We start from the raw sequence: 57,671 nt of genomic DNA on the forward strand, positions 1-57,671 counted from the left end.
GTGGCTGATTTTGCAGCAGGACCAGCCGGAAGATTTTGTGATTGCTACAGGCGTAACCACCACCGTACGCGATTTCGTGAAGATGTCTTTTGCGGAAGTTGGAGTTGAGATTGAATTCAAAGGCGAAGGAGTCGATGAGAAAGGCTATATAGCAGCCTGTAATAATCCGGAGTACCAGCTGGAGATAGGCAAAGAAGTTGTTTGTGTAGATCCAAATTACTTCAGACCAACAGAAGTAGAACTGCTTATCGGCGACCCAACTAAATCAAATACTAAACTTGGGTGGATACCTAAGTATGATCTGGCAGCCCTCGTAAAAGATATGATGCAGTCTGACCTAGAGCTGTTCAAACGCGACACTTATTTGATGGAAGGCGGACACCGCATCCTGAATTATCATGAATAGGCTTTTATTCTAAAAATATAGCTGCACTTTTTTATATACCTCAAAAGGATTCATTATTTTTAAGAACCTTTTGAGGTGTATTTTTTCCAAAACTATGAATACCAACACCCTAATGAAAGAGAATGAAGAAGATTGGACGTTGGTCATCAAGCCTAGCTCTGGTCTTTTTGATTTGCAGCTAAAAGAGGTATGGCGTTACCGTGATCTGCTGCAAATGTTTGTACGCCGCGATTTTGTTGCTGTATACAAGCAAACTATACTTGGCCCAATTTGGTTTTTCCTCCAACCTTTATTTACGACCATTACGTTTACCATTGTATTTGGTAAGATTGCTGGCATTTCCACTGATGGTATCCCTCCCTTATTGTTTTATATGGCTGGTATCGTAGGTTGGAACTACTTTTCTGAATGCCTCACTGCAACCTCTAATACCTTTACCTTAAATGCAAATATTTTCGGGAAAGTGTATTTCCCAAGGTTGATCATGCCTCTTTCCATTGTTGTCTCTAACCTGTTGAAGTTTGGAGTACAGTTCATGTTGTTCCTTCTCTTGTTGGCTTTCTTCATGTTTTCCGGTTCTAAAGTACAGCCAACATGGGCAATAGCATTAGTGCCATATCTGGTGCTCTTAATGGCGGCTCTTGGTTTAGGTTTTGGAATGCTTATATCAGCCATGACCACCAAATACCGTGACCTAAAGTTTCTGATAACATTTGGAGTACAGTTAGCAATGTATGCCTCTCCAGTTATTTATCCGTTATCTACTTTACCTGAAAAATATAAATTGCTTATTCTGGCTAATCCGATGTCTAGTATAATTGAATTGTTCCGATATGCATTTTTAGGAGAAGGAACGTTTAGCTGGCTCTACCTTGGCTATTCTACCTTTTTTGCATTAGCTATCCTGTCGCTGGGAATAATTACTTTTAATAAAGTTGAAAAGTCATTTATGGATACTGTTTAATGTTTTATGAGGATGGCAGTTATTAAAGTAGAAGACCTTTCAAAGCAGTACAGGTTAGGAGAGTTAGGTACAGGTACTCTGTCGCATGACATAAACCGCTGGTGGCACAAGATCAGAGGCAAGGAAGACCCTTATCTCAGAATCGGTGAAACAAATGATCGTAGCACTAAAGGCAACAGTGATTATGTGTGGGCATTGCGCGACATTAATTTTGAGGTAAAGCAAGGAGAAGTGCTAGGTATAATTGGGAAAAATGGTGCCGGAAAATCTACTTTACTAAAGCTGTTATCCAGGGTTACTGCCCCTACCACAGGAAGTATTAAAGCAAAAGGCAGGATTGCCTCACTTCTGGAAGTAGGTACAGGTTTTCATGAAGAACTCACGGGTAGGGAGAATATATTTCTGAATGGGGCCATACTCGGTATGACAAAGGCTGAGATCCGTTCTAAATTTGATGAAATTGTTGCTTTTTCAGGTACTGAGCGTTACATAGATACCCCTGTTAAACGTTATTCTTCTGGAATGCGTGTGAGATTAGCGTTTGCTGTAGCTGCTCATTTAGACCCTGAAATATTAATTGTGGATGAAGTTTTAGCAGTTGGTGACGCGGAGTTTCAGAAGAAGGCTATCGGTAAAATGCAGGATGTAAGCAGGGGAGGAGGTAAAACAGTTCTGTTTGTTAGCCATAATATGGAGGCCGTTCAAAATTTGTGTACAAAAGGAATAGTGTTGCAAAATGGCAGGTTAGTACAAAGTGGTACTGTGAGTGAGAGTGTACAATATTATTTGAGCAACTCCAGTAAGATGGTTTTATCAAAAACTTTTGATGCGGAAAGCGCTCCAGGCAATCATTATGCAAAGTTATTATCTGTAAAAGTTGTAAATGAAATAAATCCTTCTGGTCTCTTCACTACTAATACAGGTTTTTCTCTTAATTTTTCAATACTGAATTTAATTGATGAGAGACAGCAGTTAGATTTTACTTATCACTTATTTGATGAAAGAGGAATTCTAGTATATGTAGGTTCTACTGGTGCATCTCATGAGCCTAGATTTTACAAAAAGGGTACACTGAATATTAAGACGAGTTTTCCTCCAAATATTCTTAATGAGGGTGTTTATACAATTGGCCGATTATTATTTGTTCAGAATCGTGGCCATATATTAACTGAATGGAATGATACATTATCTTTTGAGGTGCTACCTGATTCAGGAGGATATTTAGGTTCGCAAGGGGGGAAAGAAGGAGTGTTGAAAATTTATAATTTACCGTGGGAGGTTACATACAATAATCAAAAGGTTTAGATACAGATAATGATCAATGTAACAAAGACTTTTCTGCCGCCTATTGAAGAGTATCAGGAATATGTATCGAGTATTTTCCAGAGAGCATGGCTCACAAATAATGGGCCTTTACTAAACGAACTTGAGCTAAAGCTGAAGGCATACTTAAACGTACCACATCTATTATTTTTAAGTAATGGTACTGTCGCAATACAAATTGCGATCAAAGCATTAGAATTGAAGGGTGAGATAATAACTACACCTTTTTCCTATGTTGCTACCACTTCATCAATTGTTTGGGAGCAATGTAAGCCAATATTTGTGGACATAGATCCCTTTACATTCAATATAGATCCTTACAAAATAGAAGCCGCTATTACTCCATCAACTACAGCAATTCTTGCAACTCACGTTTTTGGAAATCCATGTGCAATTGATGAGATACAGAATGTCGCAAATAAGAATGGCCTCAAAGTTATTTATGATGCAGCTCATTGCTTTGGTACTATTTATAAAGGAAAATCAATTTTCACCTATGGAGACATAAGTACAACCAGTTTTCATGCTACAAAATTATTTCATACAAGTGAGGGTGGTGCCGTCTTTACCATGCAACCAGCACTTTTAAAGAAAATGGCATTGCTACGTAACTTTGGACATATCACACCTACAAGTTTTGATGGCGTTGGAATAAATGCAAAGAATTCAGAGTTTCATGCTGCGATGGGCTTATGTGTGCTTAAATATGCAGACATCTTAAGATCAAGAAGAAAGGAGCAATGGAATAACTATTTAAATCTTTTATCAGGTTTGAAGGTCCAGTTTCTTACTATTACTAATGGAACTGAAGAATACAATGGATCTTATTTTCCTATTGTATTTGAAACAGAGGAACAGCTGTTAAAATCTGTAGAAGCCCTTAATTTACAGTATGTATATCCCAGAAGATATTTTTATCCTTCTCTAAATACGCTTAACTACGTAGCTTCAAATGAATGTCATGAATCAGAAAAAATAGCGAAAACAATTTTATGTTTGCCGTTATTTCATGATTTATCATATGTAGAACAGGAAATGATAGCAAGAATTTTATTAAGGGTTCAAAATAACTGATATGGCAAGTATTGGCATTATGCAGCCCTATTTTTTCCCATATGTAGGATATTATAGCTTGATTAAGCATACCGATGAGTGGATCATCTTTGATGTTGTTCAATTTATTAGACATGGTTGGATAGAGCGAAACAGAATCTTGAAACCAGGCGAGGGTTGGCAATACATTTCGGTACCACTACAAAAGCATTCCCGTGATACACCAATAAAAGATATTATTATAAAAAATGATGTTGATTGGCGAGATAAAATATTAAGACAGCTAGACCATTACAAAAAAAGGGCTCCCTATTTTAATCAAGTAACTGATTTAGTAAAGGCAGGTTTAAATATTAATACTGACAGTATAGTAAATCTAAACGCAAATATTTTAAAGGTCACCTGTAATTATTTGGAGATCCCTTTTGATTATAAAATATTTAGCCAGATGGAATTAGAGATAGAGCCTGTTAGCCATCCTGGTGAATGGGCTTTACATATAACTAAGGCTCTAAATTTTGATACATATATAAATCCACCAGGAGGTGTTAATATTTTTAGTGATCAACAATTTAAAGCTGCTAATATTAAATTATCATTCCTTAAGAATGCAGTAACTCCATATAATCAAAAAAGACCTTCATTTGAGGGTGGCTTGTCTATAATTGATGTATTAATGTTTAATGATATTAGTAGTGCCAATCAATTAATTGATGATATAAAGTTTATAGATCCTTATTCAAATAAGTCACACAATAACTGTTTATAGTACTTTATGATCACAAAATCACCAACGGATTGCAAAAGCTTATCACGAACCTTATTGTTTACTTCCTCTGCAAGAGTAGCTTGGGGACATTTATTGAAAGCAATAAATATTCAGCCGCCATACTGTGTATTGCTTCCTTCATATATCGGATTTACAGAGCGTGAGGGATCAGGGGTATTTGATCCTATATCAGAGACTAACACGCTCTTCAAATTTTATCCTCTAGATGAAAAGTTAGCTGTAGATTTCGATAAATTCGATGAAATGTTACAGAGTGAGTATGTTAAAGTTGCTCTTGTTATTCATTATTTCGGTATATGCCAGAATGATGTTATTAAAATATCCGAGCTGTGTAAAAAGAATGATGTATTACTTGTTGAGGACTGTGCTCATGCTTTTCAGCTAGGTCTTGCAAATCAAAAATTAGGTATAGTTGGAGATTTTAGCTTCTACTCTTTACATAAATATTTAGCTACGAATTCAGGTGGTATTTTACAAGTTAACAATCCTATATATCAATTAGCTGAAGTCTCAGAAGAGCAGCAGATAGATGAATCTGTGCTAAAACAATACATTATAACTGATATACAGGCTGTAGCTGATATAAGAAAAGTTAATTATTTAAAATACCAATCTATGCTTCAAAACATTCCTGGTATAGAAATTTTGTATACTCTCAAAGATGCAGAAGTACCTCATAATTTTCCAATTAAAGTAAAAAATGGGATGAGGGAAAAGCTTTACTTTTATTTGATGAATAAAGAGATTCCTACTATTGCTCTTTATTATCGTTTGATTAGTGAAATAAACGAAGAGGAATTTCCCCTATCATTTAAGATTTCTAATGAAATATTAAATCTACCAGTACATCAAGATACAACACTAGAAGATATAGAATGCATTTGCAGTGCAATAAGGCAGTTTTTTACATCCTAGATTAAGTATAATAAAAGTAATGAAACCAATAGGTGGATTTTTTGAATTAGAACTTCCAGGTTCCACAACAACATATCATCCTACCGCACTTGCATTGTCTACAGGCAGAGCTTGTTTGCGTCTCATGTTGAAGAACATTGATATATCTAAGTGTTATGTTCCTTTCTTTACTTGTAATGCTTTGTATGATCCTTTTCATCTTGAATCGGTTAGTTTGGAGTTCTATGGGTTAGATAAATCTCTTGATCCTAATGTCACCCCTTCTTTGAGGGCAGGTGAATATTTTCTTTACATCAACTATTTTGGAATAAAATCTAATACAGTAAATAAGTTATTGGAAATCTATGGAGATAAATTAATTGTAGATAATACTCATCTTTTTTTTCATAAGGGATATAAGCATAATTGGTCGTTTACCTCTGCAAGAAAATACTTTGGAGTTCCAGATGGTGCTTATTTATACAGTCCCAGCCCAATATATCCTAAATTAAATAGATTCAAAGATATTTCTTTAAACCATAATTTATTGAGACTATTAGGCAGTCAAGAGAAATCATATGAGGAATATGATAAATATGAAAAATCATTGAATTCAGAAGTTAATTCTATTTCTATAGTATCAGAAAGATTACTGTCACTTGTTAATTATGAACAAGTAAAATCAAGACGTTTAGATAACTTTAATTATATACAAAGTGAACTTGGGCATCTAAACGAGCTAAAGATTGATATCGATGCTGAAACTGTTCCATTTACTTATCCTTTTTTGCCAAATCGAATATTAGATAAAAATAAGCTTTATATCAATGGCTTATTTATTCCCTCATTGTGGAGTGATCCTTCTAATAGAGATTGTTCTGGTTATAGCTTTGACAAAGAACTAGGATTAAGGCTATTGCCTTTGCCTATAGATCATAGATATAATCTGAATGATATGAAGTTTTTAGTTAATAAAGTCAAAGAGTTACTGTAAGTATTATATATTTATCAGCATCAGATGCGTTAGTAACAAGTATTTTGAAATGTTCTTCGGATATCTGTAAACTTCTCGTTAATTGGCCAAATTTAATTTAAATAAAAGAGAATTAACTGGAATGAATAAATACTGTACTTAAACGAAAGAATCATATTCAATTTGCTCTTTATAATACAATCTATGTACTATATATATATGTAGGATTATTGGAAAATTTGAGGTATAGTGTATGCTTTTTTAAATGAAAAAATATAATGTATTAGTATTTCCATGTGGTGCAGAAAACGCACTTGAGATCTATGAGGCTCTGAAATCGAATGTTTTAATTGATGTTGCCGGAGCTTCAAGCATTGATGATCATGGAAAGTTTGCTTTTGAGAAGTATATTGGGGGACTTCCATACATATTTGATCCTAACTTTATTGAGCAGTTCAATAAGATTATTGCTGACAATGAAATTGATTTTATATTTCCAACACATGATACGGTTGCATTATTCTTTTCAGAGAATAGAGAGAGAATTAATGCGAAGATAATTTGTAGTGACTATGAAACAGCCCTAATCTGTAGAGAAAAAAGCAAAACTTTTGCTCTGTTTAAAGATGAATTTTTTATACCCCAATCTTTTGACTTGTCTAATCAAGATATAACCTATCCCGTTTTTGTAAAACCTAATATAGGGGAAGGGGCAAAAGGTACTGCTATCATCAATAGCTCTAGTGAATTAAATTTTTATTCAGAACATCAGGACGACTTTTTAATTCATGAGTATTTACCAGGGCTTGAATTGACAGTTGACTGCTTTACAGATAGGCATGGAAAATTAAGGTTTATAGGCCCTCGAACAAGAGAGCGTATCAAAATGGGTATTTCCTTCCATTCTGAAAGTTATCCATTGACTAGTGAAGTCAGTCATATTGCTACTTCTATTAATAATAAATTAAGTTTCAGGGGACTTTGGTTCTTTCAGTTAAAGCAGAACAGTAAGAAGCAATTCAAGCTTCTGGAAGTTTCTACAAGATGTGCTGGTACTATGTCCTTATATCGTCAACTCGGAGTTAATTTCCCATTGCTGAGTGTTTTCGATGCAGCAGATTTAGATGTAGAAATATTGTATAACGAAAATAAAATAGTGTTAGATCGCTGCTTATATACAAGATTTATACAACATTTATATTTTACTACAGTTTACATTGATTTTGATGATACAATTATTGTCAACTCTAAAGTCAATTTTCATGCTTTAAAATTCCTTTATCAATGTGTTGAACAAGGAATAAAGGTTGTTTTGATTACTAGACACGAAAAAGATTTGACAAAGACTTTGAGTGAGAAAAGAATTGCGTACAATTTATTTGATGAAATTATACATTTGAAGCAAAATGAATGTAAAGGAGATTGTATAGTTAAGGAGCGTGATGCAATTTTTATAGATAATGCGTTTAAAGAACGTAAGATCGTTAAATCGAAATGTAATATTCCAGTATTTGATGTAGATGCTATTCAGAGTTTAACTTTGTAAATCAGAATGTATGCTTATTGAGGATAAACGAGAAACAATTATAAAAAAGGGCTGTGATTTTTTAGAAATTGCTAAAAATGGTGTCTATATTCTTGGAACGAACAAGTACGGGAATTATACAAAGTCTTGGCTCCAGAAGAGGGGCATACCTGTAATAGGCTTTATTAACGACTACAGCCAGAGTAATTATGAAAACACAGAAGTGTTTTCATCATCTGAAGTTCCGTCAGGACAATGTTTAATTAACTGTGTAGTGGAAGGAAGAACGATAGATGCTTACAGCAGGCTTGTCTCTTTACACCCCAATAATATTGTTAATTACTTTGAGCTACAATTAGCATTTCCAGAAGAATTACAAGAGATTGATTTTTTAAATAATACAGATACGATAATTGGGAATAGCCAAGATTATCAGAGCTTATATGATAAGCTCTATGATGTGGAATCAAAAAGTACCTTGGCAAATATTATTGATTTCAGACTTAATAGAAATATTAAGAGCCTTGAAAGCTTCAGGTTTAGAATTAAAGAACAGTATTTTGAACCTTTCTATACCTTAGATGATGAGCCGGTTTTTGTTGATGGAGGAGGGTTTGATGGTGAAACATCACGTTTCTTTGCTAATCTATATCCAAATTATAAATCTATACACTTCTTTGAGCCAAATACAGAAATTATTCCTATTGCAAAAGCTAGCCTAGAGGGTTTACCTAACCTTCATTTTTATGAAAAAGGACTTTGGAGTACTACAAAAGCTTTTAAATTCGATAATACACTTAGTTCAGCAAGCAAGTTCTCTAATGAGGGAGCGATCATTATTTCTACAGTTTCTATAGATGAAGCTGTTTCAGAGAAAGTAAGTTTAATTAAGTTAGATATAGAAGGAGCAGAGTTCGAAGCTATTAAGGGTGCTAGAAATACTATTTCAAAATTTAAACCTGTACTTGCAATCTGTGTTTATCATAATCAAGATGACTTTATTAAAATACCTAAGCTAGTAAATGAAATCAGAAGTGATTATAAGATTTTCTTAAGACACTATACACAAGGGGTATTTGAAACTGTCATGTATTTTGTATAGTCTTTAGATATTTATTGATAGAGCCGTACATCAATGGTAGGAACAGGACAGGAAAAGTTGATATTTCATAAATTAGCAAGTGTGTTTATAAGAGCTATAAAGAAAATTTCACGTGTTTCTACTACAATGTATTTGTACCTGAAGTACAGGTTTTATCTATATGGTTTAGAAAGACAAAGTTTTAGCAATAAGAATGTGGTCCTTTTTTTTATGCATCCTGACGAGGACGTTAAAGCGGGGGGTATACTTTCTATTTATTTTATTATTGATAAATCTGAGAAGATCTTGGAAGATGCGGTTGTTCTTCCAGTTACGCTGTCAAAGTTACCTGGTTACACTAGGGTTGCCTGGTTTGAAAACAAGTGGTTTATCTATAACTTATATTATATAAACAAAAGTCTTCAAAAGGCGGATACTATTTTATTACATGTTCCTGAGGTATTTTTCAACCTATTTTGTGAATTGATAAAAGAGCATCAACTTTTTGAATTAGCAAAAAAGATTAGAGTAAATATACTTAATCAGAACGAGCAGCTTATACCTTCAAAGGCTTTAATTGAGGCGAATAAAAGGATGTTTTGTTCGCTAACAATGACTTTAGCATTTGAGGCAAATACAAAAAATATCTATGAGTATTTAGACAAGAAGCCATATTTTATAAGTGCCTGGTTTTACAGCTATACAGTAGAAAATAGTTGTTATGAAGAAAAAGAGAATATATGTATAATTTCTCCTGACCCGAATCCTTATAAAATGGAAATTGTAAAGATGTTGAATGATGAGCTTCGATTACAATGTATAGAAGTTACTAATATGGCGTTTAGTGACTTTCAATTACTTCAGAAAAGAGCTAAATGGAGCATTTCTTTTGGTGAAGGTTTTGATAATTATTTTGCCGGAGCATTTGTAAAATCTGGTGTTGGATTCAGTGTTTATAATTCTATATTCTTCCCCAAAAGTTTTGATAGTGGCTCTTTACCTGAAACCATTTTTGTAACCTATGAGGATATGAGAGAAAACATTGTGAAGGCTATTAAGAGTCTCGACAATAAAACCTCATATGAAAAGTATGTTACTCAAGTCAAGCCATTGATTCTGGAACACAGTTCACCTGAGAAGGTTGAAGAAGCTTTAAAACATTTTTATGCCAACGAAATAAGTTAATTTACTTTACTATTATCGGATTCAATCGTGGTTTCTATTATAGTACCTAATTACAATCATTCCTCATTTCTTGAGCAAAGCAACTCTAATGAGGATAATATAACAGAGTATAAAATTATGTCGGACCATAAAATCACAGTATGTATAGCAACTTGCAATGGAGAAGATTACATAGAGCAGCAAATAAACTCTGTAATTAATCAAACCTTTCCACCTTATGAGATAATTATTTCTGATGATAACTCAACAGATAATACCATAGCAATTATCAGGAGAATAAAAACCAATATACCGATAAAGATATACATCAATAAACAAAGACTTGGGTTCGTTTACAATTTTGAAAGAGCTATACAATCTGCTACTGGAGACTTTATAGCTCTTTCTGATCAAGATGATATATGGGCTAAAAATAAGCTTGAGGTGCTGGTTAAGCAAATAGGCTCACATGCTTTAGTTCATTCAGATGCTTTTTTAATTAACGAGGTTGGAGTTCTCACACACAAATCTTTTACAAAGTATTATAAAAAAGACTTATATCAACCTGTTCAAAAGTATTTTGAAGGTATAAATAATGTGACAGGATGTACTTGTTTATTTAGATCTTCTTTAAAAAGAAAAGCTTTGCCATTTCCTACTCATTTGCCTTACCATGACTGGTGGCTAGCATTAGTGGCATACAATAATGGGGGAATTAAATATGTTGAGGAACCCCTAGTAGGTTACAGGCAGCATTGTAATAATTTTGTAGGTGCTGACAATAAGGGTACTACAATTGCAGTTGAGGCTTTCTTAGATCAAAAGTTATTATATAAAAAAGGACTTATTCATAATCAAGATTGTTTAAATCTAAGTGCAGAACAGAGAGAAGCATTATATGATAGCTTTGTTGAAAGCTTACTTCAAAAATATAAACTACAAAAGTTTATGCGCTTTAAAAAATTAATAAGTTGGACTTATAGTAAATACACTTTGATTTTAAAGAAGCTGTAGCTACAAATACGGATTTCAGGTCATAGCTCCTGATTTTAAAGTTGTACCTTTAAGCTATCTAAATTTTAAGATCATATAACTATATGATTTATCACTAACACAACCAAAGCTCTATATATGTTACGGCCAATAGCATTTTACCTTCCCCAATTTCATCCAATACCTGAGAATGATATGTGGTGGGGTAAAGGCTTTACCGAATGGACTAATGTGTCAAAGGCTAAACCCTCTTTTACAGGGCACTATCAACCTCATTTACCTTCAGAGTTAGGATTTTATGATTTAAGGCTGCCAGAGGTACGTGAGCAGCAGGCCTTATTAGCAAAGGAGCACGGGATTTATGGTTTTTGCTATTATCATTACTGGTTTAATGGGAGAAGAATACTTGAGAGACCATTCCAAGAAATTCTTGAATCAGGTAAACCTGATTTTCCATTTATGCTCTGCTGGGCAAATGAAAACTGGACGAGAATATGGGATGGGAGTGATAACGAGGTTCTGTTGGAGCAGAAGTATTCTGCGCAGGATGATATTGCTCATATAAAGTCATTGCTTCCTACATTTAACGATCCGAGATATATAAAGGTAAATGGGAAACCTGTTTTTTCAGTTTACAGATCCAACAAGATTCCTGATGTAGCCGCCACAATTAAACGATGGCGAAATGAAGCAGTTAAAGCTGGATTAGAACTTTACCTTTGTCGTATAGAGAGTTTCGGAGAAAGTGGTAGTGATTATTTAAAAGATGGATTTGATGCGGCTATTCGGTTTGAACCCTTTAGCTCTAACTTAAAAGCTTATAAAGACCATTTAATTAGAAAGCATTATAATAACAAATTAAGTAGTTGGTTCATAAAATATGCTCTTTCTACGCGTGAAAGGAGAAACAAAAAGATCTCAGGTTTAACAAACCGGATAGATTATGAAGACTATGTTAATTTTACTAAAAAGCTAAAGTCAGCAGATTACAAAGTCTATCCAGGTATAACTCCTATGTGGGATAATACTGCACGTAAAAAGAGTAGTGCTTTTATGTTTATAAATTCTTCCCCAGAAATATATAAAGAATGGCTTAGTTTTGAAGTGGAAAGGTTTAAACCGTTTGGGCATGAAGAAAATTTCATATTCATTAATGCATGGAATGAATGGGCGGAAGGAAACCATCTGGAACCATGTCATAAGTGGGGACGAAAGTATTTAGAAGTAACAAGAGATGTTTTCCTTAAAAGTGACGGAACTGATAATTATAAATTACTAATGCCGAATGAAATCAAGTGATAAACCTCTTATTTCAGTTATTGTACCTGTTAAAAATGGAGATGCCTGGTTGGATAAGTTACTTCAATCAATACTTAATCAAACATTAGCTAATAGAACAGAGATTATCGTTATTGATTCTGGATCTACTGATGATACTTTATCAATCTTAGCTAATTATTCTGTAAGGTTAATATCTATTTCTCCTGAAAATTTTAATCATGGTACTACACGAAATATGGGTGTAGAATATGCAAAAGGAGAGTTTGTCGTCATGACAGTACAGGATGCTAAGCCAACTGATAATAAATGGTTGGAGCATTTGTTAAATGGTTTTGATGACACTTCGGTTGCAGGTGTCTGTGGACAACAGGTAGTACCGCATGATCTACGGACGAATCCTGTAGAATGGTTCCGACCGATTTCACCTCCCGGTAAGCGCAAAGTCTATTTTAAATCAGAGCAGGAATTCTTGTCTTTATCTCCAAATGAACGAAAATCCTTATGTGGGTGGGATAATGTGAATGCGATGTATAAAAAAGAAATTCTGTTAAAACACCCCTTCAGAGAGGTTAGTTTTGCTGAGGATGCACTATGGGCTCATGACATATTAAAGCTTGGGTATAGTATTGTGTATAATACAAATGCTAGGGTTTACCATTACCATTACGAGACTCCTGATTATACTTTTAGAAGAAGCTTTACTGAACTATATCACAGGTATAAAATATTTGGTACCAGACCGGAACTACCAAAAAATGGTTTATTAACTACTTTAAGGCATGTAAAGATTTTACTTAAAGAGCAAAACATTAGTTGGCTCGAAAAATATAATTGGTTAATATTTAATTATAACAATAGAAAAGCTTCAGAGGCTTCTGTTTTTATATTTAATCAAGCGCTATCAAGAGGTGATGAAGAGCTTGAGAAACAACATGATTTTTATTGTAAAAGTGTTCCACAGGCTAATAAACCTATAACTTTAATATGAAAGTTAAGCCTCTTATTAGTGTTTTAATGACGTCATATAATAGGGAAGAATATATTGGAGAAGCTATAGAAAGTGTGTTAGCTTCTACTTATGAAAACTTCGAATTAATAGTTGTTGACGATAAGTCGAATGACGGAACTGTACAAACTGCAAAAACCTATGCCGCAATTGATAATAGGGTAAAGGTGTTTGAAAATGAGGTAAACTTGGGTGACTATCCTAATAGAAATAAAGCGGCCACCTTCGCTACTGGAAAGTATATTAAATATCTTGATTCAGACGATATTATTTATCCTCATGGCTTGGAGGTAATGGTGTCATGTATGGAGCGATTCCCTAGTGCAGGTTTTGGCCTTTCTTCTAAAGGTGAAGTCAAAAAGCCTTACCCAGTACTTCTATCTTCAGCTGAAGCTTACCGCGAGCACTTTAGTGGCTTTGGACATTTTGATAGAGCTCCTGGTTCATCGATTATAAGGCTAGATGCCTTTAACTCCGTTGGAGGCTTTTCAGGAAAAAGAATGATAGGAGACAATGAGCTTTGGTTTATACTAGCCAGAAACTTTCCAATGGTTAAATTTACCAGAGATCTTGTATGGGACAGAGTACACTCTGGACAAGAATCGAAAACTGTCTACGCGAGAAAATATGACCAATTAAGACATGCAGTGATTTATGAGGCACTTACTCACAAAGCATGTCCACTTGATGAGAAACTCAGAAGTGATATACTCAGGAGACTGAGAACAGCTAAACTAAAAAGGCTCGTAAAAAGGATATTTAAATTATAATTAGTAGTGCAAAGAATAAAGTAATGGATACATGCATATCTTAATTGTTCCGTCTGAAGAGTTTTTACCCAAAGACAATCATTTATTAGGCATATTTCAACGAGACCAAGCTCAGGCTTTAGCTGATTATGGAGTGAAAGTTGGTGTAATAGGGGTATCCTTGAGGTATTCTATATTCATGATATGCAAAGCAATTGTTTATAAGGCTTTTTTATTGAAAGGCACAAATTCCCTCTATGTTTTACCATTGGCAAAGCTGTTTAAGCTCCTGTTTAAGGCCCTAGGCAGAAACATTTACTTCATTCATGAAAAGAGCGCTAAGTATAACGTTTTGCGTGCAACTGGATTTTATTGGCCTTACCCTAACAACGATTATACTTTATATTCATGGGGTCATACTTTTGATATGGCGATTAAAGAATACATTTCAGAATATGGCCGACCAGATATCATTCATGCTCATAATGCTCATTTTGCGGGAATTGCTGCTAACATGTTTCATAATAATTACAATATACCTTTTGTGATTACAGAGCACAGTAGTGAACATGCAAGAAATTTAATCCCCTCAGCTTACGTTGATAAGATAAAAAGTGCTTATAATAATAGCTCAAATGTTATTGCTGTTAGCATGCAGTTAGGTTTGCTTTTAGAAAGCCAATATGCGCTTGACAGGTCATGTGCTATTGTGCCAAATATAATAGATAAATTATTCGAAACACTCGATAACAACATTGGTTTCCGCCCAACAGAGACTTTTACTTTCTTGAATATAGCTTCACTTGATGAGAATAAGAACCATAAGCTCTTGATAAAAAGTTTTGCTAAATTTCATAGTAAATATACGGAATCCATACTTAAAATCATTGGTGACGGTCCACTTTATGAGGAACTGATATATTTAGCAAATGAGCTAAGCCTAACTTCTAACATTATTTTTTTAGGAAGATTATCACGAGAAGAAGTTCTCAATGAACTTTTAAGCTGTTCAACGTTTGTATTATCCAGTAATTATGAAACTTTTGGTGTAGTCTTAATTGAAGCACTAGCTTGTGGTAAACCAGTAATTGCAACAAAGTGTGGTGGTCCAGAATCAATAGTGAAGGAGTATAATGGTATGTTGATACCAACAGATTCAGAAGAAGAGCTCATATATGCCATGAAAAAAATGTATCATAGTATCTCAGAATATGATAGCCATGAGATTAGACGATGCTGCCTTGAAAAATATGGTAGCAATGCTGTTGTTGGCTCTTTGGTAGAACACTATAATGAGATATTAAATTAATGATTACCATCATTGACTACGGAATAGGAAACTTAGGCTCATTAAATAATATGCTTAAGAAAGCGAGTGTTGCATCTGTTATTACAAGTGAACCTGAAGTAATTGAAGGGGCTGAGAAACTTATTTTACCAGGTGTAGGCTCTTTTGATCATGGGATGCATCATCTGCTTAATTCAGGTCTGTTACCAATACTTGAAAAGAGAGTACTACAGGATAAGGTGCCTATATTAGGTGTTTGTCTTGGCGCACAATTGATGACAAGAGGTAGTGAGGAAGGCGAGTTGCCTGGATTAGGCTGGATAGAGGGTAATACTGTAAAGTTTGACAAAGCCAGGCTGCCCCAGAGTTTGAAAATTCCGCACATGGGCTGGGGTGACACTAAATTTTTGAAAGAGCATAAGTTGTTTGCAGATATTCCAGAACAGCCAAGATTCTATTATGTACACTCTTATCATTTTGCACTTGAAAGTGCGTCGGATAAACTGGCTGAGGCAAAGTATGGATATGATTTTCCGGTAGCTTTTGCGAGAGACAATATTGCAGGTGTTCAGTTTCATCCGGAGAAAAGCCATAAATTTGGTCTAAAATTGCTATATAACTTTGCAACATTGCTTTAGCTTTGACTATGAGGAGAATCAGGGTGATCCCGATACTGTTACTTCATAATGAAGGATTAGTTAAGTCGGTTAAGTTTAAGGATTATAAGTATATAGGAGACCCAATAAATGCGGTAAAAATCTTTAATGACAAAGAGGTAGATGAAATTGCCATTATTGATATAACTGCAACTGCGCAAAAGCGTAAACCTGATCTTGCAAGGATAAGGGCCTTGGCAAGTGAGTGCTTCATGCCAATGGCATATGGCGGAGGAATATCAGCTCTAGATGAAATTAAAAGTATATTTTACGCCGGGGTAGAGAAAATAATCTTAAATTATGCTGCGTATCAAAATATAGACCTAGTTTCAGAAGCAGCATCTATTTTTGGCAGCCAAAGTATAGTAGCGTCAGTTGATGTGAAGAAAAATTTTTTTGGCAAGTATAAGGTATACACCATGAATGGATCGGAGGCATTAACTTTAAGTCCTGAGCAGTATGCCAAACGTTTGGAAGATGCAGGAGCTGGAGAAATTTTACTAAATTCTATAGAAAATGACGGTAAGCAGAATGGGTATGATACAGAACTTATAAAGCGGGTTGCTGATGCCGTAAACATACCTATAGTTGCAGCAGGAGGGGCGGGCTCTGTACATGATTTCTATAATGCTGTGGAGGTAGGAGCCTCTGCCGTGGCAGCTGGTAGTATGTTTGTTTTCCATGGGAGTCACCGGGCTGTGTTAATCAATTACCCTGATCAAGCTGAGTTAGCATCTAAATTGTTTAATTTGCTCGATTAGTCTTATGCAAATATTGGTTTCTCTGATAAAAAATGTACTTAAACTACTTTTCCGTTATGTACAATGGAATTTTAATGGAGTCCAGACTCCAAATGGTGAAATCACTGTAGAGCGCTATTTATTGAAAAATGAGGCTAAAAAGGCAAAATTGTTATCTATTAGCGAAACCTCAATAGTTAAAGAGAGGCTACCTGTATCGGTAAATTCCAGTTTACCAAGTGTTTTCCATAGTCTTACCAGAAGAATAGTTCCAGCGAGCTTTATACTTTCTCTACCCAATGCCAGAGTTTGGGGGGCACACGGAGCAGTTGTAAGTTATTCTAATTATTTATTGAAAGATATAACTCAGAAATTCGGAGATAAAGATAAACCGCATCTGATTTTTAATAAAATCTTTTTAAAAAAACAGGAATTTAAAAAAGGAAAGATTGCAGTTTTAGCTACTTGCGGGAGTAATGTTTATTATCATTGGCTTTTTGATGTTCTTCCCAGACTGTTCCTTTTGCAAAGAAAGTTTTCATTAGATGAAGTTGATGGAATAATTCTGGATTTTACTGATCTACCTTTTCAAAGAGAGACTCTGGAATTATTAAATTTTGATTTTAATAAACTTATTAGGAGCAATAATAATTGGGATTTTCATATTGAAGCGGAAAATCTTTTGGTGCCATCGTTGCCTTCAACTCTTGGTACAATCAATAAGTGGCAATGCGAATTCCTGCGATCTAGCTTCTTACCAAGTACCAAAACGCAGAAATTTGGCAAATATGTTTATATTAGCAGAGGTATTGTAGGTAGAAGAACAATTGCAAATGAGGAGGAACTACTGCCATTATTGTCTAGATTAGACTTTCAGATTTTTAATTTAGAACAATTATCCTTTACAGATCAGGTTAATCTCTTCTCTAATGCAGATGTAGTTGTAGGGCCACATGGTAGCGGATTTAGTAATATTGTATTTTGCAAACCAGGAACAACAATAATTGATATCCAGCACCCTGATTATATTAATACCTGTTTTTGGATTTTAAGTAATCAGTTAAATTTATGTTATCATTTGTTTTTTGGAGAGTGTGGTAACAATAATAGTTCTTCAGACGACAATAAGAATAAAAACATCTTTTTAAACCTTGCGGATCTTGAGAAGATTCTTCAACCATTAATTTGCATTTAACATGACTTCAGGATTTTCTCAAATATGTAAAAGATGTGTTATGGACACATCAGATGGTAGTATTTTTTTTGATGAGAATGGCTTTTGTAATCATTGTAATGACTACATCGGTAAAGCTGAGAAAGCTCTTGAGTATTCTGATTTAGAGTTAACCATACAAGAAATTAAATCAAAGAAAAAGGGTAAATATGATTGTATAGTAGGGCTTAGTGGGGGAGTAGATAGCAGCTATGTAGCCTTGCAGGCGAAAAAGTTGGGTTTGAGTCCTTTGGTTGTGCATTTTGATAATGGTTGGAATTCTGAATTGGCAGTTAAAAACATTCAGAATATTGTAACAACATTAGATTTCGATCTTTATACCCTAGTAGTAGATTGGGAAGAGTTTAAGTCTCTACAACTAGCCTATTTGAGAGCCTCGGTTGTAGATATAGAGGTGCCTACTGATCATGCCATTACAGGTACAATATATAGGCTAGCAAGTAAATATGGTATTAAATATATACTAAGTGGATCTAATATAGCCACTGAGTCTATAATGCCAGATAGCTGGATATATAGTAAAAATGATGCTATTAATTTAAAAGCAATAAATGATTCTTTTGGATCGATTAAATTAAGAACATATCCAGTTTTTAATTTTTTAGACTATACATTAGCTACTGGACTAAAAGGTATCAAATCAGTCAATATTCTAAATTATATTCCATATAATAAAGATGAAGCTAAAAAAATTCTTACTGATGAACTCGGTTGGAGAGACTATGGCGGGAAACATTATGAATCTATTTTTACTAAGTTTTATCAAGCTTACATTCTTCCAAGCAAATTTAATATAGATAAGCGAAGAGCGCATCTATCCTCTTTGATCTGTTCCGGCCAAATAACCAGGCAAGAAGCGCTAAAAGAGCTTGAACGTCCTTTGTATTCTGAACAGGAATTAGCAGCAGATAAGGAGTATGTGTTAAAGAAGCTTGGCTTAAGTGAAGAAGAATTCGAAAACATAATGAACCTGCCTGTACGAAGCCATAATGAGTTTGCCACTGATCGTAACCTGAAAGAGGGCTACATGGAACTGCTTAGAAAAACGAGCCGGTTCAGAAAGCTGCTTAAATTTTCCCGATAAAACCAACCTCTAAGATGAGTATCAGATTTGCAATTATCGGCTGCGGCCGCATTGCCAAACGCCATGCAGAGCACATTTCAAAAAATGGAGAGCTTGTTGCTGTTTGTGATATTGAACCTGCCAGAGCAGAAGAGTTAGCGACATCTTATGGAGCACAGGCGTATTCTTCAGCAGAGGCTATGCTTTCTGCTGAAAGAGAAAACATAGATGTTGTTGCAGTGTGCAGCCCTAATGGGTTACACGCTGACCATTCTATACAGGCGTTGCGTGCAGGGTGCCATGTACTCTGTGAAAAACCCATGGCCCTTAGTGTACATGACTGCGGTGAGATGATAAAGGAAGCTGAGAAAGCAAACCGTCGGCTTTTCATCGTGAAGCAGAACAGGTACAATCCACCGGTGGCAGCGGTAAAAGATCTGATAGATGAGGGCCGATTAGGTAAGATCTATAGCATTCAGTTAAGCTGCTTCTGGAACAGGAATCCGGAGTATTACTCAAATTCCTGGAAGGGAACCAAAGACCTGGACGGTGGCACACTTTATACACAGTTCAGCCATTTTATTGACTTGCTTTACTGGATGGTTGGCGATGTAAAAAGTGCACAGGCATTTACAGGTAACTTTGGGCACCAGGGCATCATCGAGTTTGACGACAATGGTGTGGTTGCTTTGCAATTCTACAACGGTGTAATTGGTACGATCAATTATAGCGTAAACAGTTTTGGCAAGAACATGGAAGGTTCTCTTACTATTTTTGGTGAAAAAGGTACTGTGAAAATTGGTGGTCAATACCTAAATGAACTGGAGTACCAGCACATTGACGGCTACGAAATAAAGGATCTTCCTGCCGGGAACCCGGCAAATAATTACGGGCAGTATTTTGGCTCCATGTCTAACCATGATAAAGTATATGCTAATGTGGTGGACGTGTTATCTAATGGGGGAATTATAGCCACGAATGGCTTCGAAGGCCTGAAAACAGTTGAAATCATTGATAAAATATATACCCAGGCCGTAAAGCTGTAATGAAATACATAAAAAAAGAGGCAGGCATTAAAAATGTTAACTTCGGAAAAGATGTAGTGGTAGTGGAGCCTGTGAATATGTATGGCTGTACCATCGGGGATAACTCTTTTATTGGACCTTTTGTAGAGATTCAGAAAGATGTTCGCATAGGCAATAATTGCCGCATTCAGTCTCATGCATTCATTTGTGAGCTTGTAAGCATCGGAGATGATTGCTTTGTTTCGCATGGCGCTATGTTTATTAATGATCTGTTCGCTACCGGTGGACCGGCACGCGGAGATAAAAGTTTATGGAGACAGACCACGATTGGAAACAATGTTTCTATTGGTACCAACGCCACTATTCTTCCTATAAGTATATGTGATAATGTTGTAATAGGAGCAGGAGCAGTTGTGACAAAAAATATTACAAAGCCAGGTATTTATGCAGGGAACCCTGCAAAACTTATAAAGACACTTTAAAATGCACATACCTTTTGTAGACCTGCATGCGCAGTATGAGAGCATAAAAGCTGAAATTGACACAGCTATAGAGAACGTAATCAGAGATACTGCATTTATCGGTGGGAAGTATGTCAGGTCTTTTGAAACGGCCTTTGCAAATGCTTATGGTGTAAAACATTGTGTAAGCGTGGCTAATGGCACAGACGCCATTTACATTACACTTAAAATGCTGGGAATTGGCGCCGGTGATGAGGTAATTACGGTGGCAAATAGTTGGATTTCTACCTCTGAAACTATTACACAGGCCGGTGCCAGACCTGTTTTTGCAGACATTGATCCAGTTTACTATACCATTGATCCAGAGCAGATTAAAGCAAAAATAACTTCTCGGACTAAAGCTATAATACCTGTACACCTGCATGGGCAAATGGCAGATATCAAAGCTATTCAGGCTATCTGTGAGAAGCACGACCTGTACCTGATTGAGGATTGCGCTCAGTCTCACTTTTCTTCCTTTAACGGGCAGTTTGCCGGTACATTTGGAATTGCCTCTACTTTTAGTTTTTATCCGGGAAAAAACCTGGGTGCCTATGGCGATGCGGGATGTATTTTGACCAACGACGATGCGTTGGCTGAAAAGTGCAGGATGTATGCAAACCATGGAGCATTAAAAAAACACCATCATCAGATGGAAGGCATCAACAGCCGTCTTGATGGACTACAGGCAGCTATACTTGAAGCTAAACTACAGCACATTCATGACTGGACTCAAAACAGAATTACTAATGCCAGTTACTATATGGCAAAGCTAAAAGGAGTAGATGGGATTATATTGCCAACAGTAAGACCGGATACAGTCCATACTTTCCATGTGTTTGCCATAAGAACAAAACAGCGTGACTCACTTCAGGCGTACCTGAAGGAGCAGGGCATTGAGACAGCTGTTCATTATCCTACAGCTTTACCTTTACTACCGGCTTACAATTACTTGGGTTATACAGCTGATACTATTCCGGTAGCAGCACAGTATCAAAATGAACTTTTGTCTTTACCGCTTTACCCTGAATTAACGCCTGAGCAGATGGATTATGTGACTGAGGCTGTGAAGGAGTTTTCGTTTGCTGATGTTACAGGATAAAACAATACTACTTATTTCACCTCAACCATGGGGTAAGCTATTCGTTTCCAAGCACCACTATGCAGTAGAATTGGTAAAGCGTGGCAACAAAGTTATTTTTTTATCTCCTCCTGATTATACCTTGGAAGAGCAGTTTCATACTCATCAAGTGCAAGAGGGTTTAATTGAACTAAAGTATAGGCCATTCTTTAATACTTCGCTACGCTTTAAGTTTAGGTGGATGTACGACACGCTAATGCAGGTACAGTTAAAGCAATTAATGAGTAAAATTGGTGAGAGGGTTGATATCGTCTGGTGTTTTGACCCCAATTTATACACTAATCTTAAATGGTTTGGGGCTTCTTATGCAATTTATCATCCGGTAGATCCTGTCGTTTACCGCTATCAGATTAAGCCAGCTGCTTCTGCAGATATAGTACTGAGTGTTTCACAGAAGATTTTATCTGCTTTTAATTCTGTAAACACACCTGCACATTTTATTAATCACGGTCTTAGTCAATCATTTGCACAACAGGCATCAGAAAAGCTCAAGAATCTAAATGAGTTTGTGACAACCACACAAAGCCAGCCTGTGAAAATTGGTTATGTTGGTAATTTATTACGACAAGAGATGGACAGAGAACTTCTGCTTCAGTTGATTAAAACTAATAATCTATTAGAGTTTCATTTTTGGGGGCCATATAGTCTGGAGGGGAGTAATCTGGCAGGTAGTAAAGATCAGGCTACAATCACTTTTGTTAAATTACTAGAAGAAATGCCTAATGTAAAGCTCTATGGAGCAGTACCTGCTAGCGAAATACCTACAATGATAGGTGATATTGATGTTTTTATTCTATTGTATGATCTCGCCCATGGTACTTCTGACCGTTCGAATTCACATAAGATACTGGAGTATCTGAGTACAGGTAAGGTTGTGATTTCTTATAGTATAGAAGCATACGCAGGTATAGGGGAGCTAATAGCGGTTCCACATTTGGATGATAGGGAGGAGTATGAAAAATTGTTTAATGAAGTAATTGATAACCTCTCGCATTGGAATAGTTTTAGCCTTCAGAAGGAACGTTTACTGCTGGCCCTTGAAAATACCTATCATACACAGGTTAACTTTATAGACAAGCTCATACATGTCAATACGTATGAAAGCTAAAACAGACGTTTGTATTGTCAGTCCATCCGGGAAGCTGTATGGAAGTGAACAAGTATTAAAAGACTTTCTAAAAAATTCTAATAAAGACTATTTAGTTTTTTGCCCTTCTAATAGTATATTGTTTGACGTGTTACGGCAGGAGACAAACAGGCATATACATATGGTTTTTTCAAATCATATTATGCTTTACTTTCAAATCTTCTTTCTTCTTTTATTAAAGAAAACCAGAACTGTATATGTTAATGAAGGGGGACATATAAGGTATGTGAAGTTACTGGCAACACTGTTTCCTAAAAACCTCTTCTATGTACATATTAGGATTGTGGAAGACACACTCAAAAGCAGACTGCAGAAACTTAAAAGTAATGTTAGACTTATTAGTATTTCTCATTTTATACAGGATAAGTTAAAACTTGAAGGTTATGACTCCGCTCTTATTTATGATCTTTATGATTCAAATAATGGAGACAGTGCTTCTTACCAATTTTTAAAACCTCATTTGCACCTGATCAATGTAGGTTTCATAGGGCGAATAACAAATACTAAGGGTTTACCTAAAATACAGTCGCTAATAGAGCATGTAGATAACTACTATCCTAATAAGTTCCATTTTCATTTTTTCGGTGAAATAGATTCTAATGAGCAATCAGTACTGGCCTGTTTAAATAATATTTCTACCCTTGAAAATGTAGAAGTTACTTTCCATGGCTTTGTTAAAGCTAAAGAGGAGATTTATTCAAAGATTAATGTAGCTGTCCATCTAAGTACAATAGAGGCTTTGGGAAGAATATTTTTTGAAGCTTTAGACTATAAAACTTATTTCATTGGCTTTAATAAAGGTGGTATCGGAGAGATTGCTAGCACATTAGGACTATCAAACTACATGATTAATGATAATTCAGCTTGGAAAGAGGAGATATGTAGTAAAATAATAAATTTGATTGATAAAGATGATCGGGCCGTAGAAATTTATGAAAATGCAGTAAGCGTTATGAAGAGTAAATTTAGCACCGAAAATTATGTTTCATCATTAGAGTGCCTTTTGATTGATAATGAAAGTTTTGTATGTAGGTCAGCTTGAACCGGGTAGTACTTCTTTGATGAGATTTAATATATTAAAATCTTTACTCAAAGATTCTGAAGCTGATTCTATTAATATTTCTATACCTATAATGTCTACACAGAAACTGTTTCGCTCAGTCGGATGGAGATATAATATAGGTCCATTGATTAAAAACATCAACCAATATATCAAGCATAATCTGCAGTCGAATGCTTATGACTTAGTATGGGTTGATAAGGCTAAGTTTGTAACTCCTGAAACGGCAAAGCTGTTAAGGAATGCAGCACGAATGCTTGTTCACTTTACACCTGACCCTGCTTTTGCTTACCATAGATCCACACTCTTTTATAAGCACATACATTTGTATGACCTCTGTGTTACAACAAAATCTTATGAGATAGCAAACTACTATGATGCCGGTGTAAAAGAATTGTTATTAACATCACAGGGCTATGATCCAAGCGTACATAAACCAATAACTGATACTGCGAAGTCAGGCGTTTGCTTCTTGGGCCACTTTGAAGAAGAAAGAGGGGAAATAATTCAGGAGTTATTAAACAACGAAATAACAGTTAAACTAGCTGGTATAAAATGGGGCAGTTTTGCCAGAAAAAACTGTGACAATAAATATTTAGTATATTATGGAGACGGTGTTTACGGAGATAAGTATGCTAAGCTGATTTCAGGTTCACTTATTGGTTTAGGACTACTATCAAAATGGGTGCCAGAATTACATACTACTAGGACATTTGAGATACCTGCATGTGGAACAGCGCTACTAACTGAAGTAAATAAAGAAACACGTCAGTTTTTTACTGAAGAAGAAGCCATCTTTTTCGATAATTCTAGTCAGATCCCTTCACTTATAAAATATTACCTTGAAAATAATGCTGAGTTGTCTGCTATAGCGCAGAGGGGCAGCAAGCGTGTCCTCTCCTCAGGATATGACTATAGATCTATAGTAGAGACTATACTAAGGAAGGTTTGTGTATATGAAGAGTAATTTAATAATATTACACTATTCTCCTGTTGAGTTTTATCCTCCAATATTAAACTTATTGGATGTACTTAATGAAGATGGAGGGTTCAGAGTTAGTGTAATTACAACTTATCATGGAGTTAAGCAACTAGACACAAAAGCTTCAACAAACAATATTAAAATATACAGATTACCTTACCCTAAGCATAATGAGATAAAGCTATCAAGGCTTTTAAAATATGCAATTTACTATTTAATTGCCTTAGGCTTAATTATCTGGGAAAGGCCTAGAACTATGTTGTACTATGAATCGATCTCTTCCTTACCAGCCCTACTCTATAAAAGATTCAGACATGGTGTTCGCGTTTTTGCTCATTATCATGAATACACTTCTCAGAAACAATATCAGGAGGAGATGAAACTGGTACAATTTGCACATAGAATTGAAAAACTTAATTATAATCTTCTTGAATGGATTTCTCATACAAATACTGTTAGATTAGACAAGTTTGCAGAGGAAAATAATATCTTTAATAAAGATGTGTTGCATGTGATGCCTAATTATCCACCTAAAAAGTGGCTGAGCAAAAGCCGAAGAACTGCTATTAATCCATTTAAATTAGTTTATGTAGGATCTTTAGACCTAGAGAACATGTATTTTGAACAGGTATGTGAATGGGTGGAAGAACAGGATGGTAATTTTACTCTTGATGTTTTTTCTTATAACTATAAAGACTCTGTTCAGACTTACTTAAATAAATTAAAGCCAAAATTTATAAGGCTTATGAAGGGAGTTGACTACTATAAAATACCTTCTATACTAGCAGGTTACAATGCAGGTTTAATTCTTTATAGAGGTCACTCTTTTAATTATATATATAATGCGCCAAACAAGCTCTTTGAATATTTGGCTTGTGGACTGGACGTTTGGTTTCCTGAAGAATTAAAAGGAAGCCATTCATACATTAAAGAAAACTCTGTACCTAAAGTTTTAAAGTTAAATTTCAAAGAACTTAAATTAGTAAATGCTGTAGATCTTGTAAGTAGAAATAATTTACCTTTTATAGAGACAAACTATAATGCAGAAGATGTTTACAAAGAGATAATTTCCTTTTTCAAACAATCTTCTATAACACCATTATGAGTAGTAAATATAATATACTAATCATATGTGGATTACTCCTCTCAGGTATCATGTCTGGATACCATGACCCGGTACTACTGTGTATCACTGTTACTGCATTTTCAGTTGTAAATTTCTTATTAGAAATTGGTAAAACTATCGGTATTAGGTCATTAACATTTATGATAGCAACAGTACAATGGGTCCTTGGGCCTTTCCTAAGTTATAGCCTTCTCGATCCTTTTGATTATTATTATATGCCTGTACCTCAGGATGTATATTTCGCATTAGCTATTCCGGGTGTCCTTTTATTTGCGTTAGGTTTATATAGTATTAATGATAAATATGTTAATGAAGCACAGCTTATAGCAAAATTGAAAACTTATTTAAATGAAAAACATTCGGTAGGATTATATTTAATATTTACCGGTTTTTTGTTTTCATATCTGGGGCCGCTTTTTCCTGGTAGCCTTGCATTCTTTTTTTACCTGTTAAGTAGTCTTAAATATGTAGGAGCATTTTATGTCCTATTGTCGAATAATAATGGCAAATACCTATATTTTGCTGGTGTTTTTTTCTTTTTGTTCTTAGATGCCTTTACATCAAGTATGTTCCACGAACTGCTGCTGTGGTTGGCATTTACTTTTCTACTTTTGGCATTGAACCTTAAGCTAAAATTGTTTACAAAGTTTAGCTTACTTTGTTTGGGATTTGTCTTCGTTTTTGCTGTACAGGCTATTAAAGGTGACTACAGAAGTGCTATCTGGGGAGGAGAAGTAACAGAGCAGGTCTCTAAGGTAGATTTGCTAGAGTCTTCTTTTGAAACCAGAATAGCATCAGAAGGGCTATTTAACGAAAGAAATATTCATAATTTTATTTATAGGATAAATCAGGGCTGGATAGTTGGGCACGTTATGGCTTATACACCAAAATACCAGGACCACGCCAGAGGTGAAACAATAATGGAAGGAGTAGTAGCTACATTATTGCCTAGATTTTTAGCACCTGATAAAGTTACTTCTGGTGGCGCCGAGTACTTTGAAAAATACTCTGGTTTAATACTTGTTGAAGGCACTAGTATGGATCTTAGTCCTATCGGTGAAGCCTATGCAAACTTTGCAACAATGGGTGGTGCTACATTTATGTTCTTTCTTGGTTTACTCTACGCTGCTGTACTTTCTTTAGTATCAAAACTTTCTTTTACTACCCCAACCTTAATTCTTTGGATTCCGCTGTTATTTCAACAAGCAATCAAAGCAGAAAGCGATATAACAACTGGAATTAATCATGTGACGAAAGCTGCAGTCGTTATCTATTTAGTATATTGGGTAGCCAAAAATATATTTAAGGTCAAGCTCTAATCTTGAAATTACTCTTTACATATCTAACTTCCTTCAAGGGGCATGGCGGAATAGAGAAATTCAATAAAGCTTTTATGAAAGCATTATTGAATTCTTCATCTGTGTCGAAGGTAAAGGTTAGTTCTGCTTATGATGCTTCAGGTGATTTAAAATACGTGAAAGCTTCACAATTTACAGGATATGCCGGCAAAAGAATACAATATTTGCTTGATACAATAAAGGCGGCTCTTTCAGCTGATATATTAATTACTGGACATATTAATCTCTCGTTAGTTGGGGTATTAGCTAAAGTGCTGCGTCCTAAGTTGACTCTCGTTTGTATTGCGCATGGTATAGATGTATGGTACGATCTGTCGAAACTGAAGAGACTAATGCTGATAAAGTCTGACCATATTCTTTCTGTAAGTAGCTTCACAAGACAAAAATTAATTGAAAGGCATAAACTATCTACAAGTAAGATTTCAGTCTTTCCTAATACACTTGATCCATATTTTAAACTTCCTTCCAGCTTTTTAAAACCTGAATATCTGCTCAGGCGATACAAAGTATCTGAAACATGGCCTGTTTTGCTATCTGTTTGTCGGCTATCCTCTCTGGAGGGGTATAAGGGATATGATACTGTTATATCAGCGTTACCAGCTATACTTAAAGTTTTTCCTGATGTTAAATATATTATTGTCGGGAAATACGATCAGGGAGAATATCGTCGTATAAATTCGCTTACAAAGGAGCTTGGTGTTGAAGATCATGTACTTTTAACAGGTTTTGTTCCTGAAGTAGAATTAACAGATCATTTTCTATTAGGTGACGTTTATACCATGCCAAGCCGTGAAGAAGGTTTTGGTATTGTGTATATAGAAGCAATGGCTTGTGGCTTACCAGTTATTGCCGGTAATGCAGATGGAAGTGTTGATGCACTGGATCATGGAAAGCTAGGCACTCTAATTGATCCTACAAACTCAGTTGAGTTAGCAGATGCAACTGTAGCCCTTTTAAGAGACCCAATGTCCTTAGATCAAAAGCGAGACCTGCAACGAAGGGTAATGGATAAATTTGGCTTTGAGAGGTTTTCTTCCAGGCTAAATCAATTTTTAGAAGAAATTAAGAAGTAGCATGTGCGGCATTAATGGCATAATTGGCTTAGAGGATACGCAAAAGGGTCATGATCTGGTAATGACTATGAACAGGGCCATTGCGCATCGTGGTCCCGATGACAGCGGTGTATTTGCTGAGCCAAATATTGCACTCGGGCAGAACCGCCTTTCTATTATTGACCTTTCCGCTGCCGGCCATCAGCCGATGCTTAGCTTTGATGGCAATGAAATGCTCATCTTTAATGGGGAGATCTATAATTACAGAGAGCTGAAGCAAGAGCTATCAGATTATCCCTATGCTACACATACAGATTCTGAAGTTATACTAGCTGCATATAAACGCTGGGGCACAGACTGTGTGCATCATTTTAACGGGATGTTTGCCTTTGCAATTTGGGATAAGGCCAAACAGGAGCTTTTTATTGCCCGGGATCGGTTAGGTATAAAACCCTTATACTACTACCAAAAAGACCAAATGCTGCTCTTCTCTTCGGAAATAAGAGCGTTATTGAAATCAGGCTATGTTCCCAGGAAAATAGATAAAGTCTCTTTAGGGGATTACCTGCAATATCAGACGGTACATGCTCCTCAAACCATGGTTGCTGATGTGTTTATGCTGCTACCCGGGCATATGATGCTGGTGAGGCATGGCAAAGCAAGTATAAAGCAATACTGGAGTCCAGAGAATAATTTCTCTGACAGAGCAGCCAGCCAGTCTTATAGCGAAGTTAAAAGGGAAGTAAACCACCTGCTTCTTAAAGCAGTCGAGCGTAGGCTTGTGGCAGACGTACCATTCGGTGCTTTTCTTTCAGGAGGAATTGACTCCAGTATAATTGTGGGTCTGATGAGCCAGGGTGCGGCGCACCAGGTGAAGACTTTCTCCGTTAGTTTTGAGGAGGAGGAGTTTAGTGAAGCAAAATATGCCGCTGCTATAGCACGTAAGTTTAAAACGCAGCATACGGAGATTAAACTTCGACCTGAAGATTTTTTAGAGCTCATACCGGCTGCTTTACAGGACATGGACCACCCGAGTGGGGATGGCCCGAATACGTTTGTTGTTTCGAAAGTTACAAAGGAAGCCGGTATCACGATGGCTCTGTCAGGATTAGGAGGAGATGAACTGTTTAGTGGATACGACGTGTTTCAGCGCCTGTTAGGCTTAAGGCGTTTTGCCTGGTTAGATGCTGTGCCGCTGTTCGTAAGACGTGCAGCCGGAGCCTCTCTCTCTAAATTCAGGCCTGGTGTGGCATCAAATAAGATAGAGCAGTTACTTCAGCTACCTGAGTGGAGCTTGGACCAAGTGTATAGTATAAGCCGGCAAATGCTGGACAAAGGTTATATAGCAGGCTTAACAGGTGGCAATATTCTGGCTGCTAACAAGGTACAGCAGATCGTAGCCGGAAGTTTGCTAAAGAATAGAGGGAATAGTGATGCTTTGCCTTTTTTAAGCCAGGTGTCTATTGCAGAGATGCATACGTACATGCAAAATGTCCTGCTCCGGGACACGGATCAGATGAGCATGGCACATGCATTGGAAGTTAGGGTACCATTTCTGGATTACGAGTTGGTAGAATATGTGCTGGGTGTGCCTGACAAATTCAAATACCCGCACACACCTAAGAAGCTCTTGGTAGACTCAATAGGAGAGCTGTTGCCACCAGAAATAGTAAACAGGCCAAAAATGGGTTTTACGCTGCCCTGGAAGGAATGGCTACGGAGTGAGCTTTATAGCTTTTGTGAGGCTAAACTAAACAACCTGGCAAAAAGAGACCTCCTAAATGCTGCAGCAGTATTTGGATTATGGCAATCTTTTATCAGTCAGGACCCAACTGTTACCTGGGCAAGAGTGTGGTACCTGGTAGTGTTGGAGAACTGGCTGGAAAAAAATGGCATTGAATAAAAAGAGACGTATTTTAATAACTATAGATTGGTTTGTGCCGGGATACAAAGCCGGTGGTCCTATTCAATCTTGTGCCAATTTGATAGCCCACCTCAAGGATTCTTTTGAGTTTTGGGTAATTACAAGGGATACTGACTATTGCTCCGACACTCCTTACCAAGGCATAACTTCTGATTGCTGGAATCAACTAGAGGAAAACGTGCATGTGTATTATTTCTCAAAGGCAAAACTATCACCGACAAGTCTGTATCGGGTAATAAAAGGAGTAGAGGCTGATGTTTTCTATATTAATGGTGTCTATTCGTTCTACTTTTCTATCCTCCCATTGATCTCTGCATATATACTGAGAGCTAAGCAGATCATGATAGCAGGCAGAGGGATGTTTGCTGCCGGCTCAGTTACTGTTAAGGGAGGCAAAAAAAAACTCTTTTTTTCTGTGGCAAAAGCTGTCGGGTTATATAAAGGTGTTGTTTTTCATGCAACCAACGAAGTTGAGCAGGAAGATATCAAGGCTATACTTGGAAGTCCGGTTCAGGTAAAAGTCGCACCTAATTTACCAAAGAAACTGACAGACCAGAGTCAGACGGTTAGCGCAAAGAACGCTGGAAGTCTACGTATGATCAGCGTTGCCAGGATATCACCTGAAAAGAACACCAGGTATGCGCTTGAGGTATTAAGCCGATACCAGGGAAGTGGCAAAATATCATTTGATATGTTCGGCCCTGTATACAGCGAACCTTATTGGCAGGAGTGCCTAGAAGTGATTAGTCAAATGCCCGCCAATGTGAAGGTTAAGTATCATGGCAGCATCGAAAATAACCTGGTATCCGAAAAGCTCAAAAATTACCACCTGCTATTTATGCCAACAAGAGGGGAAAACTTCGGCCATATCATACTTGAAAGTTTAGCAGCAGGTCGCCCGGTACTGATAAGCGATAAAACTCCCTGGAGAAACCTGCAGGGACTAGGAGTAGGGTATGATCTTCCCTTGACAGATGAGGATAGTTTTATTGATGCAATTGAAACCTTTGTGAAAATGGACGAGGAAGAATTTAATGTTTTCTCTTGTAAAGCCTTTTCTTACGCAAAGGACTTTATGGAAAGAAACGATTCTGTTGATGCTAACGTAGCTCTCTTTTCGACCTGAGGAATTTGTTTCTTTAATTTCAAAAGTCAGTATTATATGAATGGTCCATTCCTGCGTTGTTTATCAGCATAGTCTTTTCTGTCATCTCGACGATAGGAGAGATCTTTATAGAACTCCATCTGCATTGATTCCGGATAGATTTTTCCAGAAGTCGAAATGACAATAAAAATCTTAAGTTGTCAGTCTTAGAGGAGAAATCCAGTTCCGGAAAAATAGCTCACAATTGGAGATAACTAAATTTATACTTTAACAAGCTTATTAGCTTCAAATTGCTAATATTGTAGATTAGAATGCTCTTTAAAAATTATCATAGATTATAGCTTATCAGAATATGTATATACTTGGCTTAAATGCTTACCATGGCGATTCATCTGCCAGCATTATGAAAGATGGGGAGGTTATTGCAGCTTCGGAAGAAGAGCGTTTCAGGAGAATAAAGCATTGGGCAGGTTTCCCTAGTGAAGCAATAAAGTTTTGCCTGAAAGAGGCTGGCATCAGTATAAAAGATGTAGATTATGTTACCATCTCCCGGGATCCGTCTGCCAACATACATAAGAAACTGATACATGCAGCTAAAAACTTAGTAAGCGCTAAGACCCTAATAGACAGATTAGCTAATACGAAGAAAGTAGCAAATGTAAAGGAGGAACTTTCTACGGCGCTAGGGGTGCCTGTTTCAGAAATAAAAGCAGAAATAAAAAACATAGAGCATCATCGAAGCCATATGGCAAGTGCCTTTTTTGCTTCTCCTTTTGATGAGGCCGCTATATTGTCCATTGATGGTTTTGGTGATTTTACCTCTACTATGATTGGTGTGGGCCGTGGCAATAAACTGGAAGTATTAGATACGGTTATCTATCCTCATTCTGTAGGTGTATTTTATACTGCTTTTACACAATACTTGGGCTTTGATAAGTATGGCGATGAGTACAAAGTGATGGGCCTGGCTCCCTATGGTTCGCCGACAATGGTTAAGCAGCTTCGTGATGTTTTAATATTCAAAGACAATGGCCTGTTCGAGTTGAATACCAAATACTTCCGCCATGTAAAGGAAGGGGTGCAAATGAGTTGGGAAGGTGGCGAGCCACTTATTGGCTTTATTTTCTCTGACTATATGGTGCAGAAGTTTGGACCTGCAAGGGGGAAAGAGGATGAACTGACGCAATACCATAAAGATCTGGCTGCCTCGGTGCAGCGTATTACAGAAGAACTGATATTCCATATTCTGAATCATCTGCAGAAAAGAACCGGTCTGAAGAACATTTGTATTGCTGGTGGTGTAGCTCAGAACTCGGTAGCCAATGGCAAGGTGCTGCAGCAAACTACTTTTGAGAGCTTATATATTCCTTCTGCTGGTCATGATGCCGGTACTGCGCTAGGTTCTGCCCTATACTTGTACAACCATGTCTTAGAGCAGTCTCGCCTGCAGCCTATTTACCATGCCTCAACAGGGAGCCGTTTCTGTAACGATGAGATTGAAGCTTTCCTGAAGGAGCAGAATATTGCCTATACCCGTTACTCTGATGAAGAATTGTACGAGCGTGTTACCAGCCGCTTATTGGATGCTGGTGTCGTGGGTTGGTTCCAGGGAAGGGCAGAGTTTGGTCCACGCGCTTTAGGTCACCGTTCTATTATCGTAGACCCTAGAAGAACAGATGCGAAAGACCTGTTGAATGCTAAGATCAAGCGCCGGGAGAGCTTCAGACCTTTTGCACCGTCTATTTTAAAAGAACATGTTTCCGAATATTTTGAGATAACGGATAATGTGCCCTTTATGGAAAAGGTGTTCCCGATTCGTAAGGAGAAGCATGCTGAGATACCAGCTGTAACGCACGTAGATGGCACAGGCCGCCTACAGACAGTTGATGAAGAAAACAACCCGCGGTACTACAACCTGATAAAAGCGTTTAGTGTTAAGACAAATGTACCTATACTATTGAACACTTCTTTTAATGAGAATGAACCTATTGTAAATACCCCAAAAGAAGCATTAGACTGCTTCCTGCGTACTAAAATGGATATGCTGGTATTGGAAAATTTTGTGGTGGAGCGTTAGTATATATAATGATTATGACTAAAAAAGGAGTGATAAGTTTCCGTTGCTGCTTTCAATTTAATTTATGAAGGTTTCCATCATTACTATTGTCTTTAATAATGCAGAAACAATAGCCGATGCAATAGATTCTGTGCTTGGTCAGACGTATCCGGATATAGAGTATATAGTAGTAGACGGAGCTTCTACAGATGGAACGGTTGATGTCATCAAAAGCTATGGTGACCGTATTTCAAAGTTTGTCTCGGAGAAGGATAACGGGCTATATGATGCTATTAATAAAGGGATTGGTCTTGCTACTGGTGATGTGATAGGCTTACTGCATTCTGATGATCTTTTTTACTCTAAACAGACAGTTACACAAATTGTATATGCTTTTCTGAGCGCAAATACTGAGAGTGTTTATGGGGATTTGCTTTACGTTGATAAGCAAAACACAAGTAGGATTATCCGGAACTGGATATCTGGGAAGTATAAGAAAATTAGTTTTCGTTATGGCTGGATGCCTCCGCACCCAACCTTTTATGTAAAACGGACTATTTATGAAAAGCTTGGTTTATATAATACCTATTTACAAAGTGCTGCTGACTATGAACTGATGTTGCGATATCTGTACAAGAATGATGTTTCTACAACTTATATTCCAAGCAAATTAGTTAAGATGCGAGTGGGCGGGAAGAGCAATGGCACATTCAAGAACCGTTTATTAGCAAATCAGGAGGACTATAGGGCATGGCTAATCAATGGTCTTAAACCTCCTTTTTACACACGGTTTCTAAAGCCTCTTCGTAAACTACTACAGTTTACCTTTTTTAAATTTAAATGGTAATTATATCGCCTTAATCTCAGAATTTTAAAAGCTAACATGCCAATCCCAATTCCTGGTATCTTCGCTAATCTTTTTTATTGCTACACATCCGGAGTTTATTTGAAGACTCGAATCAGAAATTAAAATTTCGTCCTTAATCAACTTATCAGCAAGAGGCAAAAGTTTTAATAGGCCAGCTAGACTCCTCGCTTTTGAAGGTTTGTGATTTTTGGGATGTTGAGAGTATACTTTATAATTTGGGAACTGAGATATGTATCTTAGCACTTTTCTTATTCCAGGAAATGTTACATCGTCAAATACAATTACTCCATTTATTTCTAAAAGTTTATCTAAATAAAAGAAGTTTACAAGAATCCAATCAAACTGCTTTGTCGAATCTATATAGGCAAAGTCAAATCTTCTACCTTCAAACATCAATTTTGGTAAAGCTTCAAAACAAAACTGCTCAAAGAACTCTATTTTAGACTCGTATCCTGCAGCTTTAATTAAATTTAATCCATTACCTCCCCAGTCACTATGCTGAAATTTGTCAATTACCACATGCTTTCCTTTATTCTTTTCAATTTCCTCAACTATAGCAAGTGTAGAGGTACCAAAAGCAAAACCAATCTCAATTGATTTTGAAAATTTGTTTTGAGAAATTATTTGCTGCAGAAATTCACATTGGGATTTATTGGTCTCTGAATGTATTTTTATAACTTGACCTTCGAAGTTTACAAACTCTTTATTTTCAAATATTTCCTCAAGTATATTGTTCATAGATTAATATATTGGCTTGTGTGAAGTGAAAGATAACAGCTTATTTAATGATAACCAACATACAATGAAAAAGAGCCTGAAGAAATTAATCCTCAGGCTCTTTAAGAGCGGTCTGGACGGGACTCGAACCCGCGACCTCCGCCGTGACAGGGCGGCATTCTAACCAACTGAACTACCAGACCAATTCTGTGAAATGTGAAGAGCCTTTTGCTCTTTTTGTTTAACCGCAGGGGTTTAATCTGCGGTCTGGACGGGACTCGAACCCGCGACCTCCGCCGTGACAGGGCGGCATTCTAACCAACTGAACTACCAGACCTTTTGTCTTTTCTTTAACTTCGTGCGTTAAAGTGATACAAAAGTATAGCGTTAATTTTGATTGTGCAAGTGTTAAGCATCTTTTTAGCGCTATATTTTTGTGCATTTATTGTAAAAGCTTCATTTTCAATAAAATTATTTTTTAATCCCGGATAAATTTCAGCTTTCGCTACAACGATATAGGATAACTGTTAAATTTGTAGCTGTAAACAGCGAAAGAATATGCTTTTAGATTTCGAACAGCCAATTGCTGCCTTAGAGAATAAACTGCAGGAGATGAAAAAACTGGCCGATGAGAGCCAGGTTGATGTATCGGAAGCAGTAAAGGCACTTGAAGAGAAAATCAAGAACTTAAAAAAGGAGACATATGCTAATTTAACGCGTTGGCAGCGTGTTCAGCTTTCTCGCCACCCTGACAGGCCTTATACGCTGGACTATATTAACGGCATTTCCAGCAAGTTTGTAGAACTGCACGGCGACCGTACTGTAAGCGACGACAAAGCCATGGTAGGTGGTTTCGGTGAGATAGACGGCAGAAGTGTGATGTTTATCGGGCAGCAGAAGGGGAGAAACACAAAGCAGCGACAGATACGCAACTTTGGCATGGCAAACCCGGAAGGCTATCGCAAAGCCCTGCGCTTAATGAAGATGGCGGAGAAGTTCGGTAAACCGATCGTAACATTCATAGATACACCGGGAGCATTTCCTGGCTTGGAGGCTGAAGAGCGCGGACAGGGGGAGGCAATTGCCCGTAACCTGAAAGAGATGTTCATGCTGAAGGTGCCTGTTATCTGTATCATTATAGGTGAGGGAGCATCGGGTGGTGCGCTTGGCATTGCTATCGGCGACAGGGTAATGATGCTGGAAAACACTTGGTACTCGGTAATATCACCGGAGTCATGCTCGTCTATACTTTGGAGAAGCTGGAACTACAAAGAGCAGGCTGCCGAAGCACTAAAGCTAACTGCTACGGACATGTTGCAGAATAAGCTGATCGACGGTATTATTAAAGAGCCGCTTGGTGGAGCCCATACAGAGCCTGATAAGATGATGCGCGCGTTGAAGAAAGAGATCATCAAGTTACTGGATGAACTTGAAGGGATAGACTCTGAAGATCGCATTATGCAGCGTATCGAGAAGTTCGCTTCTATGGGTGTAGTACTAGAAGGTTAAGAATTCAACAAAACTATAAAATTAGAGAGGTAGTAAAGTATGTGTTGCTTTGCTACCTCTTTTGTTTTGTTACTTTAGCTAATAAGCAGAAGCTGTAGAAAGCTATTGATTTAACTTATTCTATGTCTTTTCAACCTACGGGAGAAAGAACAGATCGTATTTAATGCTTTTTCTAGTCAACAAAATTATATATAGCTAAAGTCGTTAAATCAAACACTAATCAGGTTCTAAGAATAACTTTAAGAGAAGCATCAAGTATAACTTTCAAACTTTATAACCCTTTTACTCTATGGAGCTACACGTAATAGACACAGGTTTTTTCAAACTAGATGGAGGTGCCATGTTTGGTGTGGTACCTAAAACTTTGTGGCAGCGCACAAATCCTGCTGATGAAAACAATCTTTGTACTTGGGCAATGCGTTGTATGCTTATCGAGGATGGGGACAGGCTCATACTTATTGATAACGGTATCGGAGATAAACAGGACGCTAAGTTCTTCAGCCATTATTATTTGCACGGAGATACCAATCTCACTTCGTCTCTGCACAAGGCTGGCTTTTCACACGAAGATATAACAGACGTTTTCCTGACGCACCTGCATTTCGACCATTGCGGAGGCGGCGTAAAGTATAAGAGAACTGACGGATCTTTAGAGCTTGCATTCCCTAACGCTACCTATTGGTCTAATGCGGACCACTGGGAGTGGGCTACAAAACCTAACGCCCGCGAAAAAGCATCCTTCTTAAAAGAGAACATACTTCCAATGCAGGAGAGCGGGCATCTTAAGTTCGTTGATCCATCTGCTGCCTCACCATTTTCGCATTTTGAAATCTTCTACGCTGACGGCCATACCGATATGATGATGATTCCAATCATCCCTTATAAAGGAAAAAAGGTGGCATTTATGGCTGACCTGCTACCGTCTGCGGGTCATATTCCTTTGCCATATGTCATGGGGTATGATACCAGACCATTGCTAACCTTAGAAGAAAAAGCAGCCTTCCTGAATATGGCTGCCGCAGAGGATCTTGTTTTATATTTTGAGCACGACCCGGTAAATGAATGCTGTACGGTACAGCAAACTGACAAAGGCGTACGCCTGAAGGATACATTCTCGCTTAAAGAACTATAGCATGCGTATCGGCTTGGCTCTTTCTGGTGGAGGAGCAAGAGGAATAGCACACCTTGGCGTGCTGAAGGCTTTTGATGAACTGGGCATTAAGATCAGTATGATCTCTGGTGTTAGCTCCGGTGCAATTGCTGGGGTACTTTATGCGGCAGGCTATACGCCCGATCAGATACTAAAGCTGATAAAGGAGCTGAGTGTATTCAAGATTGTAAGGCCAGCCTTTGGCAAAGCGGGTTTTTTGCACCTCGAGGAAGTGGAGAAACTTTACATCAACCATTTGGGTCCTCACATCCGCTTCGAAGACCTTAAGATTCCAGTCGTGGTCAGTGCCACAGAAATGAATGAGGGCGTTACAGCTTACTTTTCTTCAGGAGAGTTGATAAAACCTTTGTTAGCCTCGTCTGCTGTTCCGATTTTGTACCAACCTATACTTTATCAGGGAAAGGTGCTAAACGATGGTGGCCTGCTTAATAACATGCCTGTAGACCCATTACATAAGAACTGCGATATTAAGATCGGTGTCCATGTAAATCCAATCAACCACCAGGCCAAGATCACCAACATCAGGTCGATGATCGAACGGACGCTACTGCTTGCCATCAACAACAATGTAAAGCTTCGCATGCCGCTTTGCGATCTACTGATAGAGCCTCCTGAGCTAAAATATTACCGTCTGACAAACTTCAGAAAGGCAGATGAGATCTTCGATATTGGCTACAGGTATACGCTTAAACTAGAGAAAAATATCTGGCAATTGCTAAACAGGTAGCCTCCAAAATAAATTAATGTGAAAACATAAAAAATATTCAACTTTATACGGGTAAAGTTACGTACAATACGGGTAGTATTAAAACCCTTATATACTATGCGTAAAATATTACTCCTTCTCCTTTTTATCCCTTGTATAGCCTTTGCTCAAGAAAACGAGAGCTACTTAATTAAAGCCAAAGTTAAACAAGGTTCTATTATGCTTGGCGGTACACTACATGCTTCCGCTTACAAAACAACTGACGAACTTTCTTCTTCCCAGCAAACACTCGAGGGGAGTAAGATCAATGTGATGTTTAGAGCCAAGAACGGCTACTTTGTGTTACATGATCTGGTAGTTGGCCTGGATGTAACTATTGATTATCAAAGTACAAGAATCACGTCAGACGCTGAACAAAACAAGCCAGACAATCATACCTTCGGGTTGATGGGACCTTTCGTGCGTTACTATCTCGACAATGGTGTTTTCGGTGAACTAACCACTACAGTAGGCTTTGACAATTTCTCAGCAAACAACAAGTATAACCTGTTTGAAACTTCGGCAGGAGTAGGATATGCTTTCTTTTTTAACGAGAAATTTTCAATAGAGCCAACGCTCAGTGTTCGTTACTTTCAGCAGACACTAGGCGATAAAAAGTATACTTCTATAGGTCCTGTGTTGGGTGTGGGTATACAGGCTTACCTGTTGCGCAAAAAGGCACACGTTATTAAGCGGGCATTGTAAATAAGCTAAAAAGTATGTATTTATACTTTTATTAACGTAATGGCTTTACCTTTGCGTTAACAGATATACATACTTTACATGATAGGAAAATTACTCTCCAAGTTATTCTTTAAAATATCCGGCTGGAGGCTTAATGGTAACCTTGCACCTGAGCTGCGCCGTTGCGTAATGGTTGCAGCACCCCATACCAGCAACTGGGACTTTGTGTATGCACGCGCGGCCTTTTACCTCATGGATGCACCCATCAGGTATACCATCAAAAAAGAGTTTATGCGATTTCCGTTTGGTGGTCTGCTAAAAGCCATGGGCGCACTGCCTATTGATCGATCAAAGAACACAAAAATGGTGGATGCTATGATCAGACTCTTTAAAGAGAATCCTGGTGATATCTGTGTTATGGTAACCCCGGAGGGAACACGTAAGTACCAGCCACGCTGGCGCAGAGGCTTCTATCATGTGGCCGTGGGAGCGGGTGTTCCTATTATTCTCGGCTACCTCGACTATGCTAAAAAAGAAGCTGGCGTTGGCCCTGCTTTTTACCCAACAGGAGATATAGAGGCAGACATCGAAGCCATCATGGATTTTTACAGAACCAAAACTGCTAAATACCCGGAGCAGGGGGTGAGGTAGAATTATAAGTATGAATATTGAAGCGTTAAGAGAGCTGTGCCTGAGGCTCCCTGGTGTAACAGAGGATATAAAATGGGGTGCAGATCTTTGCTTTTTAATTGGAGGCAAAATGTTTTGCGTTACAAGTATAGATGCACCGCATACTGTTTCATTTAAGGTTGTGGATGAGCAGTTTGATGAAATGGTAGCTAAGCCCGGTATTATTCCGGCACCTTACATGGCACGTAATAAATGGGTTAATGTGCAGGAGTGGGGTGTGCTGACAAGTGCGGAGTGGTATACTTATGTTAAGCAGAGTTATACTTTAATTAAATCTAAGCTGCCAAAAAATGTACAAAAAGAGATAGACGCTTTAGTATAGCTTAACTGTATTGCTCAAAACAAAAAGGGCTCCTGATTTATACTTCAGGAGCCCTTTACTTTTAAACTTGAGTTTATACTTAAGCGATCTGACGTAAATCAACAGGGATTACTCTAGAGATGCCTGCTTCGATCATGGTAATACCGTACATTACGTCTGTAGAGGCCATTGTGCGCTTGTTGTGCGTAACCACAATAAACTGCGATTCGCCTGAGAACTTGCGGATAATATTATTGAACTTGTCGATGTTTGCATCATCAAGCGGAGCATCCACTTCATCAAAAATACAGAAAGGTGCCGGCTTCAGCAGGTAGATCGCAAACAGCAATGAGATTGCCGTAAGTGTTTTCTCACCGCCAGATAATTGGTTAATTGTTAACGGGCGTTTGCCTTTCGGTTGCGCCATAATTTCGATCTTAGATTCCAGCGGGTTCTTTGGATCAGAAACTACCAAATCGCAATTATCTTCCTCGGTGAATAGGCTGCGGAATACATTCTTGAAGTTATCCTTAATTTGCTCAAACGACTCCATGAACTTCTCCTTTGCCACCGTGTCAATCTCATTTATCGTGTCTATAAGGGTGTTTTTGGCGTTCAGAAGATCGTCGCGCTGCTCTGTTATAAACTTGTTGCGTTCTTCGATCTCTGCGTAAGCTTCTGCAGCCATGGCGTTAACCGGCCCCATTTTGTCCAGTGCCGATTTTACTGATGCGATATGACCATTTAGTTCGTCATCAGTTAATGGTAGCAGTTCTCCTGTTTGTGGTGGGGCAGCGGTAAACTCCTCTGTAGAAATATTGAACTCGGCAGCCAATCTTTCCTGAATAGACACCAGCTTTATTTTGGTGTCGTTCATGGTTTGCTGCATGCGCATCAACAATTCGTCGGAGTTCTGGCGTTTGCGTTGCAGCTCACGTATTGTCTTCTCCTTCTCGTCAAGTTCACCACGTAAACTAAAGTACTTCTTCTCAATTTCCTCTAATTGCTGGCCAAACTCGCGGCGTGCTTCGATCATGGTTTCTACTACAGCCTCGTTTTCTTCAATGAAGGCAGTAGACTCTAGCGTTTCTTCTTCAGACTTGGCGAGCTCACTTTTCAGATTATCAATGCGCTCTTGATTTGTCTCAACCGACTTTTGCTTATAGCTTATCTCTTGCTGTAAGCTGTTAAAGCGGTTCTTGAGCTGATGATACTGTATGTTCTCCTGGTTATAGCTGCCGGAAATCACAGCAACCTGTTCCTGCTGCTGTTCCAGTTGCACCGCAAAATCAGAGATCTCCTGCTCCAGGCGCTTAAGCTCCTGCATGTCAGCCTCCGCCTGCGGCGACACTTCCATACTTTGCTCACGCAGCTCTACTAGTCTTTCGTGCAGCTCGTCGCGCTTTTGGTCGAAGTTTTTCAGGTTTTGCTGGTACTGTTCATACTTGATGCGCACGGTAAGCAGATCCTGCTGCATTTTTGCCACATCTTTTTCCAGTTGCTTGATAGCCTCTTTCTTAGACTCGTTGCGGTGGTTCTGCAGGATCTGATGCTGCGTATTGATGCGGCTTTGCATCAGATCTACCTGCTCCTGTAATTCAGCAACCTCTGTAGCCAACTTCTCCAGGTTTTGCTTGCGGCCAAGGCGGTTACCATCAAATACTCCAACAGAGCCACCCGATAAACTGAGTGGCTTACGTATGGCGCTACCATCTTTTAGAATAATGGTTTTATACTCGCTGCCATATAGCTCTTCCTCATCATCATCGCTGATGAACACATTACGCAGCATATACTTCATCAGGCTGCTGTATTTCTTGTCTGCAGAAACTACCTCGTAGGCGGCTTTTAGTTTCCCTTCGGAAAAGGTCGCAGTTGGCTCCAGTTCCTCAATCTCAGAAAGTATAATAAAGTTGGCGCGGCCTTTGTTTTCGCTCTTCAGCAAGCTTACAGCATCAACGGCATCCTGCAGTTCATCCACCACAAAGTAGTTCATGTACTGCTCCAGATAACTCTCTATAAGTGGCTTATATTCAGGCTCGCAAACAAGTATGTCTGATAGGAGTGGGGCAGGCTTGGCCCAACTGTCTGACTTGCTCAGGAATTTGATTGCCTCTGGGAAACCCTCCATGTTCTCTACCAGAGATTTTGTTAGGTTATACTGATTTTGCCTGGAGTCAAGGGTACGGTTAAGTTCTACCAGCTGATTTTTAAGCTCCTCAATTCCAGCTTCGGTAGTTTCTATCTGCTGTGCCAGCGTTTCCTCATGTGCCTGAAGCCTTACCAGCTCGGAGGTATTCTCTTCCAGCACCTGCTGTGCTTCCTGTAGTTGCTCCTGAAGCATACGGCCGTCTTCATCGGCATTCAGTTGCTGTTGCTGTAACCGCTCCAGCTCCTGATTGATATTTTGTATTTGTACCTGGCCGATCTCAAGGGATTTGCTCAGCTGGTATACTTCGTTCTGCTTGTTCTTGTGCTGCTGTACAATGGCCTGGTGCGCCTCCTGCAGGTCTGCCTTTTGCTCGTTGGCCTCCTGCAGTTGCTCCTTTACGGCTGCCATCTGCTCTTCTGACTCTGCAAACTTATCCTGCACCTCCAACAGTTCATCTCTCAGTTCAAGTATACTTTGCTGCGTGTGCTCCAGGTTCGCTGTGTCCTGGCCAATCTGCTGGCGTAGCTGCTGCATGCGCTCCTTTAAGAAGTTGCTGCGCTCAGCCTTCAGTTTAATGTCATTTTCGAGCTGGCGAAGCTTGGCCGTTTGCACCTGCATGGTTTTCTGGCTTTCGGCCAGCTCCTGCTGCGTACGGTTCAGTTCCTCTTTCTGGTCTGCGATGGCATCTTCTGCTTCTGTTACAGCCAGTACATAGCCTTCTTTCAGCTCGGTTTCGTGCTGCACATCCTGCTGCAGTCGTTCTAAAGTATGCTGAAACTGGGAAATGTTTCGACGTGCATACTCTAGGCTATGTTTCTTGTAGTCTTCCTTTAACTGGAAATACTTAATAGCTTGTTTTGCTTGTCTTTCCAGCGTTTTCATATTCTTCCCGATTTCGAAAAGAACGTCTTCTACGCGCTCCAGGTCGGCATCTGTTTCTTCCAGCTTTTTGAGGGTTTGCTTTTTGCGCACCCTGAACTTGGAAATACCGGCTGCCTCCTCAAAAAGTAAACGGCGCGAGTTTTCCTTGTCATTCAGGATCTCGTCCACCATTTTCAGTTCGATGATAGCATAGCTGTCGGAGCCGATACCCGTATCCAGGAAAAGCTCATTTATATCCTTCAGGCGGCAGGTAACCCCATTCAGCATGTACTCGCTGTCACCATTCCGGAAATACTTTCTGGTTACAGTAACCTGAGAGTACTCTGTTGGCAGAACGCCTCGGTTATTGTCGAAGGTGATGGATACCTCTGCCATTTGCGTGGGCTTACGGGTTTTGGAGCCGTTAAAGATCACGTTCTCCATTTTGTCGGATCGCAGGTTACGGGTTTTCTGCTCACCAAGCACCCAACGAATAGCATCCACAATGTTGGACTTGCCACAGCCATTCGGCCCGACAATACCTGTAATGCCATTGTCGAAGTTTATCACGACACGGTCGCCAAAACTCTTGAATCCCTTAATTTCTAATCTTGATACTTGCATTCGCGTTCGCGGAATCTCTTCTGTTCTAACTTCAAAAGTAAGGTAAATTTCTCAATTAGCCGTTTTGTTTCATCAACTTCATGAACAAAATACAGTGCTTTTTAAATGTTGGTACTTTCAGTAACTAACCTTGTGGCTCGGTTTTTTATTCCATCGTAAAACTCTATATTTGGTAAAGCTAGCAACCCAGCGCTATGGATGATTTTAAGATTATACTTTATATACTTGCCGCTGTGGCATATTTTCTATTTATGCAGTGGCGGAAGGCGTTTAACACTCCTGGAGATGAGCAGGATGAGGTAGAACCAAGGCCTCAGCAGCAAAGGCGAGTGCAACCGCAGCAACCACAAAGGCCTGTTACCTCTTTTGAGGATATCCTGCGCGAGTTACAGCCAAAAGCAGAGAAGGGCAGGGCTGAGTTAGAGACTGTTAAAGAAAAAGCTAAAGAAGTTATGGCCCCTGTAGTGAGGGATGAAGATGTTGTTCCCAAGTATAAAAGCTATGAGCAACCCGCGCCTAAAGTATTATCCTGGGAAAAAGCAGCTGAGGCCCTGGAAGCAAAGAAAAGGTCTAAGCAAAGAAGACAGCCTCTTTTTGAAGCCTATGCGCAGGATAAAGAAGTAACTAAGAGCCGCTACGCTGCCATGCTGCAGAACCCGGCCACTGTACGCGATGCTGTTATCTTAAGTGAGATATTTAACCGGAAGTATAGCTAGTCTCTTCTAGAAGCTGCTTTTTCTTATTTACTGTTAAAATATCTACCAGCATATCTGTTGACTGCTGCCATGAGAAGTTTTCTTCAATATAGTACTTGCCTCTATAGGCCATTTCAATGCGTTTCTTTTCATTTTCAATTAGCTCGGAAATAGCTTCAACTATCTCGTCCACACTTTTGGGCTGAATCATCAATGCTGTTTCTCCGTGCCTAGCAAATTCACGGTGGCCGCCAATATCGGTGCATACCAAGCTGCAACTACACAACATGGCTTCGTTACAGGTAAGGCCCCATCCTTCGTTCAGACTAGGAGATAAGAATATACTGTTCCTGTTATAGATATCGCGCAGATTTTTGGGGTTACGGTTGTAAACTACCCATTCCGGAAAGTTTTTTGGTTTTTTTGGAACACTTATCAGGTCTACAGTCAGTTCAGGGTATAATTCTTTGAGCTTGGTTAAAGCCGCTATACCGTAAACAGATCCTTTCAGTTCCTGCTCAGAATACATCATGCACACACTTGCCGGCTTCCGTTGCTCGGGCAAAGTGGTGGTGTAGAAATTACTACGATCTACAGCATTTGGAATAACAGTAGGCAATACACCAGAGATGTCGCCAACCAGTTTCTGAAGATATTCGGAAATGGTAATATGCTGCATCGGTAGTTTATATGATGCATGAACCAAGTCTTCATGGCCATCCCATACTTCATAACCCTGAATCAAGTTTACTTTTCTGCCTTTTGATATGCTTAATTCGTTAACATCATAAGCTGTAGACCACCAGGTGGAGATGGTAAAATCAGCATTGGGAATGTACTTATCCTTTATTTCAGGAACAATTCTGCTCTTAACGTTTTTGTTAAACTTAAACCACTTTGGATATGCTGCACCTTTTAATGCAAACTGCAGCTTCTTATACCACAGTGGGCTTTTCATGTGCTTATGCCGCTGCTTTATACCATGGATAATAGTGACCTCGTGCCCTCTGGATGCCAATTGGTTAGCGTACTCGTACATTACTTTTGTGCCACCACTGGGTTTAGTTGCCGGCGAAGGGAGGATAAAGTTAAATTTCATACTACAGAAAGTAGGCAGCTATCCTTTTCTCAGTTTCTCTAAGAAAGGGGATATAAATGTTAGACTAAATAAAGGTTTTGCAGTTTGTTCTGTAGCTTGATTTCGGGTAGAGGCAGTTTGTCACGAAAGCTGAAAGATACAGCTAAAATAACTTATCAGTTAGTTATCAAGGCCAACATTATTAAAGGTGTAATAGTTTACTGCAGTCCATCGCCATGTGTGAGGGCATAGGTGATAATATTGGCACCCATTCGTAATGCCTGCTGGCGCACATGCTCCGGGTCATTGTGTACTTCCCGGTCTTCCCAGCCATTGCCAAGATCAGTTTCATAAGTATAAAAGCAAACCAATCTTCCTTTGTGTATGATTCCGAAGCCCTGTGGAGGCTTATTGTCGTGTTCGTGAATCTTTGGCAAGCCGCCGGTAAAATTGAACTTTTGGCTATAGATGGGATGATCGAAAGGCAATTCTACAAATTCATACTCCGGAAATACTTTTTTCATCTCATTGCGGATATACTTGTCCAGACCATAGTTATCATCGATGTGCAGGAAGCCGCCGCTTAAGAGATAGTTGCGCAGGTTCAGAGCCTCTGCATCGGAAAACACTACATTACCATGGCCAGTCATGTGCACAAAAGGATAGCTCAAGATTTCAGGACTGCCTACTTCCACCACAGCCTCATCGGGGGCTATGTTCATGTTCAGGTTCTGATTACAGAAGCGGATCAGATTAGGCAGGGAAGTTTTGTTAGCATACCAGTCACCTCCGCCATTATACTTCAGTTTAGCTATTCTGAAGCTATAGCTCTGTGCCATACTTGCAGTACAGACTATAAAAATAAGTATGAAAGCAAGAGTGTAATTTTTGAGCATTTGGCGGCTGATTCTCATGTTGTATATTAGTTATAACGGAGCATAAATGTCGTGTAGTACATTTAACGTATGGCAGGCCACCAAGGCTGCCGTTTCTGTGCGAAGCCTGCTTTTACCTAAGGTAATCGGTCGAATACCAGCAGCGTATGCTGCGGCTATTTCCTGGGCAGAGAAATCACCCTCCGGGCCAATCAGTACACAATGCTGCTCTCCGAACTTGTAATGATCTTTTATACTTTTGGTGGCATCATCTTCTAAGTGTGCAATAAACGTAGCCTCCGGCCTTGATTTCTGTATGAACTTATTAAAAGGCACAAGATCATTTAGCAGGGGCAGGTATCCTTTCTGAGACTGTTTCATGGCGCTTACGGCAATCTTCTCAAGCCTATCCAGGCGCAGCTGCCGCCGTTCTGAGTGTTCGCACAGTAGAAAAGTTATCTCGCTTACTCCAATTTCAACAGCTTTCTCTACAAACCATTCCATCCGGTCCATGTTTTTGGTAGGAGCTACTGCAATGTGCGTAAAGTAGGGGAGCTTGCCATACTCTATTTGCTTGTCGATAATCTGAAGTTTACACTTCTTATTGTTCGCATCCTGAATAATAGCAGTATAGAGTCCGCCTACGCCATCAACAAGGTAAACAGTGTCGCCATGGTGCAGGCGCAGCACACGGGTGCAATGTTTCGATTCCTCTTCAGGAAGCGTGTAAAAATCAGCTGTTATATCTGGTGTGTAAAATAGATGCACTTCAATTAATTGTTGCTTGGTTGAATGCTAAAGAGTTGTGCTGCATATAAGTATAAATCCTGTATCATAGCGTAATGTTTACAACACAGCCAGCTTTTTAAATATACGAAAGTATAGTGGCACTTGGTAATTGTTAAAGAAAAAGCCTCTCTGCACCAGGCAAAGAGGCTTTTTCTTTTATTAGTATTTCAGCTTATGCTGTTACTTCTACATTTGGAGCTCCGGCAAGGATTTCGTCGTTTGCGTAGTCGGCATACTTCTGGAAGTTCTTCACAAATTTAGAAGCCAGGTCAGTTGCTTTCGCGTCGTACTCCTCTTTGTTAGCCCATGTGTTGCGTGGGTTAAGAATCTCATCCGGTACGTTAGGGCAAGAGTTTGGCATCTCTACACCAAATATTGGATGCTTGGTAAATTTAACGTCGTTCAGTTCACCATTAAGAGCTGCAGTGATCATGGCACGGGTATATGGCAACTTCATACGAGAGCCAACTCCGTAAGGACCACCTGTCCAGCCTGTGTTTACCAACCACACGTTCACATTGTTCTCTTCCATCTTTTTGCCAAGCATTTCGGCATACTTTGTAGGGTGCAATGGTAAGAAAGCAGCGCCAAAGCAAGCTGAAAATGTAGTTTGAGGTTCTGTTACACCTACTTCAGTACCGGCAACTTTGGCAGTATAACCAGAAATGAAGTGGTACATAGCCTGGCTCGAATTCAGCTTTGAGATTGGAGGCAATACACCAAATGCATCAGCAGTCAGGAAGAAGATGTTCTTTGGAACGTCTGCTCTTGAAGGCTCAACAGCATTGTCGATGTGGTAAATAGGATAGGCTGTACGCGTATTTTCAGTAACTGAGTTATTTGTATAATCTACAGTGCGGGTGCCATCAATAAAGCGTGTATTCTCTACAATAGAACCAAACTTAATTGCATCCCAGATCTGTGGCTCTTTTTCGTGTGTCAGGTCAATTACTTTTGCGTAGCAACCGCCTTCAAAGTTGAATATGCTGTCTTCAGTCCAGCCGTGCTCATCATCACCGATTAGGCCGCGGTTAGGGTCTGCAGAAAGAGTGGTTTTACCTGTGCCTGACAGGCCAAAGAAAATAGCTGTATCGCTATCTTTTCCTACGTTGGCAGAGCAGTGCATAGATAAAGTGTTGCGCTCTTGTGGTAGGATGTAATTAAGTACACCAAAGATGCCTTTTTTCATCTCACCGGCATAGCCCGTGCCACCGATCAGGATCATGTTCTTAGTGAAATTGATGATCGCAAAGTTAGACTGGCGAGTTCCGTCTACCTCTGGATCTGCCTCAAACTCAGGTGCACAGATAATAGTGAATTCTGGTTTGTGGTTGTCTATCTCTTCGTGAGAAAGGCGCAGGAACATGTTGTTGCAGAATAGGTTCTGCCATGCCTGTGTATTTACAATACGAAGGTTAAGGCGGTAGTCAGGGTGTGCTCCAGCATATGCATCGCGTACGTACAGCTTACGGTCTTTCAGGAACTCAACCATTTTAGCCTGTAACTGATCGAATTTCTCAGGGTCGAAAGCGATGTTGATGTCGCCCCACCACACTGTGTCTTCTGTTTTAGCATCCTTAACCACAAAGCGGTCTTTAGGAGAACGGCCGGTAAATTTACCTGTGTCGCACATTAAAGCACCGTTATCAGTAAGCACGCCTTCGCCGTTCTTGATAGCTTCTTCCACTAACTCGGCAGGAGTAAGGTTCCAAAGCACCTCTTTTGCCTCCTTAATCCCTAGATTTTCAAGACCAGCCTTAGACTTATATCCAGTTTCTTTCATTTGATTATTTGGGGTTTTGATTTTAAACGGTTTTGTTCACAACTACAGTACAAAAGTATAAAAAAATGTTTATCAAAATATTGTGTTATGCAAATATTGCGCAACCTTGCACTTAGTGTTATGGCAAACACAAATTATTTGCCGATATGCATTTAAACTAATATATTTACCTTCAGTGTTTGCTTATTTATTCATTTTCTAACCTAAAAAGAAACATTCAACTAATTAACTTTCTATGTCTGTTAACCAACAACACGCTGCAAGTGCTGCGGTGAAAGAAGAAAATCTAAAGCATCCGAAAGGGCTGTACCTGTTATTCTTTACAGAGTTATGGGAACGTTTCAGCTATTACGGTATGCGCGGCCTCTTAATGCTTTACCTCACAAAAACTGCTCTTGAAGGCGGTTTGGGTTATAGTGTTGCCGATGCAGCCTTAATATATGGATACTTTACCGGCTTCGTTTATTTTACGCCTATTATAGGTGGTTGGTTGGCCGATAAATACCTTGGGCACCGCCGTGCAATATTAATAGGTGGTGTGCTGATGGCGCTTGGCCAGTTCAGCTTATTCTCTACACCGTATATGGGTGTTGAAATGACCTATCTCGGACTGTTACTGTTAATCATCGGTAATGGTTTCTTCAAACCGAATATTTCTTCAATAGTTGGTAACCTTTACGCGCAAGGTGATCCGCGTCGCGACTCTGCTTTCACAATTTTCTATATGGGTATCAACATCGGTGCTTTCCTGGCGCCACTTGTTTGCGGTTACCTTGCAGAAGATTACTTTGCGACTAAAGCAGTTGTTGATGGCGTAGAGCGTGTAACGAACTATGGTTTCCAGTATGGTTTCTTAGCGGCAGGTATAGGTATGGTTATTGGACAGATTGTGTTTAACACACTTGGGCCACGCTTATTGGGTGATATTGGTTTAAGACCTGTTAAGGAGGAAACTGACGCTGAGACTGGTGAACCAGTTAAAAAAGCAAAACTTACTAAGGAAGAGATTGATCGCGTATCGGTAATCTTTATCATTTCTGTATTTGTAATCTTCTTCTGGGCTGGTTTCGAGCAGGCAGGTAGCTCCCTTACAGTTTATACTGACAGGTACATCGACCGTGAGGTATTCGGCTTCCTTATCCCTACTTCATGGTTCCAGTCAGTTAACCCACTATTTATTGTAATGTTTGCGCCGCTTACTGCGCAGCTTTGGTTATACCTTGCCAAGCGTGGTAAGGACCTTAGCATCCCAACTAAAATGGGTCTGGGTATGATCTTGCTAGGTGTTGGTTTCTTCTTCATGGTAGGTGCCGTAATGGAACGTGGCGGTGTTGAAGATGATACTATCAAAGCTAGCCTTGCCTGGTTAATTGCCACATATTTCTTCCACACGATCGGTGAGCTTTGCTTATCTCCAATCGGCCTTTCAATGGTAACACGCCTTGCGCCGGTAACTTTGGTATCGATGTTGATGGGTGTTTGGTTCCTGGCGCCGTTCGTGGCCCAGATCGCAGGTGGTTACATTGCCTCTTATGTAGAGGAACTAGGTGCCTTAACCATTTTCTCTGCCATTGGTGGATTTGTGATACTGGCAGGCCTAATACTGGTAATGCTCACCCGCAAGCTGATGTACATGATGCACGGCCGCGGCTAAAAATAATTTTTTAAAGGAAGCCCCCGATTTTCTGAATCGGGGGCTTTTTTTATTTATAATATTTTATAGATTTGCAGCTCTGTTTCTCCGCCTATACAACTATGATTAAACTAGTTAGCACTTAATCATTTTGCCTATTTTATAATTTTACTCATTACCCATGTTTACTTTTCCTCGGAAGTATGGTCGTGTTTTGGCTATACTTTCACTATGTGCCTCTGTGGCATCCTGTCAAACTATGTCAGAAGCCACAGATGTGGCGGAGCATATTGCATTGCCAGAGCCTACATCTGTTGTTTATACAATAAAAAAAGGGTCTCATGCATCTACCAACAGTTCCTTTAAAACAGTTAAAGCCCAAAAGTTACGTTTTGAGGTAACATTTGACAGCACCGCGATTTATACTTCCATTAAACCAGAGAACCAGTTTGATATCAATAAGCTTTATGGCCTATCTGACTGCAGTTCACATCATCAGGTGAACAGTGCCCGTATTGGTTGGCGCTGGAGCAACAACCAGTTGGAATTGCATGCTTATACTTACAAAGGAGGAAGCCGCAAGTCTGAATTTATAACAAGTATAACACTGGGTAAACCAGCCTTTTGCGAATTAAACCTTGATGAAGGGAAGTATAAGTTTAGTGTAGATGGCAAACAAGTAGAGTTACCAAGAGGCTGCAGTGGCTCTACAGATGCTTATCAGTTATACCCATACTTTGGTGGCGATGAGGTTGCCCCGCATGACATTACTATTAGGATCAGAAACCTATAGTGTATAAAGCGCTTAAAAGCAAAAAAGCCCCTGCATCATCAGATACAGGGGCTTTTCTATTTATTGTTATGCTAATGCATGTCTGATTACATCATGCCGCCCATGCCGCCCATGCCACCTGGCATGCCGCCGCCCATCGGAGCAGTTTCTTCAGCAGGTTCTTCAGATACTACACACTCAGTAGTTAGAAGTAGACCAGCGATAGAGGCAGCGTTCTCTAAAGCAAGACGCGTTACCTTAGTTGGGTCGATGATACCTGCAGCGAACATGTTCTCGTACTTGTCGTCGCGGGCATTATAACCTAAGTCGCCTTTGCCTTCGCGTACAGCCTGAACTACTACCGAACCTTCGCCACCTGCGTTAGATACGATTGTTCTAAGTGGAGCCTCCAGTGCTGTTTTGATGATCTGAACACCAGTCTGCTCGTCAGCGTTGTAAACGTCAACGTTATCAAGGGCAGCGATCGCACGGATAAGGGCAACACCACCACCAGCTACAATACCTTCTTCAACTGCAGCTCTTGTAGCATGTAGAGCGTCATCCACACGGTCTTTCTTCTCTTTCATCTCTACTTCAGTAGAAGCACCAATGTAAAGGATAGCTACACCGCCAGATAACTTCGCTAAACGCTCCTGTAGTTTTTCTTTGTCATAGTCAGATGTAGTAGACTCCATCTGAGACTTGATCTGGTTAACACGAGCAACAATGTCATCTTTAGAGCCAGCACCGTTTACAATAGTAGTGTTGTCTTTGTCGATGATCACTTTCTCAGCCTTACCAAGGTACTCTAAAGTAGCGTTCTCTAATTTGTAGCCACGCTCTTCAGAGATAACTGTACCGCCAGTCAGGATAGCGATATCCTCCAGCATTGCTTTTCTTCTGTCGCCGAAGCCAGGAGCTTTAACAGCAGCAATTTTAAGCGAGCCACGAAGTTTGTTTACTACAAGTGTAGCAAGTGCCTCACCGTCAACGTCCTCAGCTACGATCACAAGGCCTTTACCAGTCTGAACAACCTGCTCCAACACTGGAAGCAACTCCTTCATAGTAGAAACCTTCTTGTCGTAGATCAGGATGAAAGGATTGTCGAACTCAGCTTCCATTTTCTCCGCGTTTGTAACGAAGTATGGAGAAAGGTAACCACGGTCAAACTGCATACCTTCTACAGTTTTCACTTCAGTTTCTGTGCCTTTTGCTTCCTCAACAGTAATTACACCGTCTTTACCCACTTTGTCCATCGCATCAGCGATCATTTTACCGATCTCAGCGTCGTTGTTGGCGGAGATAGTACCTACCTGAGAGATCTCAGATGAGTTCTCAATTTTCTTAGACTGTGAACGCAGGTTATCAACTACTGCATGTACAGCCTTGTCGATACCGCGCTTCAGGTCCATTGGGTTAGCACCGGCAGCTACGTTCTTAATACCGGCAGTGTAAATAGCCTGAGCCAACACAGTAGCAGTAGTTGTACCGTCACCAGCCTGGTCAGCAGTTTTCGAAGCAACTTCTTTTACCAACTGAGCACCCATGTTTTCAATAGGGTCTTTCAGTTCGATCTCTTTCGCTACTGAAACACCGTCTTTAGTAATAGTAGGGGCACCGAATTTTTTATCGATGATTACGTTGCGGCCTTTAGGGCCTAAAGTAACTTTAACAGCATTTGCCAGTTTGTCAACGCCAGACTTTATTTTGCTGCGAGCGTCGGCATCAAATGAGATGTTCTTAGCCATAGTTATATCTGTTAGATAATTATTTTAAAATGGATTGAATTAAAGTACTGCCAGAATATCTGACTCACGCATGATCAGGTAGTCGCTACCGTCTACAGAAATCTCTGTACCTGCGTATTTGCCATACAACACCTGGTCGCCAACTTTTACCTGCGGCTTCATTAAAGAACCTTGGTCAGATACTTTACCTTCGCCAACGGCTACTACCTCACCACGCTGCGGCTTCTCTTTAGCAGTATCAGGAATGATGATACCAGACTTTGTTTTTTCTTCTGCTGCAGCAGGAGCAACAATTACTCTGTCTGCTAATGGTTTAATGCTGATTGACATAGTTTGTTATGTTATTTTAGTTTTATGGTTTATAGTTTAAAAATATAACCGATGGAGTATTATCATTTCCTGTGCCAATGCTTTAATTCTGACATTTATGGCCAAATTTTCAGCTATTAACGCTGCCAACCCTGACAGGTTTTGAAAATTTGGCAGACATTGGGAACTTTTATCCGAATTACCTGACAGGAGAGGAGAAGCTATAAAATAACAAAAGCCGGCTTTAAGGGCCGGCTCTGTTTATACTTGTAATCTTGATCTTAGTCGTTTGCAGTATCGATCATGCCTGGGATCTCGGCTGCACCTGGGATAGCTGCAGTTGTATCGGCAGATGTGCCAGGAAGTGTAGAAGGAGTAGCAGGCATGTTAGACTGACGTGCACGCTCTTCGTTTATACTTCTGATGCCCTCGCCTTCATTGGCAGAGCTAACCATCATGTGTGTGCCAAGTGTAAGAACTACCAGTGCAATGGCAAAGCCCCAGGTAAGTTTCTCCAGCAGGTCTCCGGTGCGCTTTACACCCATCAACTGGCTGGTGCTACCGCCAAATTGGCTTGAAAGTCCGCCTCCTTTAGGATTCTGAGCCAACACAACCAAAATAAGCAGCACGCAAATGAATACAATAATACTGATAAGGGCGATGTACATATTAGCTTAAGTTTTGTAATTTTTCTATCTGTTCAGCAAAGTAACTCTTTTTTTCCGGATTTTTCAAAATGAGTTGCTCATATATTTTAATGGCTTTCTTTATTTTCCCTTGCTTCACAAATATATTGGCAAGGCTTTCAGAAGCCATTCCTTTCTTGATCTTAGTGCTCTTAAGCGACAAATCTTCCTGTGGCTCAGGCTTAATTTTAATGTTAGCCATCGTTTTGAGCCTTGGGTTCAGCTTTAGGAATTGGTCGATCAGGTCGAGTTGGTTGCTTAGCGAGTGCTGCGTTGGTTGCACAGCTTTTTCGAGCTCATGCGTTTTGCTATACTCTAATATAAGCTCCGGGTGGAAGCCTACTGGCCGCTGGCGCGTATAATCGTCTTTTAGCTGAAGCACTTCGCCCATTCGGCTGGAGCCCATCCAATAGCCAAGCGCATCTTCAGCATACATGTGGTCTATCTCATCAAACGTATAGTTGATCGCTGCATCAGCGGCATCATCAACTGTGGCATCTTCATCAGGTTCTTCAGTGTCCGGACTTACTGCATCTGCTGTCTCAGCTGGCTTTGAGTAAGTATGCTTTATATCTTCCTCCAGTTCCGCTAAAGCTTCTTCTGTTTCCGGGAGGTGATCTGCTACTTCTTGTTCTATTTCTGCTACAGTTTCAGGGTCCGGTTTTTGGGCCAGAAGATCTGTAAAAGAGGAGCTGAGGCTGTTAATGGTAAGCAGCATGGCTAGTTCAGAGTCAATCTGCTGTTGTTCCGCTTCAATGGCTGCCGGGGAATCCTCTGTTACTGCTGGTAAGTCTTTAGATTCATCACTAATGTCGAGCTTTTCAACTTCCTCAATATCATCTTCCAACTCCACTACCTCATATACTTCTGCTGGCATGCTCTCCTCTAAAGCAGCAGTTTCATCAAGTATAACCTCTTCAGCAATAGTAATTTCTTCTGGCTCTGGCGTTACTTCCTCTTGAGGAAGTGTTAAATTATTGTTTTCCGGTGCTGTAGCAGCTGCTTCTTCAAATACAGGCTCGGCAACTGTAGAAGTATAGATAATGCGTTTTAGTAGCTGCCGATCTGTGGCATAAGAAGAGGCTTTGCGCAATCGCTGCGTCGAAAGCATACTTCCTTTATCATAAGCAGATTTGGCAAGCAGAAGGTGTGCAGTCTGGCAATAGGGGAAAGTAGCGGCCACCTTCTCCAGCTCTTCGGTTTGCTGGTCGGAGATGTTCGCTACCTGTTTTATCAGTTTAAGAAAAGCTGATTTGTTCATTTAGTATGGGTGATACTTTATATGATAGTGTCTAACTACCAGTCTGCTACCGTTTTATTGAAAACATCTACTACAAGGCGTTCTGTAAGCGCATCGATCTCCGATGGGGAGATCTGTGTTACATCACGGCCTTGCTGGAAATCCTGCGAAATGCTAAACAACCTGTCGAAACTCTTTTCGGGGTTTTTAGCATTCGTGAATCTTACCTGTATGCCTAAAGTAAGCCTGTTAAGACCTGCAATATCGTTTACGCCTTCGCGCTGAATGGCTGCTGGCGTATAGGTAAAGCTAACAATCTGTCCTTCTAATTGCAAATCGCCGTCGCGCTGCACAATGTTAAGATTGGAGTTGCGCTGGTAAAATATTTTAAAGTTGTTTGTTACCAGCTGCGTCAGGTTTGCAGGGCCTTCGCCGGTGCTGTTCTCAAAGTTTTGGATAGAGATAGTTTGCACATCCGGTGGAAGGGTAGAGCCGGAAAAAGAGTAGATGCCGCAGCCTCCGCAAAGTATAAGCAGCAAGGGCAGCGCCAACAACCATACTTTGTTACTATTCTTCAATGTCATACTGCTTTAATTTGCGGTAAAGGGTTCTCTCTGATATTCCAAGGTCCTGTGCGGCATACTTACGCTTGTTGTTGTGCTTTTTGAGCGCCTTAAGTATAAGCTCCTTCTCTTTATCCTCTAAAGATAAGCTTTCCTCTTCTGTTTCGTGCGGAATATCCTCTACTTTTTGATCTTCGTAATCCTGCATCTGCGCCTGTTTTACCGGTAAGTAAAAGGCTTCGTGCTGCTTAGGCTCTTGGTGCTGATAGGTAGTTCTGCCATTAACAGTTTCAATGCCGTCGAATAAATGGCCGTGCTCTTTTATCAGTTCCTGCTCGTTGTGCTGGTTTGTCATGATCTCGAACACCAGTTTCTTCAGCTCCGACACATCACGGCGCATGTCAAACAACACCTTGTATAGTATATCCCGCTCCGAGAAGTGTTGCTCTGATGCAGAGGCTTCTTTGCTTAAAACTGCAGGTAAGTTACTTTGCTCGCGTGGCAGGTAGTGTCTTAATTTATTAGCATCGATTTCACGGTCATACTCAAGCACCGAGATCTGCTCCACAATATTCTTCAGCTGGCGAATATTACCCGGAAACCTAAATGCAAGTAGCTCTTGTACCGCATCAGGTGTAAGTGTAATAGGCTTTACTTTATACTTCTCCGAAAAATCGGCAGCGAACTTTCTGAACAGCAGGTAGATATCGTCGCCACGCTCACGAAGAGGCGGTACCGTAATGGGCACTGTATTCAGGCGATAGTATAGATCCTCACGGAAACGTCCTTTCTCAACGGCATTAAGCAGGTTCACATTGGTAGCCGCTACCACACGTACGTCAGTCTTCTGTACTTTAGAGGAGCCCACCTTTATAAACTCGCCATTTTCAAGCACGCGCAGCAGCCTGGCTTGTGTACCAAGTGGCATTTCACCTATCTCGTCCAGGAATATAGTCCCGCCGTCAGTTACTTCAAAATAGCCTTTGCGGGTATCATGTGCACCTGTAAACGAGCCTTTTTCGTGGCCAAACAGTTCAGAGTCGATGGTGCCTTCGGGTATGGCGCCGCAGTTGATGGCAATAAACTGGCCGTGCTTTCGCGGGCTCAGCTGGTGTATGATTTTAGAGAACGACTCCTTGCCGCTGCCGCTCTCGCCGGTAATAAGCACTGTCATTTCGGTAGGAGCCACTTGGGCTGCTACTTGTATGGCGTGGTTCAGCAAGGGTGAGTTGCCTATGATGCCAAAACGCTGCTTTATACTTTGTATATCAATGTTGCGCATTTCATTGGATTTGAAGATTAGGAAATTTGGAGAATTGAAGATGTTCTGAAGCTCATTTTACAGGCTTTCACATCTTTGTACTACCCAAATCTAATCGATAGCCTCGCCGAACAGGGTGCCTACGCTGCAGTCGTGCACCAGCACGTTCACGTAATCACCTTTCTTGTAGTGCTTCTTATCAAAGATAACTACTTTGTTCTGGTCGTTGCGGCCGCTTAATTGCTCTTTTGATTTTTT

The 57,671-nt window shown here is 39.4% G+C and carries 54 protein-coding genes and 2 tRNA genes (2 of these 56 running past the window's edge); 41 read left to right on the top strand and 15 right to left on the bottom strand.

Features of this window, described 5'->3' with window-relative positions:
* From gmd to H8S84_RS02130, 32 genes are all read left to right on the top strand, one after another.
* Window positions 1–406, top strand: partial view of a GDP-mannose 4,6-dehydratase gene (gmd, locus tag H8S84_RS01975; RefSeq protein WP_187065600.1) — the final stretch only. It extends 707 nt beyond the left edge of the window; the window shows 406 of its 1,113 coding nt (coding positions 708–1,113); its start codon lies beyond the left edge, outside the window; the stop codon is at window positions 404–406.
* A gap of 94 nt (window positions 407–500) precedes the next feature.
* Window positions 501–1,370 carry an ABC transporter permease gene (locus H8S84_RS01980; protein ID WP_230407017.1) on the top strand — a complete coding sequence of 290 codons (870 nt, stop codon included), beginning with the start codon at window positions 501–503 and terminating at the stop codon, window positions 1,368–1,370.
* 6 nt (window positions 1,371–1,376) lie between these two features.
* Window positions 1,377–2,675, top strand: a complete 1,299-nt coding sequence (locus H8S84_RS01985) for an ABC transporter ATP-binding protein (protein ID WP_187065601.1) — start codon at window positions 1,377–1,379, stop codon at window positions 2,673–2,675.
* Window positions 2,676–2,684: 9 nt separating this feature from the next.
* Window positions 2,685–3,767 (top strand): DegT/DnrJ/EryC1/StrS family aminotransferase, encoded by a 1,083-nt coding sequence (locus H8S84_RS01990; protein ID WP_187065602.1) that lies wholly within the window; start codon window positions 2,685–2,687, stop codon window positions 3,765–3,767.
* 1 nt (window position 3,768) lies between these two features.
* Complete coding sequence (locus H8S84_RS01995; protein WP_222621551.1) at window positions 3,769–4,515, top strand: WbqC family protein; 747 nt, start codon at window positions 3,769–3,771, stop codon at window positions 4,513–4,515.
* A gap of 6 nt (window positions 4,516–4,521) precedes the next feature.
* Window positions 4,522–5,451 (top strand): DegT/DnrJ/EryC1/StrS family aminotransferase, encoded by a 930-nt coding sequence (locus H8S84_RS02000; protein ID WP_187065603.1) that lies wholly within the window; start codon window positions 4,522–4,524, stop codon window positions 5,449–5,451.
* A gap of 19 nt (window positions 5,452–5,470) precedes the next feature.
* Window positions 5,471–6,424 (top strand): hypothetical protein, encoded by a 954-nt coding sequence (locus H8S84_RS02005; protein WP_187065604.1) that lies wholly within the window; start codon window positions 5,471–5,473, stop codon window positions 6,422–6,424.
* Between the two features lie 244 nt (window positions 6,425–6,668).
* Window positions 6,669–7,949 (top strand): ATP-grasp domain-containing protein, encoded by a 1,281-nt coding sequence (locus tag H8S84_RS02010; RefSeq protein ID WP_187065605.1) that lies wholly within the window; start codon window positions 6,669–6,671, stop codon window positions 7,947–7,949.
* 10 nt (window positions 7,950–7,959) lie between these two features.
* Window positions 7,960–9,030 carry an FkbM family methyltransferase gene (locus H8S84_RS02015; protein ID WP_187065606.1) on the top strand — a complete coding sequence of 357 codons (1,071 nt, stop codon included), beginning with the start codon at window positions 7,960–7,962 and terminating at the stop codon, window positions 9,028–9,030.
* A 33-nt stretch (window positions 9,031–9,063) separates the two neighbouring features.
* Window positions 9,064–10,194: a hypothetical protein gene (locus tag H8S84_RS02020; RefSeq protein WP_187065607.1), complete on the top strand. Its 1,131-nt coding sequence runs from the start codon at window positions 9,064–9,066 to the stop codon at window positions 10,192–10,194.
* Window positions 10,195–10,311: 117 nt separating this feature from the next.
* Window positions 10,312–11,187 (top strand): glycosyltransferase family 2 protein, encoded by an 876-nt coding sequence (locus tag H8S84_RS02025; protein WP_187065608.1) that lies wholly within the window; start codon window positions 10,312–10,314, stop codon window positions 11,185–11,187.
* 117 nt (window positions 11,188–11,304) lie between these two features.
* The gene (locus tag H8S84_RS02030) at window positions 11,305–12,465 is read left to right on the top strand and encodes a glycoside hydrolase family 99-like domain-containing protein (RefSeq protein ID WP_187065609.1); all 1,161 of its coding nucleotides are present in this window, start codon (window positions 11,305–11,307) and stop codon (window positions 12,463–12,465) included.
* Window positions 12,452–13,435: a glycosyltransferase family 2 protein gene (locus tag H8S84_RS02035; protein ID WP_187065610.1), complete on the top strand. Its 984-nt coding sequence runs from the start codon at window positions 12,452–12,454 to the stop codon at window positions 13,433–13,435. The genes H8S84_RS02030 and H8S84_RS02035 overlap by 14 nt, the downstream gene beginning before the upstream one ends.
* Window positions 13,432–14,223 (top strand): glycosyltransferase family 2 protein, encoded by a 792-nt coding sequence (locus H8S84_RS02040; RefSeq protein ID WP_187065611.1) that lies wholly within the window; start codon window positions 13,432–13,434, stop codon window positions 14,221–14,223. Before H8S84_RS02035 ends, H8S84_RS02040 begins: the two co-directional genes overlap by 4 nt.
* Window positions 14,224–14,254: 31 nt before the next feature.
* Window positions 14,255–15,511: a glycosyltransferase gene (locus H8S84_RS02045; RefSeq protein WP_187065612.1), complete on the top strand. Its 1,257-nt coding sequence runs from the start codon at window positions 14,255–14,257 to the stop codon at window positions 15,509–15,511.
* Window positions 15,511–16,128 carry an imidazole glycerol phosphate synthase subunit HisH gene (hisH, locus tag H8S84_RS02050; RefSeq protein WP_187065613.1) on the top strand — a complete coding sequence of 206 codons (618 nt, stop codon included), beginning with the start codon at window positions 15,511–15,513 and terminating at the stop codon, window positions 16,126–16,128. Before H8S84_RS02045 ends, hisH begins: the two co-directional genes overlap by 1 nt.
* 8 nt (window positions 16,129–16,136) lie before the next feature.
* A complete protein-coding gene (locus H8S84_RS02055; RefSeq protein WP_187065614.1) occupies window positions 16,137–16,907 on the top strand; it encodes an AglZ/HisF2 family acetamidino modification protein in 771 nt (256 codons plus the stop codon).
* A 4-nt stretch (window positions 16,908–16,911) separates the two neighbouring features.
* Window positions 16,912–18,081 (top strand): glycosyltransferase family 61 protein, encoded by a 1,170-nt coding sequence (locus H8S84_RS02060; protein WP_187065615.1) that lies wholly within the window; start codon window positions 16,912–16,914, stop codon window positions 18,079–18,081.
* Between the two features lies 1 nt (window position 18,082).
* The gene (locus tag H8S84_RS02065; RefSeq protein ID WP_187065616.1) at window positions 18,083–19,204 is read left to right on the top strand and encodes an N-acetyl sugar amidotransferase; all 1,122 of its coding nucleotides are present in this window, start codon (window positions 18,083–18,085) and stop codon (window positions 19,202–19,204) included.
* Window positions 19,205–19,218: 14 nt separating this feature from the next.
* The gene (locus tag H8S84_RS02070) at window positions 19,219–20,229 is read left to right on the top strand and encodes a Gfo/Idh/MocA family protein (RefSeq protein ID WP_187065617.1); all 1,011 of its coding nucleotides are present in this window, start codon (window positions 19,219–19,221) and stop codon (window positions 20,227–20,229) included.
* Complete coding sequence (locus H8S84_RS02075; RefSeq protein ID WP_187065618.1) at window positions 20,229–20,690, top strand: acyltransferase; 462 nt, start codon at window positions 20,229–20,231, stop codon at window positions 20,688–20,690. The genes H8S84_RS02070 and H8S84_RS02075 overlap by 1 nt, the downstream gene beginning before the upstream one ends.
* A gap of 1 nt (window position 20,691) precedes the next feature.
* Window positions 20,692–21,810: a DegT/DnrJ/EryC1/StrS family aminotransferase gene (locus H8S84_RS02080; RefSeq protein WP_187065619.1), complete on the top strand. Its 1,119-nt coding sequence runs from the start codon at window positions 20,692–20,694 to the stop codon at window positions 21,808–21,810.
* Window positions 21,797–22,957 (top strand): glycosyltransferase family protein, encoded by a 1,161-nt coding sequence (locus H8S84_RS02085; RefSeq protein ID WP_187065620.1) that lies wholly within the window; start codon window positions 21,797–21,799, stop codon window positions 22,955–22,957. Before H8S84_RS02080 ends, H8S84_RS02085 begins: the two co-directional genes overlap by 14 nt.
* The gene (locus H8S84_RS02090; RefSeq protein ID WP_187065621.1) at window positions 22,947–24,038 is read left to right on the top strand and encodes a glycosyltransferase; all 1,092 of its coding nucleotides are present in this window, start codon (window positions 22,947–22,949) and stop codon (window positions 24,036–24,038) included. Before H8S84_RS02085 ends, H8S84_RS02090 begins: the two co-directional genes overlap by 11 nt.
* A gap of 19 nt (window positions 24,039–24,057) precedes the next feature.
* Window positions 24,058–25,023 carry a CgeB family protein gene (locus tag H8S84_RS02095; RefSeq protein ID WP_187065622.1) on the top strand — a complete coding sequence of 322 codons (966 nt, stop codon included), beginning with the start codon at window positions 24,058–24,060 and terminating at the stop codon, window positions 25,021–25,023.
* Entirely contained in the window at window positions 25,013–26,143 is a 1,131-nt protein-coding gene (locus tag H8S84_RS02100) for a glycosyltransferase family protein (RefSeq protein ID WP_187065623.1), read from the top strand. Before H8S84_RS02095 ends, H8S84_RS02100 begins: the two co-directional genes overlap by 11 nt.
* Before the next feature lie 50 nt (window positions 26,144–26,193).
* Window positions 26,194–27,483 (top strand): hypothetical protein, encoded by a 1,290-nt coding sequence (locus tag H8S84_RS02105; RefSeq protein WP_187065624.1) that lies wholly within the window; start codon window positions 26,194–26,196, stop codon window positions 27,481–27,483.
* A 2-nt stretch (window positions 27,484–27,485) separates the two neighbouring features.
* A complete protein-coding gene (locus H8S84_RS02110) occupies window positions 27,486–28,595 on the top strand; it encodes a glycosyltransferase family 4 protein (protein ID WP_187065625.1) in 1,110 nt (369 codons plus the stop codon).
* 1 nt (window position 28,596) lies between these two features.
* Window positions 28,597–30,477 (top strand): asparagine synthase (glutamine-hydrolyzing), encoded by a 1,881-nt coding sequence (gene asnB, locus H8S84_RS02115; protein ID WP_187065626.1) that lies wholly within the window; start codon window positions 28,597–28,599, stop codon window positions 30,475–30,477.
* The gene (locus H8S84_RS02120; RefSeq protein ID WP_187065627.1) at window positions 30,464–31,624 is read left to right on the top strand and encodes a glycosyltransferase; all 1,161 of its coding nucleotides are present in this window, start codon (window positions 30,464–30,466) and stop codon (window positions 31,622–31,624) included. The genes asnB and H8S84_RS02120 overlap by 14 nt, the downstream gene beginning before the upstream one ends.
* A 331-nt stretch (window positions 31,625–31,955) precedes the next feature.
* Window positions 31,956–33,680 carry a carbamoyltransferase family protein gene (locus H8S84_RS02125; protein WP_187065628.1) on the top strand — a complete coding sequence of 575 codons (1,725 nt, stop codon included), beginning with the start codon at window positions 31,956–31,958 and terminating at the stop codon, window positions 33,678–33,680.
* Between the two features lie 64 nt (window positions 33,681–33,744).
* Window positions 33,745–34,506: a glycosyltransferase family 2 protein gene (locus H8S84_RS02130; protein ID WP_187065629.1), complete on the top strand. Its 762-nt coding sequence runs from the start codon at window positions 33,745–33,747 to the stop codon at window positions 34,504–34,506.
* A 24-nt stretch (window positions 34,507–34,530) separates the two neighbouring features.
* Here H8S84_RS02130 and H8S84_RS02135 read toward each other — a convergent pair whose 3' ends face one another.
* The 3 genes from H8S84_RS02135 to H8S84_RS02145 all read right to left on the bottom strand — a co-directional run bounded on the left by H8S84_RS02135 (window position 34,531) and on the right by H8S84_RS02145 (window position 35,581).
* Window positions 34,531–35,265, bottom strand: coding sequence for a class I SAM-dependent methyltransferase (locus H8S84_RS02135; protein ID WP_187065630.1), 735 nt, complete (start codon window positions 35,263–35,265; stop codon window positions 34,531–34,533).
* A gap of 108 nt (window positions 35,266–35,373) precedes the next feature.
* A tRNA-Asp gene (locus H8S84_RS02140) sits at window positions 35,374–35,447 on the bottom strand.
* Window positions 35,448–35,507: 60 nt separating this feature from the next.
* Window positions 35,508–35,581 (bottom strand) — tRNA-Asp (locus tag H8S84_RS02145).
* Window positions 35,582–35,802: 221 nt separating this feature from the next.
* Here H8S84_RS02145 and H8S84_RS02150 point away from each other — a divergent pair.
* The 6 genes from H8S84_RS02150 (at window position 35,803) to H8S84_RS02175 (ending at window position 40,365) form a co-directional block, all read left to right on the top strand.
* The gene (locus H8S84_RS02150) at window positions 35,803–36,753 is read left to right on the top strand and encodes an acetyl-CoA carboxylase carboxyltransferase subunit alpha (protein WP_187065631.1); all 951 of its coding nucleotides are present in this window, start codon (window positions 35,803–35,805) and stop codon (window positions 36,751–36,753) included.
* Window positions 36,754–37,042: 289 nt separating this feature from the next.
* On the top strand, window positions 37,043–37,885 hold the full coding sequence (locus H8S84_RS02155) for an MBL fold metallo-hydrolase (protein ID WP_187065632.1): 843 nt from the start codon (window positions 37,043–37,045) through the stop codon (window positions 37,883–37,885).
* Between the two features lies 1 nt (window position 37,886).
* Window positions 37,887–38,651, top strand: a complete 765-nt coding sequence (locus H8S84_RS02160) for a patatin-like phospholipase family protein (protein WP_187065633.1) — start codon at window positions 37,887–37,889, stop codon at window positions 38,649–38,651.
* Between the two features lie 96 nt (window positions 38,652–38,747).
* On the top strand, window positions 38,748–39,374 hold the full coding sequence (locus H8S84_RS02165; protein WP_187065634.1) for a hypothetical protein: 627 nt from the start codon (window positions 38,748–38,750) through the stop codon (window positions 39,372–39,374).
* Between the two features lie 78 nt (window positions 39,375–39,452).
* A complete protein-coding gene (locus tag H8S84_RS02170; RefSeq protein ID WP_187065635.1) occupies window positions 39,453–40,004 on the top strand; it encodes a 1-acyl-sn-glycerol-3-phosphate acyltransferase in 552 nt (183 codons plus the stop codon).
* Window positions 40,005–40,014: 10 nt separating this feature from the next.
* Window positions 40,015–40,365: an MmcQ/YjbR family DNA-binding protein gene (locus H8S84_RS02175; RefSeq protein WP_187065636.1), complete on the top strand. Its 351-nt coding sequence runs from the start codon at window positions 40,015–40,017 to the stop codon at window positions 40,363–40,365.
* Window positions 40,366–40,444: 79 nt separating this feature from the next.
* Here the strand turns inward: H8S84_RS02175 and smc are convergent, their stop codons facing one another.
* Window positions 40,445–43,981 (bottom strand): chromosome segregation protein SMC, encoded by a 3,537-nt coding sequence (smc, locus tag H8S84_RS02180; RefSeq protein ID WP_187065637.1) that lies wholly within the window; start codon window positions 43,979–43,981, stop codon window positions 40,445–40,447.
* A gap of 194 nt (window positions 43,982–44,175) precedes the next feature.
* On the opposite strand from smc, the gene H8S84_RS02185 reads away from it, so the two are divergent.
* Complete coding sequence (locus tag H8S84_RS02185; protein ID WP_187065638.1) at window positions 44,176–44,697, top strand: hypothetical protein; 522 nt, start codon at window positions 44,176–44,178, stop codon at window positions 44,695–44,697.
* Here the strand turns inward: H8S84_RS02185 and H8S84_RS02190 are convergent.
* From H8S84_RS02190 to pckA, 4 genes are all read right to left on the bottom strand, one after another.
* Complete coding sequence (locus H8S84_RS02190) at window positions 44,678–45,775, bottom strand: glycosyltransferase family 4 protein (protein WP_187065639.1); 1,098 nt, start codon at window positions 45,773–45,775, stop codon at window positions 44,678–44,680. The genes H8S84_RS02185 and H8S84_RS02190 overlap by 20 nt on opposite strands.
* Window positions 45,776–45,972: 197 nt before the next feature.
* Window positions 45,973–46,593 carry a DUF4159 domain-containing protein gene (locus H8S84_RS02195; protein WP_230407018.1) on the bottom strand — a complete coding sequence of 207 codons (621 nt, stop codon included), beginning with the start codon at window positions 46,591–46,593 and terminating at the stop codon, window positions 45,973–45,975.
* A gap of 87 nt (window positions 46,594–46,680) precedes the next feature.
* Window positions 46,681–47,397, bottom strand: coding sequence for a 16S rRNA (uracil(1498)-N(3))-methyltransferase (locus H8S84_RS02200; protein WP_187065640.1), 717 nt, complete (start codon window positions 47,395–47,397; stop codon window positions 46,681–46,683).
* Between the two features lie 193 nt (window positions 47,398–47,590).
* Window positions 47,591–49,201, bottom strand: a complete 1,611-nt coding sequence (pckA, locus tag H8S84_RS02205) for a phosphoenolpyruvate carboxykinase (ATP) (RefSeq protein ID WP_187065641.1) — start codon at window positions 49,199–49,201, stop codon at window positions 47,591–47,593.
* A gap of 235 nt (window positions 49,202–49,436) precedes the next feature.
* On the opposite strand from pckA, the gene H8S84_RS02210 reads away from it, so the two are divergent.
* Together H8S84_RS02210 and H8S84_RS02215 are read left to right on the top strand one after the other, a co-directional pair.
* The gene (locus H8S84_RS02210; protein ID WP_187065642.1) at window positions 49,437–50,855 is read left to right on the top strand and encodes a peptide MFS transporter; all 1,419 of its coding nucleotides are present in this window, start codon (window positions 49,437–49,439) and stop codon (window positions 50,853–50,855) included.
* Between the two features lie 238 nt (window positions 50,856–51,093).
* A complete protein-coding gene (locus H8S84_RS02215; protein WP_187065643.1) occupies window positions 51,094–51,627 on the top strand; it encodes a hypothetical protein in 534 nt (177 codons plus the stop codon).
* Between the two features lie 86 nt (window positions 51,628–51,713).
* Here H8S84_RS02215 and groL read toward each other — a convergent pair whose 3' ends face one another.
* The 7 genes from groL to miaB all read right to left on the bottom strand — a co-directional run.
* Window positions 51,714–53,354 carry a chaperonin GroEL gene (gene groL, locus H8S84_RS02220; protein ID WP_187065644.1) on the bottom strand — a complete coding sequence of 547 codons (1,641 nt, stop codon included), beginning with the start codon at window positions 53,352–53,354 and terminating at the stop codon, window positions 51,714–51,716.
* A 39-nt stretch (window positions 53,355–53,393) separates the two neighbouring features.
* Window positions 53,394–53,684 carry a co-chaperone GroES gene (gene groES / locus H8S84_RS02225; protein WP_222621552.1) on the bottom strand — a complete coding sequence of 97 codons (291 nt, stop codon included), beginning with the start codon at window positions 53,682–53,684 and terminating at the stop codon, window positions 53,394–53,396.
* A 260-nt stretch (window positions 53,685–53,944) separates the two neighbouring features.
* Window positions 53,945–54,331, bottom strand: coding sequence for a preprotein translocase subunit SecG (gene secG / locus H8S84_RS02230; RefSeq protein WP_187065645.1), 387 nt, complete (start codon window positions 54,329–54,331; stop codon window positions 53,945–53,947).
* 1 nt (window position 54,332) lies between these two features.
* The gene (locus H8S84_RS02235; protein ID WP_187065646.1) at window positions 54,333–55,610 is read right to left on the bottom strand and encodes a hypothetical protein; all 1,278 of its coding nucleotides are present in this window, start codon (window positions 55,608–55,610) and stop codon (window positions 54,333–54,335) included.
* A gap of 35 nt (window positions 55,611–55,645) precedes the next feature.
* Window positions 55,646–56,173, bottom strand: a complete 528-nt coding sequence (locus H8S84_RS02240; protein WP_187065647.1) for an LptE family protein — start codon at window positions 56,171–56,173, stop codon at window positions 55,646–55,648.
* A complete protein-coding gene (locus H8S84_RS02245; RefSeq protein ID WP_187065648.1) occupies window positions 56,157–57,434 on the bottom strand; it encodes a sigma-54 interaction domain-containing protein in 1,278 nt (425 codons plus the stop codon). Before H8S84_RS02245 ends, H8S84_RS02240 begins: the two co-directional genes overlap by 17 nt.
* A 90-nt stretch (window positions 57,435–57,524) precedes the next feature.
* A protein-coding gene (gene miaB / locus H8S84_RS02250) for a tRNA (N6-isopentenyl adenosine(37)-C2)-methylthiotransferase MiaB (protein ID WP_187065649.1) crosses the window boundary here: on the bottom strand, window positions 57,525–57,671 show its end. 1,287 nt of this gene lie beyond the right edge of the window; 147 of the gene's 1,434 nt are visible here — the last part of the coding sequence; its start codon lies beyond the right edge, outside the window — the gene reads right to left on this strand; its stop codon occupies window positions 57,525–57,527.

This window comes from Pontibacter cellulosilyticus, assembly GCF_014306105.1.
GTDB classification, from domain to species: Bacteria; Bacteroidota; Bacteroidia; order Cytophagales; family Hymenobacteraceae; genus Pontibacter; species Pontibacter cellulosilyticus.

Bases quoted from the DNA above. Each gene is read 5' to 3' on its own strand.
- H8S84_RS02025 (WP_187065608.1), top strand. From the start codon at position 10,312: ATGTCGGACCATAAAATCACAGTATGTATAGCAACTTGCAATGGAGAA.
- H8S84_RS02125 (WP_187065628.1), top strand. From the start codon at position 31,956: ATGTATATACTTGGCTTAAATGCTTACCATGGCGATTCATCTGCCAGC.
- H8S84_RS02085 (WP_187065620.1), top strand. From the start codon at position 21,797: ATGTTACAGGATAAAACAATACTACTTATTTCACCTCAACCATGGGGT.
- H8S84_RS02195 (WP_230407018.1), bottom strand. From the start codon at position 46,593: ATGGCACAGAGCTATAGCTTCAGAATAGCTAAACTGAAGTATAATGGC.
- H8S84_RS02165 (WP_187065634.1), top strand. From the start codon at position 38,748: ATGCGTAAAATATTACTCCTTCTCCTTTTTATCCCTTGTATAGCCTTT.
- H8S84_RS02020 (WP_187065607.1), top strand. From the start codon at position 9,064: ATGGTAGGAACAGGACAGGAAAAGTTGATATTTCATAAATTAGCAAGT.
- H8S84_RS02065 (WP_187065616.1), top strand. From the start codon at position 18,083: ATGACTTCAGGATTTTCTCAAATATGTAAAAGATGTGTTATGGACACA.
- H8S84_RS02245 (WP_187065648.1), bottom strand. From the start codon at position 57,434: ATGCGCAACATTGATATACAAAGTATAAAGCAGCGTTTTGGCATCATA.
- H8S84_RS02005 (WP_187065604.1), top strand. From the start codon at position 5,471: ATGAAACCAATAGGTGGATTTTTTGAATTAGAACTTCCAGGTTCCACA.
- groES (WP_222621552.1), bottom strand. From the start codon at position 53,684: ATGTCAATCAGCATTAAACCATTAGCAGACAGAGTAATTGTTGCTCCT.
- H8S84_RS02015 (WP_187065606.1), top strand. From the start codon at position 7,960: ATGCTTATTGAGGATAAACGAGAAACAATTATAAAAAAGGGCTGTGAT.
- H8S84_RS02045 (WP_187065612.1), top strand. From the start codon at position 14,255: ATGCATATCTTAATTGTTCCGTCTGAAGAGTTTTTACCCAAAGACAAT.
- H8S84_RS02215 (WP_187065643.1), top strand. From the start codon at position 51,094: ATGTCAGAAGCCACAGATGTGGCGGAGCATATTGCATTGCCAGAGCCT.
- H8S84_RS02170 (WP_187065635.1), top strand. From the start codon at position 39,453: ATGATAGGAAAATTACTCTCCAAGTTATTCTTTAAAATATCCGGCTGG.
- H8S84_RS02080 (WP_187065619.1), top strand. From the start codon at position 20,692: ATGCACATACCTTTTGTAGACCTGCATGCGCAGTATGAGAGCATAAAA.
- H8S84_RS02035 (WP_187065610.1), top strand. From the start codon at position 12,452: ATGAAATCAAGTGATAAACCTCTTATTTCAGTTATTGTACCTGTTAAA.
- hisH (WP_187065613.1), top strand. From the start codon at position 15,511: ATGATTACCATCATTGACTACGGAATAGGAAACTTAGGCTCATTAAAT.
- H8S84_RS02120 (WP_187065627.1), top strand. From the start codon at position 30,464: ATGGCATTGAATAAAAAGAGACGTATTTTAATAACTATAGATTGGTTT.
- H8S84_RS02100 (WP_187065623.1), top strand. From the start codon at position 25,013: ATGAAGAGTAATTTAATAATATTACACTATTCTCCTGTTGAGTTTTAT.
- H8S84_RS02240 (WP_187065647.1), bottom strand. From the start codon at position 56,173: ATGACATTGAAGAATAGTAACAAAGTATGGTTGTTGGCGCTGCCCTTG.
- H8S84_RS02130 (WP_187065629.1), top strand. From the start codon at position 33,745: ATGAAGGTTTCCATCATTACTATTGTCTTTAATAATGCAGAAACAATA.
- H8S84_RS02090 (WP_187065621.1), top strand. From the start codon at position 22,947: ATGAAAGCTAAAACAGACGTTTGTATTGTCAGTCCATCCGGGAAGCTG.
- H8S84_RS02135 (WP_187065630.1), bottom strand. From the start codon at position 35,265: ATGAACAATATACTTGAGGAAATATTTGAAAATAAAGAGTTTGTAAAC.
- H8S84_RS02175 (WP_187065636.1), top strand. From the start codon at position 40,015: ATGAATATTGAAGCGTTAAGAGAGCTGTGCCTGAGGCTCCCTGGTGTA.
- H8S84_RS02040 (WP_187065611.1), top strand. From the start codon at position 13,432: ATGAAAGTTAAGCCTCTTATTAGTGTTTTAATGACGTCATATAATAGG.
- H8S84_RS01995 (WP_222621551.1), top strand. From the start codon at position 3,769: ATGGCAAGTATTGGCATTATGCAGCCCTATTTTTTCCCATATGTAGGA.
- H8S84_RS02095 (WP_187065622.1), top strand. From the start codon at position 24,058: ATGAGATTTAATATATTAAAATCTTTACTCAAAGATTCTGAAGCTGAT.
- H8S84_RS02155 (WP_187065632.1), top strand. From the start codon at position 37,043: ATGGAGCTACACGTAATAGACACAGGTTTTTTCAAACTAGATGGAGGT.
- H8S84_RS01980 (WP_230407017.1), top strand. From the start codon at position 501: ATGAATACCAACACCCTAATGAAAGAGAATGAAGAAGATTGGACGTTG.
- H8S84_RS02010 (WP_187065605.1), top strand. From the start codon at position 6,669: ATGAAAAAATATAATGTATTAGTATTTCCATGTGGTGCAGAAAACGCA.
- H8S84_RS01990 (WP_187065602.1), top strand. From the start codon at position 2,685: ATGATCAATGTAACAAAGACTTTTCTGCCGCCTATTGAAGAGTATCAG.
- H8S84_RS02185 (WP_187065638.1), top strand. From the start codon at position 44,176: ATGGATGATTTTAAGATTATACTTTATATACTTGCCGCTGTGGCATAT.
- H8S84_RS02055 (WP_187065614.1), top strand. From the start codon at position 16,137: ATGAGGAGAATCAGGGTGATCCCGATACTGTTACTTCATAATGAAGGA.
- H8S84_RS01985 (WP_187065601.1), top strand. From the start codon at position 1,377: ATGAGGATGGCAGTTATTAAAGTAGAAGACCTTTCAAAGCAGTACAGG.
- H8S84_RS02060 (WP_187065615.1), top strand. From the start codon at position 16,912: ATGCAAATATTGGTTTCTCTGATAAAAAATGTACTTAAACTACTTTTC.
- H8S84_RS02105 (WP_187065624.1), top strand. From the start codon at position 26,194: ATGTCTGGATACCATGACCCGGTACTACTGTGTATCACTGTTACTGCA.
- H8S84_RS02000 (WP_187065603.1), top strand. From the start codon at position 4,522: ATGATCACAAAATCACCAACGGATTGCAAAAGCTTATCACGAACCTTA.
- smc (WP_187065637.1), bottom strand. From the start codon at position 43,981: ATGCAAGTATCAAGATTAGAAATTAAGGGATTCAAGAGTTTTGGCGAC.
- pckA (WP_187065641.1), bottom strand. From the start codon at position 49,201: ATGAAAGAAACTGGATATAAGTCTAAGGCTGGTCTTGAAAATCTAGGG.
- asnB (WP_187065626.1), top strand. From the start codon at position 28,597: ATGTGCGGCATTAATGGCATAATTGGCTTAGAGGATACGCAAAAGGGT.
- groL (WP_187065644.1), bottom strand. From the start codon at position 53,354: ATGGCTAAGAACATCTCATTTGATGCCGACGCTCGCAGCAAAATAAAG.
- H8S84_RS02190 (WP_187065639.1), bottom strand. From the start codon at position 45,775: ATGAAATTTAACTTTATCCTCCCTTCGCCGGCAACTAAACCCAGTGGT.
- H8S84_RS02030 (WP_187065609.1), top strand. From the start codon at position 11,305: ATGTTACGGCCAATAGCATTTTACCTTCCCCAATTTCATCCAATACCT.
- secG (WP_187065645.1), bottom strand. From the start codon at position 54,331: ATGTACATCGCCCTTATCAGTATTATTGTATTCATTTGCGTGCTGCTT.
- H8S84_RS02160 (WP_187065633.1), top strand. From the start codon at position 37,887: ATGCGTATCGGCTTGGCTCTTTCTGGTGGAGGAGCAAGAGGAATAGCA.
- H8S84_RS02210 (WP_187065642.1), top strand. From the start codon at position 49,437: ATGTCTGTTAACCAACAACACGCTGCAAGTGCTGCGGTGAAAGAAGAA.
- H8S84_RS02235 (WP_187065646.1), bottom strand. From the start codon at position 55,610: ATGAACAAATCAGCTTTTCTTAAACTGATAAAACAGGTAGCGAACATC.
- H8S84_RS02070 (WP_187065617.1), top strand. From the start codon at position 19,219: ATGAGTATCAGATTTGCAATTATCGGCTGCGGCCGCATTGCCAAACGC.
- H8S84_RS02150 (WP_187065631.1), top strand. From the start codon at position 35,803: ATGCTTTTAGATTTCGAACAGCCAATTGCTGCCTTAGAGAATAAACTG.
- H8S84_RS02075 (WP_187065618.1), top strand. From the start codon at position 20,229: ATGAAATACATAAAAAAAGAGGCAGGCATTAAAAATGTTAACTTCGGA.